Origin of the sequence: Sphingobacterium faecium, from assembly GCF_003054045.1 — a bacterium.
Taxonomy (GTDB): domain Bacteria; phylum Bacteroidota; class Bacteroidia; order Sphingobacteriales; family Sphingobacteriaceae; genus Sphingobacterium; species Sphingobacterium faecium.
The window spans coordinates 1-57,671 of the sequence record NZ_QBKH01000008.1 but is presented as its reverse complement, the minus strand read 5'-3'; the positions used below and the strand labels follow the sequence as shown (position 1 = coordinate 57,671).

At 36.7% G+C, this 57,671-nt stretch carries 44 protein-coding genes and 1 rRNA gene (1 of these 45 running past the window's edge); 15 read left to right on the top strand and 30 right to left on the bottom strand.

All coding sequences use genetic code 11. The features are described 5' to 3' along the window. Positions 1-3,228 carry the 5' portion of a two-component regulator propeller domain-containing protein gene (locus tag C8N37_RS19950; RefSeq protein ID WP_170114572.1) on the bottom strand. Its footprint begins 672 nt before the window's first position, so only the first 3,228 of its 3,900 coding nucleotides appear in the window; it begins with the start codon at positions 3,226-3,228; its stop codon lies beyond the left edge, outside the window. Positions 3,229-3,651: 423 nt separating this feature from the next. On the opposite strand from C8N37_RS19950, the gene C8N37_RS19945 reads away from it, so the two are divergent. Then, on the top strand, positions 3,652-5,736 hold the full coding sequence (locus C8N37_RS19945) for a S9 family peptidase (protein ID WP_108160583.1): 2,085 nt from the start codon (positions 3,652-3,654) through the stop codon (positions 5,734-5,736). 39 nt (positions 5,737-5,775) lie between these two features. On the opposite strand, the gene C8N37_RS19940 is transcribed toward C8N37_RS19945, so the two are convergent. Then, positions 5,776-6,723 carry an MlaD family protein gene (locus tag C8N37_RS19940; RefSeq protein ID WP_108160582.1) on the bottom strand — a complete coding sequence of 316 codons (948 nt, stop codon included), beginning with the start codon at positions 6,721-6,723 and terminating at the stop codon, positions 5,776-5,778. 66 nt (positions 6,724-6,789) lie between these two features. Continuing rightward, positions 6,790-7,608 (bottom strand): N-acetylmuramoyl-L-alanine amidase family protein, encoded by an 819-nt coding sequence (locus tag C8N37_RS19935; protein ID WP_307724977.1) that lies wholly within the window; start codon positions 7,606-7,608, stop codon positions 6,790-6,792. A 169-nt stretch (positions 7,609-7,777) separates the two neighbouring features. Between C8N37_RS19935 and C8N37_RS19930 the strand changes: the two genes are divergently transcribed. From C8N37_RS19930 to C8N37_RS19920, 3 genes are all read left to right on the top strand, one after another. Next, positions 7,778-10,423 carry a putative LPS assembly protein LptD gene (locus C8N37_RS19930; RefSeq protein ID WP_228115781.1) on the top strand — a complete coding sequence of 882 codons (2,646 nt, stop codon included), beginning with the start codon at positions 7,778-7,780 and terminating at the stop codon, positions 10,421-10,423. Between the two features lie 89 nt (positions 10,424-10,512). Next, positions 10,513-11,775, top strand: coding sequence for a competence/damage-inducible protein A (locus C8N37_RS19925; protein ID WP_108160581.1), 1,263 nt, complete (start codon positions 10,513-10,515; stop codon positions 11,773-11,775). A 107-nt stretch (positions 11,776-11,882) separates the two neighbouring features. Next, the gene (locus C8N37_RS19920) at positions 11,883-13,268 is read left to right on the top strand and encodes a dihydrolipoamide acetyltransferase family protein (protein WP_108160580.1); all 1,386 of its coding nucleotides are present in this window, start codon (positions 11,883-11,885) and stop codon (positions 13,266-13,268) included. Between the two features lie 74 nt (positions 13,269-13,342). Here C8N37_RS19920 and C8N37_RS19915 read toward each other — a convergent pair whose 3' ends face one another. Continuing rightward, entirely contained in the window at positions 13,343-14,698 is a 1,356-nt protein-coding gene (locus C8N37_RS19915) for an MATE family efflux transporter (RefSeq protein WP_108160579.1), read from the bottom strand. 207 nt (positions 14,699-14,905) lie between these two features. Between C8N37_RS19915 and tatA the strand changes: the two genes are divergently transcribed. The 3 genes from tatA to C8N37_RS19900 all read left to right on the top strand — a co-directional run bounded on the left by tatA (position 14,906) and on the right by C8N37_RS19900 (position 18,157). Beyond that, positions 14,906-15,463 (top strand): Sec-independent protein translocase subunit TatA/TatB, encoded by a 558-nt coding sequence (gene tatA / locus C8N37_RS19910; RefSeq protein ID WP_108160578.1) that lies wholly within the window; start codon positions 14,906-14,908, stop codon positions 15,461-15,463. A 96-nt stretch (positions 15,464-15,559) separates the two neighbouring features. Beyond that, positions 15,560-17,806, top strand: a complete 2,247-nt coding sequence (locus C8N37_RS19905) for a Tex family protein (RefSeq protein ID WP_108160577.1) — start codon at positions 15,560-15,562, stop codon at positions 17,804-17,806. A 60-nt stretch (positions 17,807-17,866) separates the two neighbouring features. Further along, positions 17,867-18,157 (top strand): hypothetical protein, encoded by a 291-nt coding sequence (locus tag C8N37_RS19900; protein WP_108160576.1) that lies wholly within the window; start codon positions 17,867-17,869, stop codon positions 18,155-18,157. A 278-nt stretch (positions 18,158-18,435) separates the two neighbouring features. Here C8N37_RS19900 and C8N37_RS19895 read toward each other — a convergent pair whose 3' ends face one another. The 6 genes from C8N37_RS19895 to C8N37_RS19870 all read right to left on the bottom strand — a co-directional run bounded on the left by C8N37_RS19895 (position 18,436) and on the right by C8N37_RS19870 (position 27,250). Beyond that, entirely contained in the window at positions 18,436-20,322 is a 1,887-nt protein-coding gene (locus C8N37_RS19895) for a RagB/SusD family nutrient uptake outer membrane protein (RefSeq protein ID WP_108160575.1), read from the bottom strand. A 12-nt stretch (positions 20,323-20,334) separates the two neighbouring features. Further along, positions 20,335-23,556 (bottom strand): SusC/RagA family TonB-linked outer membrane protein, encoded by a 3,222-nt coding sequence (locus tag C8N37_RS19890; RefSeq protein WP_108160574.1) that lies wholly within the window; start codon positions 23,554-23,556, stop codon positions 20,335-20,337. Between the two features lie 781 nt (positions 23,557-24,337). Further along, the gene (gene cysM, locus C8N37_RS19885) at positions 24,338-25,210 is read right to left on the bottom strand and encodes a cysteine synthase CysM (protein ID WP_108160573.1); all 873 of its coding nucleotides are present in this window, start codon (positions 25,208-25,210) and stop codon (positions 24,338-24,340) included. A gap of 2 nt (positions 25,211-25,212) precedes the next feature. Then, positions 25,213-26,022 (bottom strand): serine O-acetyltransferase, encoded by an 810-nt coding sequence (locus C8N37_RS19880; RefSeq protein WP_108160572.1) that lies wholly within the window; start codon positions 26,020-26,022, stop codon positions 25,213-25,215. 69 nt (positions 26,023-26,091) lie between these two features. Beyond that, positions 26,092-26,475 carry a DUF3037 domain-containing protein gene (locus C8N37_RS19875; RefSeq protein ID WP_108160571.1) on the bottom strand — a complete coding sequence of 128 codons (384 nt, stop codon included), beginning with the start codon at positions 26,473-26,475 and terminating at the stop codon, positions 26,092-26,094. Beyond that, positions 26,453-27,250, bottom strand: coding sequence for a HipA family kinase (locus C8N37_RS19870; RefSeq protein ID WP_108160570.1), 798 nt, complete (start codon positions 27,248-27,250; stop codon positions 26,453-26,455). Before C8N37_RS19870 ends, C8N37_RS19875 begins: the two co-directional genes overlap by 23 nt. Before the next feature lie 185 nt (positions 27,251-27,435). On the opposite strand from C8N37_RS19870, the gene C8N37_RS19865 reads away from it, so the two are divergent. The 4 genes from C8N37_RS19865 to C8N37_RS19850 are packed head-to-tail and all read left to right on the top strand — an operon-like array spanning position 27,436 to position 30,644. Beyond that, positions 27,436-27,981: a DUF1599 domain-containing protein gene (locus C8N37_RS19865; RefSeq protein ID WP_108160569.1), complete on the top strand. Its 546-nt coding sequence runs from the start codon at positions 27,436-27,438 to the stop codon at positions 27,979-27,981. Positions 27,982-27,985: 4 nt separating this feature from the next. Beyond that, entirely contained in the window at positions 27,986-29,173 is a 1,188-nt protein-coding gene (locus tag C8N37_RS19860; protein ID WP_108160568.1) for a BT_3928 family protein, read from the top strand. A 4-nt stretch (positions 29,174-29,177) separates the two neighbouring features. Further along, the gene (locus tag C8N37_RS19855) at positions 29,178-29,690 is read left to right on the top strand and encodes a shikimate kinase (RefSeq protein ID WP_108160567.1); all 513 of its coding nucleotides are present in this window, start codon (positions 29,178-29,180) and stop codon (positions 29,688-29,690) included. Positions 29,691-29,702: 12 nt separating this feature from the next. Then, complete coding sequence (locus C8N37_RS19850; RefSeq protein WP_108160566.1) at positions 29,703-30,644, top strand: glycerophosphodiester phosphodiesterase family protein; 942 nt, start codon at positions 29,703-29,705, stop codon at positions 30,642-30,644. 190 nt (positions 30,645-30,834) lie between these two features. Here the strand turns inward: C8N37_RS19850 and C8N37_RS19845 are convergent, their stop codons facing one another. Then, positions 30,835-32,325 carry a succinate CoA transferase gene (locus tag C8N37_RS19845; RefSeq protein WP_108160565.1) on the bottom strand — a complete coding sequence of 497 codons (1,491 nt, stop codon included), beginning with the start codon at positions 32,323-32,325 and terminating at the stop codon, positions 30,835-30,837. 402 nt (positions 32,326-32,727) lie between these two features. On the opposite strand from C8N37_RS19845, the gene C8N37_RS19840 reads away from it, so the two are divergent. Together C8N37_RS19840 and C8N37_RS19835 are read left to right on the top strand one after the other, a co-directional pair. Continuing rightward, positions 32,728-33,561: a helix-turn-helix transcriptional regulator gene (locus tag C8N37_RS19840; protein ID WP_108160564.1), complete on the top strand. Its 834-nt coding sequence runs from the start codon at positions 32,728-32,730 to the stop codon at positions 33,559-33,561. A 43-nt stretch (positions 33,562-33,604) separates the two neighbouring features. Beyond that, positions 33,605-34,447: a 3-keto-disaccharide hydrolase gene (locus C8N37_RS19835; protein WP_108160563.1), complete on the top strand. Its 843-nt coding sequence runs from the start codon at positions 33,605-33,607 to the stop codon at positions 34,445-34,447. A 140-nt stretch (positions 34,448-34,587) separates the two neighbouring features. Here the strand turns inward: C8N37_RS19835 and rpsT are convergent, their stop codons facing one another. Then, positions 34,588-34,842 carry a 30S ribosomal protein S20 gene (gene rpsT, locus C8N37_RS19830; protein ID WP_045753328.1) on the bottom strand — a complete coding sequence of 85 codons (255 nt, stop codon included), beginning with the start codon at positions 34,840-34,842 and terminating at the stop codon, positions 34,588-34,590. A 111-nt stretch (positions 34,843-34,953) separates the two neighbouring features. Here rpsT and C8N37_RS19825 point away from each other — a divergent pair, with 111 nt between their 5' ends. After that, complete coding sequence (locus tag C8N37_RS19825) at positions 34,954-35,487, top strand: RNA methyltransferase (protein ID WP_108160562.1); 534 nt, start codon at positions 34,954-34,956, stop codon at positions 35,485-35,487. A gap of 91 nt (positions 35,488-35,578) precedes the next feature. Continuing rightward, positions 35,579-36,457, top strand: a complete 879-nt coding sequence (gene sucD, locus C8N37_RS19820) for a succinate--CoA ligase subunit alpha (RefSeq protein ID WP_108160561.1) — start codon at positions 35,579-35,581, stop codon at positions 36,455-36,457. 66 nt (positions 36,458-36,523) lie between these two features. Here the strand turns inward: sucD and C8N37_RS19815 are convergent, their stop codons facing one another. The 18 genes from C8N37_RS19815 to rrf all read right to left on the bottom strand — a co-directional run. Further along, entirely contained in the window at positions 36,524-37,006 is a 483-nt protein-coding gene (locus C8N37_RS19815; RefSeq protein ID WP_108160560.1) for a hypothetical protein, read from the bottom strand. Between the two features lie 2 nt (positions 37,007-37,008). Beyond that, positions 37,009-37,536 (bottom strand): DUF4252 domain-containing protein, encoded by a 528-nt coding sequence (locus C8N37_RS19810; protein ID WP_108160559.1) that lies wholly within the window; start codon positions 37,534-37,536, stop codon positions 37,009-37,011. A gap of 7 nt (positions 37,537-37,543) precedes the next feature. Further along, entirely contained in the window at positions 37,544-38,014 is a 471-nt protein-coding gene (locus C8N37_RS19805) for a DUF4252 domain-containing protein (protein WP_108160558.1), read from the bottom strand. A gap of 5 nt (positions 38,015-38,019) precedes the next feature. Then, complete coding sequence (locus C8N37_RS19800; RefSeq protein WP_108160557.1) at positions 38,020-38,676, bottom strand: FecR family protein; 657 nt, start codon at positions 38,674-38,676, stop codon at positions 38,020-38,022. Beyond that, positions 38,642-39,157, bottom strand: a complete 516-nt coding sequence (locus C8N37_RS19795) for an RNA polymerase sigma factor (protein WP_108160556.1) — start codon at positions 39,155-39,157, stop codon at positions 38,642-38,644. The genes C8N37_RS19800 and C8N37_RS19795 overlap by 35 nt, the downstream gene beginning before the upstream one ends. A gap of 160 nt (positions 39,158-39,317) precedes the next feature. After that, positions 39,318-39,806, bottom strand: coding sequence for a DinB family protein (locus tag C8N37_RS19790; protein WP_108160555.1), 489 nt, complete (start codon positions 39,804-39,806; stop codon positions 39,318-39,320). A gap of 42 nt (positions 39,807-39,848) precedes the next feature. Then, positions 39,849-40,838, bottom strand: a complete 990-nt coding sequence (locus C8N37_RS19785) for a polysaccharide deacetylase family protein (protein ID WP_108160554.1) — start codon at positions 40,836-40,838, stop codon at positions 39,849-39,851. 13 nt (positions 40,839-40,851) lie between these two features. Continuing rightward, a complete protein-coding gene (locus C8N37_RS19780) occupies positions 40,852-41,742 on the bottom strand; it encodes a DUF4886 domain-containing protein (RefSeq protein WP_108160553.1) in 891 nt (296 codons plus the stop codon). A gap of 109 nt (positions 41,743-41,851) precedes the next feature. Continuing rightward, positions 41,852-43,195 (bottom strand): MFS transporter, encoded by a 1,344-nt coding sequence (locus tag C8N37_RS19775; protein WP_108160664.1) that lies wholly within the window; start codon positions 43,193-43,195, stop codon positions 41,852-41,854. A 19-nt stretch (positions 43,196-43,214) separates the two neighbouring features. Further along, positions 43,215-45,497 (bottom strand): family 65 glycosyl hydrolase domain-containing protein, encoded by a 2,283-nt coding sequence (locus C8N37_RS19770; RefSeq protein ID WP_108160552.1) that lies wholly within the window; start codon positions 45,495-45,497, stop codon positions 43,215-43,217. Positions 45,498-45,512: 15 nt separating this feature from the next. After that, on the bottom strand, positions 45,513-46,160 hold the full coding sequence (gene pgmB / locus C8N37_RS19765) for a beta-phosphoglucomutase (RefSeq protein ID WP_108160551.1): 648 nt from the start codon (positions 46,158-46,160) through the stop codon (positions 45,513-45,515). Positions 46,161-46,164: 4 nt separating this feature from the next. Then, on the bottom strand, positions 46,165-48,015 hold the full coding sequence (locus C8N37_RS19760; RefSeq protein WP_108160550.1) for a glycoside hydrolase family 13 protein: 1,851 nt from the start codon (positions 48,013-48,015) through the stop codon (positions 46,165-46,167). Positions 48,016-48,061: 46 nt separating this feature from the next. Beyond that, positions 48,062-49,036, bottom strand: a complete 975-nt coding sequence (locus tag C8N37_RS19755) for a SusF/SusE family outer membrane protein (protein ID WP_170114571.1) — start codon at positions 49,034-49,036, stop codon at positions 48,062-48,064. Between the two features lie 26 nt (positions 49,037-49,062). Continuing rightward, entirely contained in the window at positions 49,063-50,619 is a 1,557-nt protein-coding gene (locus C8N37_RS19750; RefSeq protein WP_108160548.1) for a RagB/SusD family nutrient uptake outer membrane protein, read from the bottom strand. A gap of 19 nt (positions 50,620-50,638) precedes the next feature. Beyond that, complete coding sequence (locus C8N37_RS19745; protein ID WP_108160547.1) at positions 50,639-53,623, bottom strand: SusC/RagA family TonB-linked outer membrane protein; 2,985 nt, start codon at positions 53,621-53,623, stop codon at positions 50,639-50,641. 21 nt (positions 53,624-53,644) lie between these two features. Next, positions 53,645-56,236, bottom strand: a complete 2,592-nt coding sequence (locus C8N37_RS19740) for an alpha-amylase family glycosyl hydrolase (protein ID WP_108160546.1) — start codon at positions 56,234-56,236, stop codon at positions 53,645-53,647. 184 nt (positions 56,237-56,420) lie between these two features. Then, a complete protein-coding gene (locus tag C8N37_RS19735; RefSeq protein WP_108160545.1) occupies positions 56,421-57,437 on the bottom strand; it encodes a LacI family DNA-binding transcriptional regulator in 1,017 nt (338 codons plus the stop codon). 147 nt (positions 57,438-57,584) lie between these two features. Beyond that, a 5S ribosomal RNA gene (gene rrf / locus C8N37_RS19730) occupies positions 57,585-57,671 on the bottom strand; the annotation flags it as partial.

Here is a 57,671-nt window from a genome sequence, read left to right as displayed (position 1 = left end):
AATAAAAAAATCATCGATTAAATTGCTTTTCAAATATTCCAAAAACTCCACATGATCTTCAATGAGCAAAATCTGGTTCTTCTTTCTTGCAGGACTTTCCTGATTTGCTAAAGGCAGTTTGACCGCTTCTATCGGTATTTCAACTTTAAAAATAGATCCTTCGCCCTCTTTACTTTGAATTGAGATCTGTCCGTTCAGAAAGTCAACATAATCTTTGACGATAGATAGTCCAATACCAGTTCCCTGATTTAAGCGACCATTATTGACATCATATTGAAAATAACGATCAAATATCCGAGTTTGATATTCTATAGGTATCCCTAAGCTTTCATCCTTAATCTCTAATCGCCAAATATCTAAAGCATCTCGTTTTTCATCAATGGTAACATTAATGGTTATCTGACCTCCGGATCTGCTGAATTTAATTGCATTTGACAATAAATTGAAGATGATACTTTCAAATTTTCCTTTGTCAAAATTCCCCAGATAATGATCTCGATCATAATTTGTTTCGATATGAAGAGCATTTACTTCAGCCAATTGATAAAATGGTTCTATTTGCTCTTTCATGAACAGTATCAAATCTCCATATTCGTCGATACGAGTAATCTGATTTTTTTCTAGTTTTCGAAAATCCAACAATTGATTGACCAAGATCAACAAACGAGAGGCATTCTTATTGATCAACCTCAAATTTTCTTTCTTATTCGGATCTGTTTCTTTTTGTAAAAGCTGTTCAGAAGGTGTCAAGATCAAACTTATAGGTGTTCTAAACTCGTGACTTACGTTGGTAAAAAAACGTGTTTTCAACTCATCGAGCTCTTTTGCTTGTATAGCCTGCTCATTGACCAAAATCAATTGGTTTCTTGTTTTTCTGCGCAGCTTCAGCCAAGCCTGCCACAAATAGATACACGAGATGGAAATGATGATATAAATCAATATTGCCCAATTGGATCTCCAAAAAGGAGGATCTATAACCAAAGTCAATAGTAATGATTGTTCAGACCAGCTTTCATTATCCACCGAATGACGTATATAAAAATGATAAGTTTTTGAATCAAGATTGGTAAAATTGGCTTTCATCGTCCCTGTTTCAAAATCAAACCACTCGTCACTTAACCCATCGAGTTGATATTGATAAATGCGATTATCTTGTTGCAAATAATTAAAGGATGATAATTCTAATGAAATGGCATTTTGATTAAATGGCAATTTTAATTTCTTCACAGCAGTCAATGCTTCATTAAAAATAATCCTACCATCAACACGTTCGCCTACTGCAATTTTGCGATTAAAAAGATAGATATTGGATAAAACAGGATTTATATTTTCTTTTGGTCCCAAAATCATATTGGGATCAATGATATTATAACCCTTAGGCCCACCAAATATGAGCTGTCCATTGTGCATCTTCAAAGCCGAATTTTCATTAAAGACATTACTTTGAAGTCCCTGCTCTTTATTGAAATTACGTATAACAAATTGATTAGAATTTTTAATCGGAACGATCTCAGATAGTCCCTTAGCAGTGGATGCCCACATATTATTCTTATCATCTCGAATCAAGGCCAGTGTCGCATTTTCTATCAGCCCATCTTTGGTATTGAGATAGTGTATGGTATCCTGTTGAATTATATTTATTCCTTCTTGGGTGGCTACCCATATACGTCCCAAATCGTCTTCTTTAATGTCGTAGATGAGATCGTTGGAAAGCCGCAACTTACCTTGCTTTTCACTAAAAAGATGAATTTCTCCGTTTGGCTTGATCAATTCAATACCCGTCGCAGTACCCACCCAGATATTTTGTTTTGAATCTTCAAATAAAACGGACACATATGTACTGGAAATCGGTTTTCCATCACGTGAACGGAAAATGGAGAATTTTTCACTTTCCTTATCAAACAAATATAAGCCAGCAGATAAGGTCCCAATCCAAAAACGTCCTCTTGAATCTTCAAAAATTTCCCAGACACTATCATCTGTTAAGCGGTCAGGTCCTTTGTTATATGTTTTAAAGGATTGACCATCAAATCGGCTCAACCCTCCATGATAGGTACCAATCCAAAGTATATTTTTTTGATCTAAATACAGGCTTACAACCACATTGCTGGGTAAAGAGTTCTCCTCTTTCGGATGGTGTATATACTGCTTGTATACTTTCTCATGAAAATCATAATGTAATAAACCTCCCCCATTTGTTCCAATCCATAAGTTATTATGCTGATCTTGAATAAATCGATTCACATCATCGAATGGTAATGTTTTAGCATAACCTGGATAATTTTGGTAAACAGGAAACAGCAATAAATTGGGATGATAGTAACTAATTCCGCCCTTATATGTTCCCACCCATATGATTCCTTTTGGATCTTTATAAAGAGAAGTAATGCTGTTGTAGGGCAAACTTCTTAAATTATACTCCTCATGATTTATAATATGTATAGATGCAGTTCTCTTATTAAATACATTGATGCCGCCATGATCTGTAGCCAGCCAAATCAAACCATCTTCATCTTGAATAATATTTCCAACAAAAAAATTGGAAAGTCTTTCTTTGATGTGGATCATTTTATCCGAGCCTTCCTTGATCCAAAATGTACCTATTGGAACATCTTTTGAATATACCCACAGATCTCCTTCTCGATCTATAAAAAGACGATAATTGACACGCTGTAGATGAACTGGTAATGAAAATTGCTTTATTGGTTGATATGATTTTTTATGAATTAATTGCGTCAAGCCACTCTCATATATAATCCAAAAAGATTCTTTAGCATAAGGTAATACATCAACTATTTTTTGATTTTTTATGGATACAAAACGCTTGTTTTTTTTTGATATAGAATCAAATAAGACAAGCGAGCTATCTCTATATAAAATTGCATATTCATGATCCCCGAAATCACGAATCATCTCGGGATCTCCAATAGGGAGATTCAGAACATGAAGAATGGAGTCTATATTTTGAATAATAACTCCTTTTTTTTGATCGTAAACATTCATTTTTGAAGAGGTGCGAATCCAAACTTGCCCCTCTGGTCCTTCAAATAATGCCGATATAGGATTACTGCTCAAACCAATCCCTTTGTTAGATGAATAACGGAAATTTGTAAATTGATGCCCATCAAATCTGCTAAGTCCAGATTCTGTACCAAACCACATATAATTATATTGATCCCTCAAGGTGCAATTGATATGATTATGTACTAGACCTTGATCTGACGTCATATTTTTGAATGCATATCCTATTCCTTGATTTTGACTGAAACAAAAACTAGTAATCCATGAAAAAATAAGTGTACAAGCTAAAAGTAATACCTTGGGAAACATCAAATTGGGAGTTAGTGGTTTAACATCAATATTAACAAAAAAAATCATTTAAATAAAAAGAAATACCCGTCCAAGCGAAAAACTATTGCCCAGACTTATGGCAAGCATATGATACAGCAGCAAATCCCAACATTGTACAAGTGAATAAATTTTCAAAAGATTTACATCATGACTTCATCAAAATCGTTCCTGAATAGAAAATAGGAATTACATAACATAAAGTAGATTTTGTATCTTGCATGCTCATAATTGTATTTTTTATGAATCGAGTGAAAAGAACTCAATCCATGATCACACTCCTTATTAAAATAAATTATTTTGATGAAAAAAAAATCTTTAATAACGCTTTCTGTATTACTATGTGCTTCGGCAACTATAGCACAAGAAAAGAAAGAAACCAAACTGACTGTAAATATGGAAACACCAACAAAAACTCCATTAGACCCGCAAACATTATGGAAGTTAGGACGTGTTTCTGCCGAAGGAATTTCACCTGATGGAAAAACACTGGTATATGGTGTCTCAAATTATGCTGTGGAGACCAACAGCTCAGAGAAAAACTTATACACCTTATCATTGGAAACAGGCAACTCTACTCCCCTAACTAGTGAAAAGGGCGGTGAGTCTGTGGTGCAGATAACAGAAAATGGTGATATCATTTATTTGTTCAAAGGACAGCTTTGGAAAAAGAACAGATATAAGGGTGAAGCTGTACAATTGACAAATAGCGATACTGAATTAGAAAATGTAAAGCTATCTCCAAATGGTCAATACATATTATTCAGCAAAGCTGTTTTAATCAAAAAGTATCACAGTACAGATAAATATCAGGATTTACCTAAGTCCGATGCCTATGTATTCGACAATCTGGACTACCGCCATTGGGATACTTTTAATAATGGAAAATTTAACCATCCATTCGTTGCTTCCTATAATAATGGAAAAATTGGTGAAGCAATTGATCTGTTACAAGACGAGCCATTTTACAGTCCTCAAATGCCGTTTGGCGGATCGGAAGATTATGAATGGACCCCCGATAGTAAAGCGGTGTTATATGTAAGCAAGAAAAAATTTGGTACGGACTATGCCGTAAGTACCAATACGGATATCTATCGTTATGATCTTGCCACCAAGCAAACAACCAATCTAACTGAAGGAATGCTTGGCTACGACACCAATCCAACTTACAGTCCGGATGGAACCAAGTTGACTTGGTTGAGCATGAAAACGGATGGTTACGAAGCGGATAAAAATGATATCATTGTCTTTGACAAAGCATCTTCTCAACGACTAAATCTAACCGCGCATTGGGATGGTACGGTAAACTCTTTTACCTGGAGTAAGGACAATCGCAAAATTTATTTTGTTGCACCTTCTAAAGGAACGGTACAACTTTTCGAATTAGTTGTTCCTACTAACTTTAAAAACAAATCCTTAGCTTCCATCAAACAGATTTCTGAAGGAAATTTTGATATTACAGGAATTATTGGACAGGTCGATAATCAGTTAATTGTAACTTCAACAAAATTTACAAGAGCTACAGAGGTGTACCGCTATGACTTAAAGAGTAAAAAGTTAACTCCATTGACCACTGTCAATGATAATATGTATGCACAGATCAGCGATAATAAGATTGAATCCAGAATTACAAAAGCCTCTGATGGTCAAGACCTTTTTTCGTGGGTCATTTACCCTCCTGATTTTGACCCCACAAAAAAATATCCAACGATCTTGTACTGTGAGGGCGGACCACAATCTGCTTTAACACAATTTTATTCATTCCGTTGGAATTTACAGCTTATCGCATCTCAAGGATATATTGTCATCGCCCCCAATCGTCGCGGCATGCCCGGATGGGGAGTAAAATGGAATGAAGCAATCTCCAAAGACTGGGGTGGACAGCCTATTCGTGATTACTTATCTGCCATTGATGATATTTCGAAAGAAAAATACGTAGATACTACACGCCGCGCCGCTATTGGCGCTAGCTATGGCGGTTATTCGGTATATATGCTCGCTGGTGTACATGAAAATAGATTTAAAACACTAATCGCTCATAACGGCTTGTTTGACATGAGAAGCTGGTACGGTACGACAGAGGAAATGTTTTTTGCTAACCATGAGCTGGGCGGCCCATACTGGGACAAAGCAAATGAAAAATCATACACAACATTCGATCCATCCGAATATATCGAGAAATGGAATACGCCTATTTTGATCTTTCAAGGTGGTCATGATTATCGCGTGCCGATAGGACAAGGACTTGGAGCTTTCCAAGCTGCGCAGTTAAAGAAAATTAAAAGTAGATTGGTTTATTTACCCGATGAAAATCACTGGGTGCTATCGGGACATAATGCTCAAGTATGGCAAAGAGAATTTTTCGGTTGGTTAAAGGAAACATTATAAATAACAAACGGGCTCGATATAATTTCGAGCCCGTTTGTTTTATTCCTCACCCTTCTTTCCAAAGATGGAAAGTTTAATATATTTCCCAGGTTTTTCTTTAATATCTTTCATCAGATGATCTAAACTTTGCGATGCATTATTTAAATTATCATACAGCTTCTCGTCATTGATCAATAGGCCTATTGAGCCTTGTCCCTTATTGATCTTATCTACGATCGTTTGAAAATCGCTCATAGCCGTATTAGCTTTATCCATAGTTTGTTGGAAATCAAGCTTAGCAGCTTTATCTGTTACCGTATTTAAATTGGACATAATAGCTGTGATCTGACCGCTATTATTTTTAAATGTATTGGTTATAACCTCCAAATTAGAGATGATCGTAGTTAATCTTTTTCGTTCCGAACCCACAAGTCCCTCTACATCTTTCGTGATTAGCTCCACATTTTTTAAAGATGTTGAAATACTATGTACACTTTCCTTAAAGTCTTCTTGAAACTGATCGTCCAATACAGAATTGACAACTGTTAATACCGAATCTAATTTTATGGTGATGGTTTCAACCCTTTTCTGTATGGGTTCGACTTTATCCATGATATTAGCCTGAATACCTGAAGCTAACATATCACCATCCTTGGCCAACTCTGTACTATTACCCATATCAAATACAATCGCTTTTCCACCAAGTAAATCCGTACTGGCTATTCGTGCTATTGTATTTTTGGGCACCTTATATTCAGAACTGATTTTAAATTGTGTCAAAATACTACCATCAGGCTGCAAGGTCATTTTAGACACACGTCCAATTTGATATCCATTTACCAACACGGGTTTAGAGGCAGTCAGACCATCCACAGATTGATAAGATGTATAATATGTATTGTCACTGCTAAATACATCATTACCCTTTAAAAAGCTATACCCAATAAACAATAATGCAACTGCAACTACAGTTAAAATTCCGACTTTGGTCTCGTTTGATATTTTCAAAATAATATTTTCTTAAGTTTTATATGAATTCAATTTATCATTTAAACAAGACAAATGCAAATAAGTTTATCGTTCGACACTTTTTTTGAATGCACTAATGGCTGCAACTAAGTTTTGTACGATCTGTTCTTGTCCTTCGTCCGATAACATAAAAGCTTCTTCAGTACGATTATTCATAAAACCTATTTCTGTCAAAACCGCAGGCATACCGGCCTCTGCTAAGACGGCTAGTCCTTGTTCTAAAATCCCCCGGCTTACACGACCCGATTTTACGTATTCCTGTTGCATCAGATTGGCCAACTTGATACTCTTCTCACGATATTGATTTTTCATCAAAGAGAAGATGATATAACTTTCAGGATCTTTGGGGTCAAATCCTTGATAATTTTCTTTATAATTTTCCTCTAATAGTAGCGAGGCATTCTCACGAATTGCGGCAGTCTGCTCACCTAAGCGGTGTGATCCAGATACGATCGTCTCTGTTCCTCTAGAAGAGCCTCCTGGAGCCGAGTTGCAGTGGATAGAAATAAATATATCCGCTTTTGCGGCATTAGCCATACGAATACGCTTATATAAATCAATAAACTCATCTGTTCGTCTAGTAAACATGACACGCACACCTGGTAACTGTCGCTCAAGTTCCTTTCCCAATTTCAATGCTACGTCCAAAGCAATGTTTTTTTCTAAAGAACGTGAACCCTTTGCTCCCGAATCTCGCCCTCCATGACCTGCATCAATAACAATTGTTCTAATTTGATAAGCTTGTGGTGGTGGGGTAGCGTTTGTTTGTGGAGGCGTAGCACTGGTCAAAACCATAAATAATAAAATCGCCGGGGCTAAAAAAAATATAAATTTCCGCTTTCTAATATTCAAATCTGATTTCATGTATATTTTTTTAATTTCTGTAATTTAATAACAAAATGTAATGAGTAATATTGTGCTACAAAAATAGAAAATGTTAATCTCGTTAAAAAACGTCAATTTCTATTTGTTTTTGACTAATTTTGTCAAGCTTAGTTTAATTTTTTTACAAAAATAACATTTGTCTTTAATTTTGAAGTCGTTAACACACATTTTAACCATATTTCTTATTCTTTCGCTAAGTGTTTTTTCAGCATTTTCGCAAGATAAAACTCCCGTAAAGACAACGTCAAAGAATCTAAAAGATTCTGTTTCGGTCATAGGAACTCCTGACTCCATTCGTGTGAAACGAGACTCCACCCTAATAAACAAAGACAGTACCAAAAATAAAGGCGGATTACAGGCGGAAGTTAGTATTATCGCTCGTGATTCACAGCGTACTGAAGTCGATAAAAACATAAGTCACTTGTACAAAGGGGCTAAGGTTAAATACCAAGATTTTGAACTATCTGCAGATTATATTCGATTAGATCGAAATAAAAAGCAAATATTTGCTTCAGGTGTGATCGACCATAATGGCAAATATGTCGGCCGTCCTATTGTGATGACGGGTGCTGAAAGTCCTAAGACAGTAGACTCTCTGTTATACGATTATGAGAAACAAGAGGGTAATACCTATGGAATCATGACCGATGTAGAAGGAGGATTCATCCAAGCAAAGGTAGTACGTAAAAACTTATACGATGAAATGTCTTTGTACCATGGTCTATACAGTACTTGTAATCTTCCTGAGCCCCATACACATTTTGGAATTTTCCTCAGCAAAGGGATCGTGACCAAGAATCAGATCATCGCAGGACCTTCTTACCTCGTATTGCAAAATATACCGCTCAAGTTTATTGGTTTCCCATTTGCTTTTTTCCCTAAACCGGACAAAAGATCTTCGGGATTCTTATTCCCATCTTTTGGAGAAGACTATACCCGTGGTTTTGCGATGCGTGATATCGGTTGGTACTTAGCATTCAATGATTATTGGGATAGTGAAGTACGAGGAAGTTTATATTCTAAGGGATCTTGGGAAGCTTCCATCAATACCCGATATACTGTAAATTATAAATATAATGGTGGATTCAATATCCGCTATGCTTCCACAAAAGCCGGTGTGGAAGGAACCGATAACTATGGTACGAATAAAGATTTTAATGTCACATGGAACCATACACAACGTCAAGAAGCAAATCCAGGGACATCTTTCTCTGCTAATGTCAATTTTGGAACAGGATCTTATTTTAGAAATACGGGTGCAAACGGTACCAATACCTATAATGATATCACTAAAAACAATATGTCTTCTTCCATCAGTTATGGTAAAGTATTTGCCGATGGAAAAGTAAATTTTACTTCCAGTCTGAGTCACCGTCAGGATATGAGTACAGGGAATGTTTACTTGCAATTGCCTAATTTTAGTTTAAACGTTTCTTCTTTCAATCCTTTTGATTCAAAAGACCGTGTAGATGAACAAAAATGGTATCAGCGCATCAATGTCGGTTACAGCTTGCAAGGAACAAACACGTTAAATACAGGTGATTCAACCTTATTTACAAAACAAACTTTAAAACAATTTACAAACGGTTTTCAACATAATATTCCGATCAGTCTATCTTTAAATGCATTCAAGTATTTTCAGTTTAATACAAGCGTGAATTATACCGAAAGATGGTATTTACAAAGTACACGTCAACGTATGGAAAATACGAAAGAAGGCTATGTTGCTGTGAAGGATACTGTACAAGGATTTAGAAGAGCATACGATTACTCTGTATCAACAGGATTATCCACCAAAATTTATGGTATGTATCCGAAAATCGGTAAAATTCAAGCCATAAGACATGTCATCACGCCGTCGGTCAATATTAACTATAGACCAGACTTCTCAGACGCGATGTATGGATTTTACAAAAATTATGTCGATCAATATGGAATGATCAACAATTATTCTATTTTTCAGGATAACGTCTATGGTTCTCCATCTGCTGGGAAATCCATGGGAATTGGTTTTTCCGTAGATAATAATATCGAAGCAAAAATAAAAAGCAAGTCTGATACAACGGATGGTGGGTTTAAAAAAGTTCCTTTACTTCAAGGCTTATCTATAAGTGGAAATTATAATTTTGTGGCTGATTCCATGAAATTATCACCGCTTAACTTTTCTGGTAGAACAGCATTATTCGGCGAAAAGATAAATGTCAATTTCAATGGTACATTAGATCCATATGCCATCGATCAAGCTGGCCAACGCTATAATAAATATGTCATTAATGAGGGTAAACTTGCTCGTTTAACTAACTTCGGATTATCCTTTGATTATAGTCTCAACCCTAAAGCTGCCAAAAATAGAAATAATAATATTGATTCTTTGCGTAGTCAGATTGGTAGTAACATGACACCAGAGCAGGCACAAGCTTTATCGCGCATCAGTGCTGATCCAAATGCATTTGTCAATTTCAGTATTCCTTGGAATTTAGCAGGATCATTTAGCTTCCAATATTCTAAACCTGGTCAAGTTTCTACCATTACAAGTACAGTCAATATACATGGTGATGTCAGCCTAACTCCCAAGTGGAAGGTTACCTTTAATTCAGGTTTTGATTTAAAAGCAAAGGAAATCACATTGACACAGTTCAATATTTATAGGGATCTTCACTGTTGGGATATCGCGATTGGATGGACACCATTTGGAAGATATCAAAGTTACAATTTTACGATCAGGGCCAAATCTTCCATCCTACAAGATTTGAAACTTTCGAAAAGAAATAGTTCAGGAGGCAGTTATTATTAATAACTGCTTTTTTTATTGTAAAGCACCAAGGTTCAACAAAATTTCGTAGCTTTTGCGATTTAACTTATATACGGATTTATTAGATATCCATGAAAGCACATATCATAACTATAGGGGATGAAATTTTAATTGGTCAAATTGTAGATACCAATTCAGCGTGGATCGCAACTCAGCTCCATATCCATAACATTGCCGTCTCACAAATTCGTTCGATATCGGATCAAGATGATGCCATCTTAAATGCGTTATCCGATAGTCAAAATCAAGTAGACCTCGTGCTCATCACAGGAGGATTAGGACCGACTAAAGACGATATAACCAAGCAGACTGCAGCAAAATATTTTGACACACATTTGCGACGTGATCAAGCGGTATTACAGCATGTAACTCAATTTTTCGAATCACGAGGGAGAACGATGTTGGAAATAAACAGACAACAGGCAGATGTTTTGGAAGGCTGTACAGTCTTATTTAATCAATATGGTACAGCACCCGGAATGCTCATGAAAAAGGAAAGCACCACCTATATCTTTATGCCAGGTGTTCCTTTTGAAATGAAGCATTTAATGAATACCCAAATATTACCACGACTTACACAACAAGATCATACAATCTTTCTTTCACAGGAAAACATTATTGTTGGTGGGATCGGAGAATCATACCTGGCTGAAAAAATTGCTGATATAGAATCTGAATTGCCCGCATCTATAAAATTGGCTTACTTGCCAACATTGACATTTGTGAGACTTCGTCTTTCGGGCAAAGGATCGGATCAAGAAGCAATAACAGCCAGCACCAAATATTATGCTGAACAGATCATCCATAGACTTGCAGATCATGTTATTGCAAACTACGACACGACTATAGAAGAATTTTTAATCCAAAAATTCATTGGTCTCAACTTAACATTGACCACCGCAGAAAGTTGTACTGGAGGTAGCTTGGCGGCTATGATCACCGCTATTGCTGGTTGTAGCGCGATGTATGTGGGTGGTACTATACCTTATTCAAACAAATTAAAACAACAGCTTTTAGGTGTCAGGGAAGAAACGCTACTTCAATACGGTGCTGTGAGTGAACAGACGGTAATAGAAATGGCGGAAGGTGCCAAAAAGAAATTTGATACAAATTATGCCATCTCTACAAGTGGTATTGCTGGCCCGGGTGGTGGTACCATAGACAAACCTGTAGGTACAGTATGGGTCGCTGTGGCAGGTGAAAGGGAAACCATAACTCAGAAGTTTCAATTTCAAAATGACAGAACAATTAATATAGAACGAACAAGACAATTGGCTCTTTTCATGCTTTGGCAACTTCTAGTCAAAGAGCATCAGATAGGCATTAGTTTGTAAAATATTATTCCGCAAAAGTTGATTTATCAAAAATTATATTTTACTTTGTAAAATATAAACCTTAAAATAACTAACTTAGTATTTAAAAGGATTGCAGTTGAATTATTATGGCATTATATAAATTATTACTTCCTAAAATGGGGGAAAGTGTATCTGAAGCTACTGTAACAAAATGGTTAAAACAACCAGGTGATACCATTAGCGAAGATGAAGCAGTGTTAGAAATCGCAACCGACAAAGTAGACTCCGATGTGCCTTCTCCAGTAAAAGGAATATTAAAAGAACAACTTTTTTCAATCGATCAAGTTGCACAGGTGGGTGATATAATCGCTATTATTGAGATCGAGGGTGAACATAGTGTGGAAGAGACTATCCCATCAAATGCGGAACAAACTTCAGAAACCATCGTTAACCAGATCGAGGTTACGCCAACAACCATACAGATCGAGGATAAAAAGATTGAAATACCTGGTTTAAATCAAATTCAACCTACGCTAGAAAATCATCAATCTAGCATTCATAGTGGAATTAGATTTTATTCCCCATTGGTCAAAAATATAGCATCCCACGAAGGCTTAAGCCAGCAGGAGTTAGATCAAGTGGCAGGTAGTGGATCGGATGGTCGTGTTACAAAAGAAGATATTTTAAAGTATGTAGCAAGCAAAAAACAACAAACTGCTTCTGCTCAAACCAATACTAGTCCAACAACAACCACTGCTCGTGTAGAGAAAAAAGAGGAATATGCTGCTGCACCAGTTGAGACAGCACATACAATCAATTCCGGCGGAGATGAAATCATCGAGATGGACCGTATGCGTAAGTTGATTGCAGATCATATGGTTAAAAGTGTACAGACTTCGCCACATGTATGCTCATTTGTTGAAGCTGATGTAACCAATTTGGTTAACTGGCGCAATAAGGCAAAGGAAATCTATAAAAAGAGAGATGGTGAAAATATTACCTTCACTCCCATTTTTATTGAAGCCATTGCTAAAGCATTAAAGGATTTCCCAATGGTCAATGTTTCTGTTGATGGTAATCACATCATCAAAAAGAAAAATATCAATATCGGAATGGCAGCAGCGCTGCCTAATGGAAATTTAATCGTTCCTGTGATTAAAAATGCCGATCAATTAAGTTTAGTAGGACTTAGCAAATCGGTCAATGATCTGGCTAATCGTTCACGCGCTAATAAATTAAAACCAGATGATACGCAAGGAGGTACGTTTACCTTTACTAATATCGGTGCTTTTGGCAATATTATGGGTACTCCTATCATCAATCAACCTCAAGCAGCGATCTTAGCTGTAGGGACGATTAAAAAGAAACCTGCAGTTATCGAAACTGAACATGGTGACCTCATTGGTATCAGACAAATGATGTACCTGTCCCTATCGTATGATCATAGGGTCATTGATGGTGCTTTAGGTGGTACATTCTTAAAAAGGGTCGCCGACTATTTAGAAAATTGGGATATCAATCGCGAAATATAAGCGCAACGCAACATAAAAAAATCCTTCTCTGTAAATATAGAGAAGGATTTTTTTATGTCTAAAATATGCTTGTGTTAAGAATTCAAATGTTTTTGAATAACAATACGGTAACGCCAATATAGCAATATGGAAGAGGTTAATAAACCCATGGTCAAACCATACCAGATACCCTCAACTCCCATTCCTAAATGAACACCCATAAAATAACCACTCGGTAATCCAATGATCCAATAAGCAATAAAGGTGATTAAGGTCGGAATATTGACATCACCCATACCCCTCAACACGCCCAAACCGACTACCTGAGTTCCATCAAATAGTTGAAATAATCCGGCTATAATTAACAGGTGTGAAGCAATTGTGACTACTGCCATATCCTTTGTAAAGATAAAAGGCAGATAATTATTAAAGATGGCAAAAATAGATGCTGTCAAGGTCATAAAGATCAAAACCAGTTGATAAGATGAAACTGCGAAACGCTGTAGTCGAAAGAAATTTTTGTTACCAAAGCTATTTCCTGTCTTAATTGTTGCAGCAGCAGCAATTCCACTAGCCATCATATAGGTCATCGCAGCCAGCTGAATAGCAACTTGATGAGAAGCTTGCTCTACGGCACCAATTGTACCAGCGATGAGTGAAGCGCCGGCAAATGCGCCAATTTCAAACACATATTGCATCGCCACAGGTGCCCCAATTTTCAATATTTTTCGAACACGAATGAGATCAACTGCCCAAAGTTTAAACTTACTGATGTAAGGCTCAAAATAAGAAGATTTCATGACGTAAAATAGCATAACTACCATCATCATAACACGGTCGATCAACGTACTGTACCCTACTCCACTAACCCCCATCGGTTTGATACCAAACATACCTTTAACAAAAATGACTGCTAAAATAATATTAAGTACATTTCCCCATATGGTGATGTTCATCGCCTGCTTAGTGAATCCTAATCCTTCTGCAAATTGCTTGAAGGCGCTAAAGATCATCAGAGGTAAAATCGATAAACTTAATATTAGTAAATAAGGTTTTGCCTCTTTTACAACTGCAGGATCTTGGTCTAAGTGATCAATAGCCAACATCGACCCAAAATAAACAAGGCAAAACAACAGTACTCCTGCTATAGCATTGATCCAAATACTATTGGATAATAATTTGGCACATTCTTCCTTATTGCCACGTCCGTTTTCTTGTGCGATCAATGGTGTGATACCATATGCAATCCCTAGTCCGATCACCATGACGATCATGAAAACAGCATTGACCAATGATACCGCAGCCAAGGGTATAGTACCGGCAAAGTGCCCTACAATAACACTATCAGCCATGTGCACCATGGTATGACCCAATTGAGAAATCACTACTGGACCAGCCAGTATAAAAGTGCTCCAATAATAAGGCTTGTAAGATTTTAATCGCTTCAACATATTTCCCGCTACTAAATTTGAAAAGATTTCAAAAGTACGAGATTTTTCTCACTCCTACATTTCTTATCTATCAATAAATGATAATGAAATTGTCAAATTAACCCACTAAATTTTTACAATTGAATTGTTAATATTTACTTAAACACTGTTCCATTTTTAAAATATTGCTGTAACTTAGCATTTATAATTTATTAAAACGATAGTATAATGTACAGTCAAATATTTGCATTTCTTAACATAGGGACATCAGAAATGATGTTGATTTTGGTCATCGCTCTTTTATTATTTGGTGGTAAAAAACTTCCTGAATTAGCAAGAGGCCTAGGTCGTGGAATTAGAGAATTTAAAGATGCTTCTGAGGGTATCAAGAGAGAAATTTCTGATCAAATTAATAATTTCGAGAAAGATATTGATTTAAAAGTTGAAGAAAATCCCTTAGCAGAAGTTCAAGCTGCGGAACAAAAGGTAAAAGATGATGCTGAAGCTGAAAAGACGGATGAATCTGAAAAAAAGACTCCTCAATTTACGGCGCCCGAAGGCACTATGCAATACAGCCGTCAACCTGATTATGGCGAAGAACCTAATCATTTTCAATATGGCTACAATGATCATTTTGCAGAAAATGCACAGACAGCTGTGACAGAGGAAAATCCAACGACACCTGTTGAAAGCCCAGTAGCACCTGTGGAACATCCAACAGCATCTATTGGAAAAACAACAACAGATCCTCTTAAAAATACAGAAGAACCTTCGAAAGAAGCATAAGTTTAAGCATTTTATTTTCAATAAGATATTGTCAAATAAAGCTGTTGGATTATTTCCAGCAGCTTTCTATTTTAATAAATATTACATTCCCTATTTATGACACACGAAATTATAGTTTCGAAGGAATTAGCAATTAGCGAAAAACAAGTACAAACAACGATTGGTTTACTAGATGAAGGCGCTACGGTTCCTTTCATATCTCGCTATAGAAAAGAGATGACAGGTAGTCTAGATGAAGTGCAGATAACCACCATCCGTGATCGCATCCAACAATTACGTGACTTAGACAAAAGAAGGGAAGCGGTCTTAAAGTCCATCTCAGAGCAGGGAAAATTAACGCCTGAATTAGAACTCAAAATCAAGAGTGTCGAGACTATGGCCAATTTGGAAGATATTTATCTTCCTTACAAACCTAAGCGTAAAACACGCGCAAGTATGGCTAGGGAAAAGGGGCTTCAACCACTGGCTGACCTCCTACTCGCTCAAGACCGCACTGATTTCACAGATTTAGCAACATCACTAATTGATGAAGAAAAAGGTGTAAACTCGGTAGAAGAAGCATTATCTGGTGCACGTGATATTATTGCAGAAACCATTGCTGAAAATGCGGAGGTAAGAGATAAAGCACGAAAAATATTTTTAGAAAAAGGTCAGTTTGTATCCCGTGTTGTACCTGGAAAAGAAGAAGCTGCATTGAAATATAAGGATTACTATGAATGGTCCGAATCCTTAAAAAATGCCCCCTCTCACCGTGTACTGGCCATGCGTCGCGGTGAAAAAGAAGAATTACTTTATTTGGATATTGAAGTGACAGAAGAAGAGGTCATCCCGGTCATCGAACAAATCTATATCAAAGCAAATAATGAAGCTTCGGCTCAGGTGCGTTTGGCATTGGTGGATAGTTTTAAGCGTTTATTAAAACCATCAATGGAAACCGAAATCCGCGTTTTGACACGTCAGAAAGCTGATGAAGAAGCGATCAAAGTATTTGCAGATAATGTACGTCAGCTATTGTTGGCAGCCCCACTGGGGCAAAAAAGAATTTTAGCGATCGATCCTGGATTTAGAACAGGTTGTAAAACTGTGGTACTGGATCAACAAGGAGCATTATTAGAAAACACAGCTATATTCCCTCACAGTGGCGCTGGCGGTCTTGCGGAAGCAACCCGTACTATTCCTTATCTTGTAAAAAAATACGATATCGAAGCAATTGCGATTGGTAATGGAACAGCTGGAAGAGAAACCGAAGAATTTATTCGTAAACTCAACCTGGATCAGGTGACTATTGTCATGGTCAACGAAAGTGGAGCATCCATATACTCGGCTTCAGAAACAGCTCGAGAAGAATTTCCAGATCAAGATATCACTGTCCGTGGTGCTGTCTCTATTGGTAGAAGATTGATGGATCCATTAGCAGAACTTGTGAAAATAGATCCGAAATCGATTGGTGTTGGCCAGTATCAACATGATGTCGATCAAAATAAATTGCAGAGCTCTCTAGATGATACCGTCATGAGTTGTGTCAACAATGTTGGTGTTGAATTAAATACCGCATCGAAACAAATTTTAGCTTATGTATCTGGTTTAGGGCCTGCCTTAGCACAATCAATCATCAATTATAGAAAAGAAAATGGTCCATTCAAATCACGTCGTGAACTGAAGAAAGTACCTCGCCTAGGAGACAAAGCTTTTGAGCAGGCAGCAGGATTTTTGCGCATCCGTAATGCTGAAAATCCTTTAGATGCCTCAGCGGTGCATCCCGAACGTTATAAATTGGTTGAACAAATGGCAAAAGATCTTTCAACAAGTGTACATGACCTGTTAAAAGATGCTGAATTAAGAAAAACGATACCATTAAAAAACTATATCTCTGATGAAGTTGGTCTTCCGACTCTGAATGATATTATAGCCGAATTAGCAAAACCAGGATTAGATCCACGTGAAAAATTTGAAGCTTTCTCCTTTACTGATGGTGTAAATGCGGTTTCTGATTTACGTGTCGGTATGAAATTACCCGGTATCATTACCAATATCACTAATTTTGGTGCTTTCGTTGATATTGGTGTGCATCAAGATGGGCTTGTACATTTAAGTCAACTCTCTAACCGTTATATATCCGATCCACATGAGGTTGTTAAAGTGCAGCAACATGTAGAGGTGACCGTAACAGAAATTGATGAAAAGAGAAATCGCATCGGACTCTCTATGAAAACTAGTGAAGTATCTTCTTCTCCAAAACCAAAAAGAGAACAAAAGACTTTTAACCAAAAAGATCGAAAGGAAAAAGAACCTGAAACAGATATGGCTTCTAAATTAGCAGCTTTGGCGAGCAAGTTCAAATAATAAAAAGGGTGATTTTAATAAAAATCACCCTTTTTATTTGGATTTAGTTATTTTAGAGATATGTTAACATTTGAAAAATTTTCATCTTCAACAGCATTAGCTGTTCCTCCTATGGATCTGTCTATTTGGCTAGAGTCACTATGGTGGGATAAAAAAGGCGATTGGCAAAAAGCGCATGATTTAATAGATCATTTACAAGATGCTAAATCTGCCCATATACACGCTTACTTACATCGCAAAGAAAAAGATCTTTGGAATGCTCGATATTGGTATAATCGAGCAAAAAAAGAAGAATTTAAAGGTTCACTCGATGATGAATGGGAGGAATTAGTAAAAATACATTTGTTTTAGTCATAGGTTAAGAACATATTTAGGTTTTAATTCCCATCGGGACAAAAAAGTTATTTGAAATATTCGATATGGCAATATAGCCTAACGAAAAACAAGAAGATATACTTACACGTCATGATAAATAAAAAATAATGATCTCCTTTTTTCATCTAGCGGATAAAAAAAGAGGTTATCTCGAATAACAAGTATGAATTTTTGCAGCTGAAGCTTCATACTTTATTCCGGATAACCTCTTTTACCATTAACGATCTAATTGAGCACGAGTGCCTCGTTCAGAATTAGTATCCCGGATTTTGGATTAATTTGGTATTTCTATTTATTTCATCGCGGTGAATGGATATAAAATACATTTTATCCAACCAGTTTCTATTTTCAATACCTGGTGCAATTGTATTCACTTTATAAGAGTAGGTATAATTGTCCGTGTTATATTGGTAAAGACTCACCAGCTTTCCTGCTTTCAGTGTACCAAAAATATTAATTAAGGTAACCTGTCTTCCTATTGTTTCCTTAGCATTCATCCAACGTCGTGTGTCAAAGAAACGGTGCTCCTCATAAGCCAGTTCAACCCGTCTTTCATTGCGATATCGATCTTTTAATTTTTGTCCAGATTCACTATCGGCAATAGCAGGCATACCCGACCTGAATCTAATCTTATTGAGCCACGTGCGTGCTTCGGCATCCTCTCCCAATTCGATACAAGCCTCGGCGTAATTTAATACTGCTTCTGTATATCGAAGTACAGGCCATGGCACACTTTGTCTGGTATTTTGATCAACGATTGCAGGATTGGCATCTACAAATTTTCGCATGTAATATCCCGTATAACTACCATTCCAATCTTCCACAGGAGAATTACGCGTATCTAATCCATATTGTATAGATTTAACTCCTCCTGAATTGGTCACCTCATATTGACCCGTTTGAATTTGATTTAAAGGATCACGATTTTTAACATCATCTGTTCTAGGTTTCCAAGTAGCGCCATCATATAAAATCGAAGCGCCTAACCGAGGATCACGATTGGTATATATATTTGCTGCGTGAGCAGGATTATTCCAATCAAATTTTTCGCCAGACAAAGTTTCATAGTCATCTACAAGCAACTGAGTTGGACTATTTCCAGCCCAATTGTGATAGCCATTAGGTCCATTGTTACGACCAACATATGCCCCTGCCTCATCTTTCAAATCATTGAAAAATCTTCCTAAAATTAAATCTCGTTTTGCATCAGCATCAGCAATTTTTGAACTTCCGCCCATGGCTAAAGCAATATAATTTGCACGTCCATCAGCTGGCGTTTCTTTCGTAGATAAATCTAACTTATATGCAAATTCTGCTTTATCCAGCACAGCCTTTGCTGCTGCTTTAGCTTTTTGCCATCTCTCTATTCTATTTCCAGAAACATAGCCTAAGTATTCGGGATTACCATAGGCTGAAATCGTATTTGATTTGGCCTTTGCAGTTGGGATATCGTGTAAGTCTGAAGCTGCATATAGCAACACACGAGCTTTTAATGCCAAAGCAGCAGCTTCATTGGTACGTCCATCTACTTTTGCCGCCCCATTCAATAAAGTCGCTGCCTGTTCACAATCTTTGACAATGAAATTGACGCATTCTTCGTATGTATTTCGAGCTGCAGTATAGTCTGTATCTTCGAGGGTATAAACCTTAGTAATCAATGGAATCGCACCATAAAAGCGTAACAGTTGCTGATAGTAATAGGCACGTAAGAAATAAGCTTCTCCTAACATCTGTTTAGCCTGCGATTCATTATTGAATTTTGGTTCAATAAGATTTTCGATCGCAATATTTGTCGCACGAATACGCTTATACATATTCCCATATTCATAAGAATCAACGATCCATCCCTGATCTGCTGGATTGGATCTACTCTCTGTAATGGTATTGATCCCTCTACCTGGATGAGTAAACATAGACTCATCTGTCAGCGAGGCTAACATCTGTTCGTTAAAACCACCTTGTCCAAAGCCATTATATAAATCATTTACAAATGCTTGAGCGAGTCCAGCATCTGTCCATACGAGCTCTTGTGGAACCTCTGAGAGTGGTTTAGTATTGACAAAATCATCATTACAGCTAGCAAATAGTCCCGTAAATAATAAGGCAGAAATCGGTATATAAAATAATTTTATTGTTTTCATAATGATAGCGAATTAAAAAGATAAAAGTATACCTGTATTGATTAATCGAGCTTGAGGGTAGTAATGTCCTAAGGTATTAGTCGATTCAGGATCATACATTTTCAATTTGGACCAAGTAACCAAGTTCATACCACTCGCATAAACTCTAAAGCTTGAAATCCCTAAGCGCTCCACAAGTTTTGCACTTAAATTATATCCTATTTCCACATTTTTTAAGCGCAGATAATTATTAGAATGTAACCAATAGGTATTTCCACTGGAATAATACTGATCAGAACGATCAGTAATACGAGGATGTTCGGAACTAGGATTATCAATCGTCCATCTATTTTCATAAAATTCGTGCAGGTAATTGCCGATTGCTCCAGACTCATCTGTCGCGATACGCACTTCACCACCAGTAGCACCTTGAAATAAGATCGATAGGTCAAAATTCTTGTACCGTAATCCCAGATTCAAACCACCTTGAAAGGTTGGATTGGTATTCTTATCTGTACGGACACGATCGTCTGGTGTAATCTTTCCATCACCATCATAATCCTTATACTTCATATCACCAGGTCTGAGATTATTCGTGATAGCCGAATAATCGAGCGTATTGGCAGTAATCTCTTCTTGGTTTTTAAACACCCCATCATACTGATAGTATAATCCCGAATTGATCACACGACCAGTCGTTTGTTGCCAAGATGGTGCACCAGCTGCTTCATCCCAAAAAACAATTTTATTTTTTGCGTATCCACCATTTATAGAAGCACTATATCCCCAATCACCTTTCTGATCGCGGTAACCTAAATTAAATTCCCATCCTTTGTTATCTACTTTACCAATATTTTCGGCAGGAAGGGTCATTCCTGTACTTTGTGGAATTGATGCATTGCGTCGCCAAAGAATTGAATTTCGTCTATTTTTAAAAACATCAAATTCAAAATTAATCTTGCCGCCTAAAAATTGTGCATCAATACCTAAGTTATAGTTATTCGCGACCTCCCACGTGATGAAATTATTTGGTACACGGCTTTCATACAAGGTCTTGATCATTTCATCCCCTATGATATAGGTTCCGAATTTATACGTGGAGAAGAATTGATATTCTTGAAGGAGATCATCATAAAAGACATTATCATTTCCCATCTGACCATAAGATGCCCGTATCTTAAAATAATTAATGGCTTTTATATTATCCTTCCAAAACTTTTCTTCTGAAGCGACCCAACCCAACATCGCTCCTGGAAAAAATCCATAACGCGTTTTTTGAGGAAACATATAAGACCCATCATAACGCCATAGCAACTCAGCAATGTACTTCGATTTATAATTGTAATTGACCCTTCCAAAATAATTCAATCTTGCACGCTCCCATGCGCTACCGTCATTATTTTTCTCGGCATCACCACCAGCAAACAGATAATCAATCTTATCCGATAAGAAATAGCGTCGATAAGCAGAGAAACTGTCATTTTGGATGGTCTCTCTATTGACACCGGCCAATATATTAAACGTATGATCGCCAATAACTTTGTCATACGTCAGTACACCGCCTAACAAAATATTCAATTGATCTTCATCGGACTGGTTTAATCTTGGATCTGCAGGACCTCTTTTACCCGCCACCAATTGTGGTGTTACCCCATCAGCTTCATAAGCCCCTTGCCAAGTATACAGGTACCAAGGAGTTTCCCAACGTTTGATTTTTTTAATATACTTATCCACTGCTGCATTTCCAGAAAATTTCAATCCTTCTATCCAAGGAATCGTGATATCAATCTGCCCATTGGTCTGAAAGTAATATCTTTTATCTCTTTCATAACCGGTATCATTAGTCGTGATCACAACAGGATTTTCACCATTTTCAATATCAGGTCCAGGCATTCCATTTGGCCAATAAGCCGGTTGAGTAGGATTACCGCGCATCAGCATTCTAAAAATTGTACCTGCAGTCTTAGTCGGGAAATTCCTGTTTTCTTGACGACCTAAAACGCCAAATTTAGTGGTGATGTATTGACTAATTTTAGCATCCAGATTAATCCTCAAGTCATATTGTTTATATCCAGTAGCAGAATTTTTATAATATGCATCTTGATTCTGATATCCTATTGAAGTGAGGTACTTTACTGCATCATTACCCCCCACAATTTGAACATTATGCTTTTCCTGTGGAGACCAATTTTTTAAAGTCTCCCCATACCAATCTGTATTTGGATGTCCCCAAGGATCGCTTCCATCTCTAAATAATTGGACATCTTCAGGTGTAAAAGGAGCTGAAACAGTGGTACTATTTGGTCTTATGTAGGTACCCGTCGTATTGAAGGCATTTTGTGCCGCGCTCCATTCTGCGACAGGAAGTTTATAAATCTCCAGTTCATTTCTCAATTCTGAGTATTCAACCGCATCGGTTAATTTCGGAATGACTGTGGGTTGTGAAAATCCTTTATTAAAATTATAAGAAAGTTTTGGCTTTCCATTGGTACCTCTTTTTGTGGTTACTAAAATTACACCATTGGCGGCACGAGCTCCATAGATGGCGGCCGAAGCATCCTTTAAAACAGAAATATTATCAATATCAGCAGGATTTAATCGTTCAAAACCACCTTGACGTGCCGGAATACCATCAATAACAATTAAGGGACTAGAGTTACCCAAGGTGTTGGTACCCCTAATACTAATGGTCGAACCATCATAACCCGGTTCTGCTGATCCATTTGTTGCGATTACTCCTGGTACACGTCCAGCTAATGCATTGGAAACATTGAGTGCAGGAGATTTAGCCAGGTCTGTTCCTTTTACAGCAACAACAGATCCCGTAACCGTTTCTTTCTTCTGTACACCGTAACCGACCACCACTACTTCATCTAGATTGGCATTTGAACTCCCAAGACTAACCATAATACTTGTTCTACCTTTCACATCCTCGTCTGTGGAAGTCATTCCAACCATACGAAAGCTTAATTTTCCATTACTTGGAACATTGGCTAATACGTATTCTCCATTTTGATTTGTTTTGGTGGCAATGTTAGTACCTACAACAAGTACCGTAACACCTGCTATTGGCGTTCCGTCATCAGCATTGGTTACAATTCCGCTGACAGAAATCTTTTCTTGCGCCAAGTTGATAAGAGTAGGGCTTTTTGTGCTAGCAAGCACGGGAGATTGGCAGATCGTAGATAAGGAGAGTATTGCTCCCATCCAAAATGCCTTTTTCCACTGGTTTTGACTTAAATTAAGATTACTCATAATTTTTTCTGTTTGGTTTAATTAGTTTGTACTAATTAAATCAAGAATAGGTCTTGCTTATTGGCTCAGAAATCCAATAAATGATCAAACAAAACAGTTTACTTGATTTAATGGGTTTAAATTGGTGATGTATACGTAACACTAAGGTTGTATTTTGTACACATTCTAAGATAATAGAAATTATTCATATCTTAAAAGAAAATCTAATATACTTTTAAAAAATATATATAAAATTCTCGTAATGAGGAATTTAAATGTAATAATAACCTTTAATGATCGTCGTAAATATACGGCCTCATAAGTTATTAACATTTTATTGTTAACAACCTATGTAAAATGTGCATAATCAATATAAATCAATTCATAGAAGTAGAACTTATTGATATACTAAAGAGTGAATTATGGTATTTATGCACATGTATAAAATAATCACCATAGACAAATTAAAATGTTAAATACTTATTTTTGATTATCAATAAAAAAGAATAAATAGGGCAATAATACACCTATATACGCATAAAACAAACAAATACCACCTAAATAGTTTATTAACAACTGAAATAAAAATTGTGGAAAAACTGACATGCGCCACCTACAGTTATCCACATTCTGAATTAACAATGTGAATAACTCATAAGAGTGCTTTAACAAACGTTCTTAATTTCAGGATTATCAAAGATTCTCCATTTTGATACTCATCCTAGGTGATCTCAAAAACGGGACATAAAAAAAGAGTTATCCTAATGGATAACCCTTTTATATTATTTCGACATAAAATAACTTATGCAAATAGATCTGAGCTGAGATATCGATCGCCTCGATCGCATGCAATAAAAACCAATACACCCTCTTCAATTTCATTTGCAACTTTTAACGCTGCCGCAAATGCTCCACCCGAACTCATCCCTGCAAAAATACCTTCTTTACTGACCAACTCACGAGCCATAGCTGTAGATTCCTTCTGAGAAATATCAATAATACGGTCTACGCGCGAAGGATCAAAGATTTTTGGCAAATATTCTTGTGGCCAGCGACGGATACCAGGAATCGAAGATTCTTCCGTAGGTTGGCATCCTACGATTTGAATGGCTGGATTTTGTTCTTTTAAATAAATCGAGTTTCCCATGATCGTACCGGTAGTCCCCATAGCACTCACAAAATGGGTAATCTTGCCAGCTGTATCGCGCCAAATTTCAGGCCCTGTAGTTTTAATATGTGCTTTGTAGTTGTCTGGATTAGCAAATTGATTCAAAATAAAGTAATCTCCTGAAGCAGCCTTCTCTTCTGCATAGTCACGACAAATTTCCATGGTTTCCAACAATGTCACTTTTGCTCCAAAGGCTTCCATAGTTAGTGTACGTTCACGAGTAGATGTAACAGGCATGACCAGTTCTAAGCTGAGACCATAGATACCGGCAATCATTGCGAGCGCAATCCCTGTATTACCACTTGTAGCTTCAATCAACTTACTATCTTTTGTAATTTCACCTCTTTCCATGGCTGATCGAATCATATTCAATGCAGCACGGTCCTTGACACTTCCAGCAGGGTTGTTACCCTCCATTTTGGCGTAAATTTTCACCTTTCTGTTTGTATGAAATTTTGTAATTTCAACTAAGGGTGTGTTTCCAATTGTATCGATGATATTTCCCATATTTAAATTAAAGGTTTGGAGTCTATAAACTTAGCATTTGCTTGATGGTACACGGTTGTATAAGGTTCAACGGAATTGGTCAGCCAAACATTTCCCCCTATTACGGAATGATGTCCTATCACGGTCTCACCGCCCAATATTGTTGCCCCTGAATAAATAATGGTATGATCGCCAATCGTCGGATGTCTTTTGACATCTGATAAAATTTTGTCCACGCTCAAAGCACCTAAAGTGACCCCTTGATACAGTTTGACATAATTGCCAATTACACTGGTCTCTCCTACGACTAAACCTGTGCCATGATCAATATACAGGTGATGTCCAATAGCAGCAGCCGGATGAATATCAATACCTGTCTTGGAGTGCGCATGCTCGGTCAGAATACGGGGTATCAAGGGCACTCCAAGCTGATGTAATTTATTTGCTATCCTAAATATGCTAATCGCAAAAAAACCTGGGTAGGTACGAATAACTTCTCGTTGATTTTTTGCCGCAGGATCGCCAGCAATCAAAGCATCTGCGTCCGAACACATCAATTCATATAACTTTGGTAACGATTGAAAAAAATCATGTGCAACACGAAAGTGATCGCAGACCTCACAGGCTTTGGATTTACTCAATAACTGTTCTAATTCGATTTCAGCTTGTTGAAAAGCAAGCTCTACCTCAGCAACAGATTTTATCCCCCCTGCATTGCGCTCGGGAAACAAAAGATCGAGGATACCGACAGCCCAACCTGATATTTTTTTATTGGATGGCATTTCAAATACCTCCAATTGTTTTTGATAAATATGTTCGTAAAAGTTATTCATGGGTTTAATCCCTATTTTATAATGGTAACACAAAGATACTATACTTATATGATAGATAAAATATACTAGCTATAAAACTAACTTATCAAAAAGGAGTTTTAACGTTTCGGCTGGATCCACACAAAGTCCAGGGTGCACGGCTGAACATTGGATGACAGTGCTTCTATTTGCAGTCAACCATCGAAATCGCTCCGTTTGGTCCAATGCAGCTAATTTGCCTCCATCTTGAGCACCAGTACAGATTTTCACAAAAGATTCCAGATGTGACTGAATCATATCCATATCTATATCTGGACATAACGATCGAACTCTTGCTTCATCAATCTCAAACAATACATTGGCAAACCGGTATTTTCGGCAATAAAGTGCTATACCAACATTAATAAATTCTTCTCGTTCCACTCGTGGTACTAAACGCACCACAGCATACTCATATAATGTGTTTTCTGGCATCTTTAATCTGATTTAAAAAATGGTCGGCATGTGCTAAACGTTTCATGAAAAATGATACATATACTTCACGTGCATCTGCAGCAGTTAAATCCCTGGACTCATCGATCAACCATTCACTTGGCACAATATCTACTAGATTTCGAATCACTTCTTCTGTCAATAGTGATCGATATTGCTTATCGACCAACTCGACATCACTCGCATTCTTTAACAACACATGATCTTTAATTTGGATAAATGGTTTTATAGCTTGGTCTTCCCAGTTATCCCAACTATGATGAAAATATAAAGATGCACCATGATCGATCAACCATAATTCTTTATGCCAGATGAGCATATTGGTATTTCGTACTGTTCGATCAACATTCATCAACAAGGCATCTAACCATACAATACGAGAAGCCTCATCGGCTGTGATCTGATCAACATTGGCATCAAAAGTAATGGCACCATTGAGAAAATGAACACCTAGATTTTTACCAACGCTAAATTTCAATAAATCTTGAATCTCTTCATCAGGCTCTGTACGTGCAAAAGATTCATCTAAATCCGCAAAAACAAGTTCCGGCATTCTGAGATTAAGAATACGTGCCAATTCGCCACCGATCAATTCCGCAATTAATGCCTTTCTTCCTTGCCCAGCTCCTCTAAATTTAATCACATAATTGAATCCATCATCAGCATCCACCAAAGCAGGCAAAGACCCTCCTTCGCGAAAAGGCTGAATGTAACGAGTGATGGTTACTTCTCTTATTTCAGGTTTTTTAATAGTCATCTGTAGTACATTTATAATTTACCGATACACAAGCGATAAATCCTTCGATCAAATATCAACATTTTTATTTTTTAATATACCGATTCATCCAAATTGGACATAATTGTGACGTATAAAAATGGTTAATTCTAATTATATTTGTAACAATAGTTCAATCACTTTCTCGTGAAATACGCAAATAATATATGAATACAACTCAGGAATACAATAAAGTTATCGAGCACTGCCAAGATTTATTTATCAAAAAAACGAAAGATTATGGAACAGCTTGGCGCATCATGCGACTCTCTTCAATAACCGATCAGATCTATATTAAAGCACAGCGTATCCGCACTTTGGAAGTAAAAAAAGTATCCAAAGTTGGAGAAGGTATTCTAGAAGAATATATCGGCATCATTAATTATTGCATTATGGCTATGATTCAACTGGAATTGGGCGAAGATGGCGAAGAAAATTTAAGTCCTGATTTTGTCAATCAAAAATACAACGAGAAGGTAACTGAAACACGTGATTTAATGTTTGCAAAAAACCATGATTACGGCGAAGCCTGGCGAGAAATGCGTATTACTTCATTGACCGATCTGATTCTCATGAAGATTCACCGCGTCAAACAAATTGAAGACAATAATGGAACTACAATCGCTTCTGAGGGGATCCATGCCAACTATCAAGATATGTTAAATTATGCCGTTTTTGCTCTTATAAAAATGGGATTAGCTCAAACAAACTAAAGTCATGTCAGCACTCATCAACACTAAAAAGCAAAAAACAAATTACCTACTTGGATTTGCACGCCTATTCACAGGTTTACTATTTATATTCTCTGGATTTATAAAAGCCAATGATCCAACAGGGTTTGGTTATAAGCTGGAGGAATATTTTCATGTTTTTCACACCGACTTTTTAATGGATTATGCGACGACAATTGCAATTATTGTCTGTGCATTCGAAATTATATTAGGGATATGGTTATTACTGGGTTTGTACAGACGACTTGTAGCTTGGGGACTATTACTGTTAATCATTTTCTTCACATTCCTCACCTTTTACTCTGCCTTTTTTGAAGTGGTTACTTCCTGTGGGTGTTTTGGTGATGCTATCCCATTAACGCCATGGCAATCTTTTGGTAAAGATCTTATTCTGCTAGCCCTAATTTTAATTATTTTTATCTATCGAGATCAAATTAAACCCCTTATTAAAGATTCATTTACTCAAGGGCTTGTCGCTACACTGACAGCAATATTATCTTTCGGAATCGGGATTTACACCGTCATGTTCTTACCATTTATTGACTTTCTTCCTTATAAAATTGGCAATCACATTCCGTCACTCATGGTATTGCCAGAAGGAAAAGAAGGAGATGTGTACGAACAGGTTTATAACATGAAAAATGTTAAAACTGGTGAAACAAAAACCATCACAGATAAAATTTACATGTCTGAAAAAGTATGGGAAGATACCAATTGGGAAATCATTGGTGAACCCAAAAGCACATTGGTTAAAAAAGGATATCAGATCCCGATTACGGATCTATTGATTACCGATGCAGAAGGTAATGACCATACGCAAGAAATCATCAATAATCCTTACTATAATTTAATTATTGTGGCTAAGGATTTGTCTAAAGCAAATCTAGATGCGCTTGATAAAATCAATAAAATCGCTACCACATTAACCGAAGATTACAACCTACGCATCGTGTTATTGACAGCTAGTTCAGCTGACGAATCAGATTATTTAAGTGATAAACTACATTTAATTTCAGAAATATTCTATGCCGATCTTATTCCGTTGAAAAGTATGGTTCGTGCCAACCCAGGAATCCTCTTATTAAAATCAGGAACAGTGGTCAACAAATGGCATTATAATAACATCCCTGATGCAAAAGAAATAGAAGATCGATACTTAAGTTTAGATAAATAACAAGATGCCAAAACCAATATTTTTAATTGGCTATATGGGAAGTGGAAAAACAACTTTAGCCAAAAAATTAGCAAGTAAATTAGAATTACCTTTTATCGACACCGACGATGAAATTGTCAAAGAAGTTGGTATGTCGATTACTGAATATTTTCAACTTCATGGAGAAGAAAAGTTTAGAGCATTAGAACGTGAACATTTACAAAAAATAGCACAGCAGAAAGCGATTGTTTCTACGGGCGGTGGTTCGCCTTGTTTTTTTGACAATATGCAGTGGATGAATGAAAATGGTGTTTCTGTTTATTTACAGATGTCACCAAAGGCATTATTTGATCGACTTTCACAGTCAAAACTCCATAAGAGACCTATCTTAATTGGAAAAACTGAAGAAGAGTTATTTAATTTTATCAGTGAAAAATTAGTAGAACGAGAACCTTTTTATAAACAAGCTCACTTGATCATCGATCAGATCAATACACCTGTCGAAGATCTTGTCCTATTATTGAAGAACCACCTATAACCTGATTACCGTATGCCTAAAAAAATAAATCTCTTTCTTTTTTTAACTTTTGTTACTGTCTTTTTAGCAGCTTGCTTTAGAAATGGGACATCCACGGATGTCTTGGCAAATAATAAGAATCTGAATTTAAAAACCGTTGAAGAGCTTTATCAATTTTTAACATATGATGAAAACCGATATCCACTGATCAGCCTGCATAGAGGCGGCCCTACAACTGGTTATCCAGAAAATGCGATCGAAACCTTTGCTTTTAACGCAAGTTACAGACCAGCCATCGTGGAATGTGATGTCCAACTCACGAAAGATTCTGCTTTAATACTTATGCATGATAGCCGCTTAGAAAGAACAACAAACGGATCGGGCAAAGTGGATGAAAAAACAAAAAATGAGCTCAAGAATTTGAGACTGAAAGATCCAAATGGAAAATTAACTCCCTACCGAATTCCGACGCTCGAAGAAGCACTTGCTTGGGGCAAAGGAAAAGTTATATTTACCCTAGATGTGAAGCAAGGGGTCCCCTATGATTTAGTAATTCGCGCTATTCGTAATCAAAAATCGGAAAGCAACACCGTTATCATCACGTATTCGGCAAACCAAGCTGCAGTTGTGCACAATTTAGCACCAGATTTGATGCTTTCAGCACCTATAAAAAATGTTTCTGATTTACTCCGATTGAATGACCGGGATATTCCGGATAATCGTCTGGTTGCTTTTATAGGAACGAGCGAGGCTGAAAAAAGTTTAATAGATCTGATTCACGGTCATGGTATCATGTGCATATTAGGCACACTAGGTAATTTAGATAAACAGGCTAAACAAAAAGGTGATCAATTATATGCACGTTTCATAGAAAATGGTGCTGATATATTAAGTACTGATCGACCTCTAGAAGCTGGCCGAATTTTAGATTTCTATATCAAAAAAAGAAATATTACGTCCAAATTTATTCAGTGATCAAGGCATTTGAGACGCAAACTTAAACAAATTACACCCTTACTTAAATGTAAGATTCTATTTAAAATATAGTTTTATTGTACACGAGTAATAACTATACTTAAAGCATAAAGATCGCTGGAATAGTAAAAAAACCAAAGCAGCTATTGGTTAAGATAGCTGCTTTGCTTTTTATGGAAATACGATTTCTTTATTTTTTCATCGTGCCTTGATCGCGCAAATTGATATGCCAGCTAAATGCCTCCTCCAAGATATGTGGAGTATGACCCCCACGCTCGCAAGCACGATCATAGTAGCTTTGTAGCTGTTCTTTATAGTCTTGATGCACACAGTTGTCAATAATAACTTGCGCGCGCTCACGAGGTGCTAAACCTCTTAAATCCGCTAATCCAATATCCGTTACTAAAATATCAACGTCATGTTCGGTATGATCCACATGCGACACCATAGGTAACACATGTGAAATACGATCTTCTTTAGATGCTGCTTGGGTAACAAATATGCTTAAATAAGCATTTCTAGCAAAATCACCAGAACCACCAATACCATTCATAATATTAGTTCCTGATATATGCGTCGAATTGACATTTCCATAGATATCAAACTCAATTGCCGTATTGATAGCGATCACTCCTAAACGACGGATCAAGCCTGGTGTATTGGAAATATTTTGCGGTCGCAATACCATTTTATCACGATACTTGTCCAGATTACCAAATACACGATCGTAGCATGGCTTTGAAACGGTGATAGAAGATGCTGAAGCAAAATCCATAACTCCCGCATCAATCAAATCAAAGGTACTATCCTGCAGCACTTCTGAAAACATCGTTAAATTTCGGAAATTGCTATCTTTAAATCCCATCAGGACAGCATTGGCGACCTTACCGATACCTGCCTGAAGAGGTAATAAACTAGAAGATAGATGTCCCATTTCCACTTCTTTTTCAAAGAAATTTAAAATATGACGAGCTATAGCCGTTGTCTTAGCATCTGGTTCTGCAATATCTGCAGGGCTATCTTCGATATCAGTAAATACAATCCCAACGACTTTTGAAGGATCTAATGCGATTGTCTTACGACCGATTTTATTTTCGGGAGCAACAATAGGGATCACGTTTCTTCTCGGATAATCTTCGGCTTGATAAATATCATGTATACCACGTATCTCGATCGGAACCGCTGTATTTATTTCCAAGATAACTTGCTTTGCTAAAGCCGCAAAAGTTGCAGCATTACCAACAGAAGTTGTCGGGATAATACTACCATCCGCCTCAATCGCTGCTACTTCCAACACAGCAATATCTACTGCGGCTAAATTTTTATTGTGCAATAACTCTGCTGTCTCACTGAGATGCTGGTCAATAAATAGCACCTCACCAGCATTAATCTTACTTCTCAATATACGATCTACTTGGAAAGGCATACGTTTGGCAAGAACTCCAGCCTCAGCCAACTTACCATCAGTTCCATGTCCCAAAGAAGCACCCGTAATTAACGTTATCTTTAAAGGATCGGTTTTCGCTCTGTCCGCCAATGCGGGTAAAACAACTTTACTATCTCCAGCCTTTGTAAATCCACTAGAGCCAACGATCATACCGTTTTTAATGAGTAATGCAGCTTGCTCAGCTGTAATTACTTTGTCATGTAAACTTTTAAGTTTAATTCTATCGTACGACATATCCCTTTAACTTATTTCTCTAATTATCCAATATTTAGCAAAAAAGATTCTTAGTAATTCTTTAAATATTAGACCAAACAATATTAACGTATTTTTTCTGTGTCAATTTATTGTAATTAGTCACAAAATTATCCAATAAAGACGATATATTTGTAATTATTTATAAATCAGCATCTCATATTTTTAATTATAAGAAATAGGTTGTAAAATAAATTTTAAAAACACAACTAAATCCTTAATAATTAGCAACTTAATTATTTCGGGGATGAAAAAAAATTAGTATTCACTCACCGACAAGTCTCAATTTGCAATCAATATAGGTGAGTATCAACTTACAATCATAAAGTATTGTACAGCTTTAGTATAAAAATTTTAACTTTGCAACGGAAACGGGAAGAAATCATGAATAAAAAAAGCGATATCAAAGATCCAAAATATGTCAATCGTTATTACGTAACAGAAGTGGATTCTTTTGAGGATAGTATCTATTGTCACCATGCTATAATAGGCGAAAGTTTCATTACCGAACATGCTCATAACAAAGATCAATTTTTATATACGGAAGGTGGTGTAGTTTTTTTAAAAACAGCTGAAAAATCTTATTTTCTTCCGGCTAGGCATTATATCTGGATACCAGCAGGGATCCGCCACAGCATCCATCCAAGTACACCTGATGTCGTAATGCGCAATCTGTATTTTCCAAAATATGATACCGATCAAGAATTTTACAAAAAAATAAATATTTATCATGTCGATGATTTGCTCAATGAGTTGATCATGTTCACCAATCGTTGGAATGGCAATATTTTTCCAGTTGAAGAACCAAAATATTCGTTAGCAAAAGCCTTCAAACTCTTATTACCTGAAATATCACAACATGAGTTGCCATTGGCACTTCCCTATCCGAACAATCAAAAATTAAAGGATATCGTCACATTCCTAGAGAGTCGAATTGAGGAGAATGTCAGTTTTAAAACGCTATCGCAAAAATTTAACATCAGTGAGCGTACTTTAGCAAGACTATTTCAAAAAGAATTAAACATGTCTTTTATTCAGTATTATACCATATTGAGAATGTTGACAGCGCTTAAGCTTCTTTTAGATGAAAAATTGAGTGTCAATGAGGTTGCACTCAAGGTCGGATACAGCAGCCTACCTACTTTTAGTAATACATTCAATAAAGTAATTGGGGTCAGACCAAGCGAATATGTTAAGCAAAAACAATTGTTAATCTAATTTTTTTAAGTATTTTAGGTCTCTAATACCTAAAATCTTAATCATGAATTATAAAAAACTATTTTTTAGTTTAGCAGGAGTAGCTCTATGCATTTCAATTAGTGCTAGTTCATTAAACAAAAAACCCAAAGCAATACAACTGTTCAACGGGAAAGATCTAAAAAATTGGACGCCAAAAATAAGTAAACATGAGGTTGGCGATAATTATGCAAATACTTTTCGTGTAGAAGATGGTCTATTAAAAGTCAGATACGATGGCTATGACCAATTTGATCAGCAATATGGTCATTTATTTTACAATAAAGAATTTTCTGCCTATATCCTACGAGTTCAATACCGATTTGTGGGTGAGCAGGCAAAGGGAGGTGAAGGCTGGGCATTACGCAATAGTGGAGCTATGCTACACGGTCAAGACCCTAAAACAATGCTTAAAGACCAAGATTTCCCAATTTCAATTGAAGGGCAATTGTTAGGTGGAGATGGAACAAACGAACGTACGACAAGCAATCTATGTACCCCAGGTACGAATGTAGTCATCAAAGAAAAATTATTTACTCCACACTGCGTTAGTTCCACATCTAAAACCTATCATGGTGATCAATGGGTAACAGCAGATTTCCTTGTATTGGGCGATTCTGTTATTCAACACTATGTCAATGGAGATTTAGTTTTGGAGTATCAAAAACCACAATATGGTGGCGGCAATGTGAGCAACTTCGATCCTAAACAAAAGAAAGACGGCCAGTTAATTAGTAAAGGTACCATTTCATTGCAAAGTGAAAGTCATCCTATCGATTTCAAAAAAGTGGAGATCTATAATTTAGAGCCTTACATGAAAAACTCTGCAGAACTAAAAAAGGCGATTGCAGCAGTTATGCAAAAGTAAAAGCACAAAAAAAGTGTCGAGAAACTCGACACTTTTTTTTACATTAATTCGCTTGGAAAAGAGAAAATCCAGGGTAAAGTAAAAACATAAAGAAAAGGGATACAGAGAAACTGTATCCCTTTATATATTATACTGATAGCTTAAACTAATCCGTTAACAAATTTTGTTAACTTAGATTTGTTGTTTGAAGCTTTTTTCTTGTGGATTACATTTTTCTTAGCCAAACGATCAAGCATAGAAATCACACGAGGCAATAATGTTTTAGCTTCTTCTGCTGAAGCAGTAGTGCGTAATTTTTTAATTGCGTTACGAGTAGTTTTTGCTTGGTAACGGTTTCTTAAGCGCTTTGTAGCGTTTGCTCTAATTCTTTTGATCGCTGATTTATGATTTGCCATTTTTTAGCTAATTTTTATTCGTTCTTTACTTAAAATTCGGAATGCAAAAATAACATCTTATTTCTAATATTCAAAATCTATTTTAAAGTTTTCTATACTTATCTTTGCATCATGCAAAAATTATCCATGGATCAGCTGCAACGTGCTGATGTTGAAACGTTCAAAAACCAAGAGAAAACAGCCATCACACTAGTGCTAGACAATGTGAGGAGTATGCATAATGTCGGATCAGCTTTTAGAACGGCTGACGGATTTGCTATAGAAAAAATATTCTTATGTGGGATCACAGCTACACCTCCACATCGTGAAATTGAAAAAACAGCTTTAGGTGCAACACAATCTATCCCATGGGAACATGTCAAAGAAACGACCGAAGCGATTAGCACATTGAAAGAGCAAGGATATACTATTATTGCAATCGAACAGGCGGAGGACAGTATACTTTTGCAAGACTTTGTTCCCGCTAAAGATGCCAAGTATGCTTTAGTATTTGGCAATGAAGTAAATGGAGTTGATGAAGAGGTAATGCAACAAATAGATCATTGTATCGAAATCCCACAATTTGGAACGAAACATTCCTTCAATGTATCTGTCACAATTGGCATCGTAACTTGGGATTTTATTCAAAAAAGCAAGTTCTGTTAATTTTTTCTCAATTAAGGACATATAAGTATCCAGATTACTTCCTATTTCCAATGCAAAATAGTAGATTTGTGATGCAAAATTTTAAGAAGAAATGAGTGTATTAGTTAATAAAGATTCAAAAGTAGTTGTTCAAGGTTTCACTGGAACAGAAGGTACTTATCATGCAAGTCAAATGATCGAGTACGGAACAAACGTAGTTGGTGGTGTTACGCCAGGAAAAGGTGGTCAAACACATTTAGACCGTCCCGTATTCAATACTGTTAAAGATGCTGTAGAAAAAGCTGGTGCTAACGTTTCTATTATTTTCGTACCTCCTGCATTTGCAGCTGATGCGATTATGGAAGCTGCAGAAGCAGGTATCGAAGTAATCGTATGTATCACTGAGGGTATACCTACTAAAGATATGATTCAAGTAAAATCTTACTTGAGTGACAAAAATTCTCGTTTAATCGGACCTAACTGCCCAGGTATCATCACTGCTGATGAAGCTAAAATTGGTATTATGCCAGGTTTCATCTTCAAAAAAGGTAATGTTGGTGTTGTTTCTAAATCAGGAACTTTAACTTACGAAGCTGTTGATCAAACTGTAAAAGCTGGTTTAGGTATTACTACTGCTATTGGTATTGGTGGTGACCCTATTATTGGTACTACAACTAAAGAAGCGGTTGAATTATTAATGAATGATCCAGAAACAGAAGCAATCATCATGATCGGTGAAATCGGTGGTGGTATGGAAGCTGAAGCTGCTCTTTGGATCAAAGAACATGGTACTAAACCTGTAGTAGGCTTTATCGCAGGTCAAACAGCCCCTCCAGGACGTCGTATGGGTCATGCTGGTGCTATTGTTGGTGGCGCGGATGATACTGCTGCTGCTAAGATGAAAATCATGGCTGAGTGTGGTATCCGTGTAGTACAATCTCCTGCTGAGATTGGAAAAGCAATCGCAGAAGAATTAGCTAAAAAAGCATAAGTTATATCAATATAAAAAAAGCCTTGAAACTTCAGTTTCAAGGCTTTTTTTTATGGACTTATTTTTTTAATTCTGACGAGTAGAGAGATCTAAAGGAAGATTTCCTTTCAACATCACGGTAACTCGAGAATAATCTTCCGACTTTATATCAACAAGTAAATCCTGCGCACTATTGTTCTCAAAATTTGATGCTAATACCTGAATGGACATTCCTTCATTCTCCATAGCATAGATCGTTTTCAAATCAGCCTTCTTGATCGCACCTTCTAGAGATTTGGATTCATTGACTTGCTTTGATCCCAACTGACAGATCGTGATATCTTGGATATCTTTCAATAAAGAATCCGGCAAAAACTGTTTGACATCAATCAATAAATTTTCTTTCTTAAGATTGGCTACATCATTTATATTAGAAGCATTGAATCTAAAAATTTTTATCCCTTCTTGATTTTTTGGTAATGAATTGACAAATTCATTAACTTTTGATAGTTGTGCCTGAGCAGTGAACATGCTAAAGACAAGTACGATAGCTGCGATTAATTTTTCCATAACTAGTTTATAACTTTAGATTTTTCATTCTTATTTTCATAATATTCAATCATCTTGGACAACTCATTCAAATCCAAATCTGCTTTAATATCGACAAATACATAATCCTCTTCATCTGCTATCCCCAGTAACACGCGTTTCACATGATCTTTCTTCATCTCCGTATTAATCGTAATTTTGGATCCATCACTGTACAAACTCATAAGCTCTTCAAAATTATTTTTTGCTAGGTATGCATGATATTTGGTCATAAGATTATCTTTTTTATTTCCAGAAATCGTCATAATCTTCAATTTCTTGATTTTTCGCAGAGCCAATGCAGCCACCGCATCATCTTCATCCAATTCTTTAATCTTACTTTTAAGAAATGCTTTTGTCAAAAACATAGGTACTCGAATAGAGGCCACTTCAGTATCACTTGAAAGATCTTTCTTACTCACGAAAGACATATTTGGACTGGTTTTTACAAAACAACTTTGCAACGTCAGACAAAACATGAGCAATGCTCCTATAATTAGTGTTTGTTTCATAGCTCTGTTATTTATTATTTACCAATTTGTTTACATCATCATAACTTACCTTACCATCTAGAATCATAAAAATGGTACTGCCATCGGACTGAATACTGAGCAATAAATTTTTAATTACATCTGTGGCCGTATCTTCTGCCAAAAATTTAATCTTATTACCTTCAGAGTTAATGGTGATCAACTCCTCATATTTCAATTTATTAATGGCTATTGATACATCTGATTGAATGTTTAAATCAGCTTCTTCTAAAATTAACATTTTGATGCTATTAATTTTAGAAAGCAAAGGCTTGATGCTATTGACCTCATTATCCGAGAGCTTCATTTTATTCAGCATGCTAAACATGGGCTTACCTATTTTAATAGAAGTCACCCCTTTTCCTTCTTTATATTGCTCAAAAATCTCATCCAATTTTGATAGTTGAGCGTGTGCTAAACTTGAGCACAACAGTGCAATTACTAATAATATCGTTTTCATAATTTTTATAATTCAATACTTAAACATTTTATATTTTCAACTTCTTTCATTCCCTTTTTTAAATTCGATGAGGCAAATAGTAATGCATTTTCTGTGATTTTTAATGCTTCTTCTTCATTGGTAATCTTAACACCATTTACTTCAACATAAAACTCCTCTTCAGCAACTTGATTTGCAGCGGTATCAACAGCTACTTCCAATATGGATGATCGATGTTTGTCGACCCTATGCCTTACTGCTGCTGTCTGAGTCACCATTTTTTCGGAGTTTTGTCCATTCTCAACCAATGAATCTACTTTAATGCGATCTGCCTCGGGCGTCTTTTTTAACGGCTTGTTAAGATTTGCAGTCTGCTCAATAGGCGACACGACTTGTTGACTAGGCAAATACCAAATTCCCAAACAAATCAGTAAAATTGCAGCTGCTATTGAAGAGAACATCGTCCAGATCTTTCGTTGAGGTAGCTTATGAACTGTTTTCTGTGCTTCATCAGTACGGGCTAAAAAAGAATCAAAATCCATTAACATCTCATCTGTATTTTTTTCAGCCAATAGCGAAAAATATCCATCCTCACTATGCTCCTTCAGCAACCTTTCTTCTGCAAGAGTGGTCTCGCCGGCTAAATATTTAGCTTCTAATTGCTTTAATTCTTCTTTCTTCATAATCAAATACTTTTGTCAAATTGACTTTTACTACATTTCGAGCACGGGACAAATTTACACGGACTGCATTTTCATCGATCCCAACTAAATTTACAATATCAGCAATTTCATACTCCTCAATATCTCTCAGATACATAACCAACCGCTGCTTTTCTGGTAGACGGTCGATTAACTTTAAGATCAGCTCTCTGGTCAATGACGGATAGCTTTCTTTTTGAATATCCTGATCCAGCTGAGCCATATATTTTGTTTTTACTCCCTCACGATTCAATCGATTCAATGCTAAGTTTTTTGTCATTCGCATAGCATACGCCTCTATATTCGTTACTTTTAAAAGTTCAGTTCTCGCTTCCCACAATTTTAGCAATACTTCCTGAACCAAATCAAAGGCATCTTCTTGATCAAGTAAAAACCTATTTGCAAAACGAAATAACCGATCCTTATGGATGAAGACTGTCGTTTTAAAGGTTTCCTGGTTCATAAATTTTAATCGCTTTTATATAGAAGACACGCAAGGGTATCGAAGTATTACATACTTTTTTAAAAAAAATAATTGGTGTTGTTAACATATATAGGAAATGTATTCCTTTTACGAAGGAACATAAAAAAACCGAAGCTTTTGACTTCGGTTTAAAATTAATTTACTCATCTGCCGATGGACCATACAATCCTGGTACAGGAATATTCAGCAACCTCAAATAAACAGTCAACTGCCCCCTATGATGTATAATATGATTGGTAATGATGTGGCGTATCGCTCCTCCTTTAGGCAATCGGGCGATCTCCCAATCTCCAGCTTTTAAAACCCATTCTTTTAACCAATCATCATCCGGTAATTGAGCTATCGTTTCCTTATTATCAACTAATCCCTTTGTTAAGATAGCTTTAAGTTCTGATACGGAATCAATTTTCAATGGCTGAAAATCTGTTTTTAAGTCAAAGACATCCTTCGGAATGGCTTTAGAAATCCAACTGTGCAGATCAACGATGTGAGTGGACAATTCTCTTACGCTCATCGACTTTTCATGGGGACGCCAATCAAGGTGATCATCAGTTATCCGATCTAAAATACGGCCTGTATTATTCGTCTCTCTTTCTAACTCAATTAAAAAACTTTTCTTAACATTCATAATCTTTTTTTTATAAAAATGCTGTATTGATATGGGTTGAAATTAATATTCTACTCCCTCATGAAGGTCATGTAAAATCCAACGCTTATTTCTAATGTTTTTTTGTTCACTATTTAACAACTGAATAAAATCTTGGACTCCTACTTCTTCATTACCATTGGCGTGAATCAACACAATACTCCCATCCTGAGCATGCTGCCCTTTTGCTAGCCATGCATCAGAGCCAATCGGTATCAATCCAAAACCCAATACTTCCTCCATAATTTCATTACTGGAGACAAGACCAGGAAATCTAAAGAAAACGGAAGGAACAATGCCCTTTTTAAGCATGAGCATTTCGTTGTCTAGAATTTCGGTATTAACATGAGTTCCTGCAGCCAGTAAAAAATTATGATCAAGAGGATCCTTATTTACCCGATGGTTATAGGTATGATTAATCCATGTAATCGTTAACATTCCTTTATTTTTGAGATTAATCAGCCATTGCAGGTCGGCTTCGTGATTTAAAATCCATTTTCCAGACAATGAAATAGCAATAGGAAGTGAACTTTCTATACCTCTAAAAGCTGAAAATAAAGATTCAAAAATCACTTTGTCCAATGGCTTATGTGATGGGCATAAATCGATGGTCAAATTGATCCCCCTCTCCTTTGGAAAGGCATAGTCAATGCCAGCATCTTGAAGAGCATATTCATGATCACGAACATGTTGAAAGCTTTTAGCATATGTAGATCCAGAAAAATTAACAATCTTTTGGATGTTGCTTACCTCTATGATTTTACAATCTGTACTTTTTATCACATATGTTTCCAAAGTATTGGGATCAACAGATAACCTATAATCTTGATCTTGATTACGGAAGCTTCTGATACCGATATATTGCTTTCCTTTACAAGAAATGGCTGCAAAACGTACCTGATAATCCACAAGATGTGGATAACCCTGTGAATAAATAATTTCAGGTTTTATCAAAAGAAACAAAATGCTCCAAACAATAAACTGATATGGAACAGATAGAGATGGAAGTTTCATCTAAAAAATATGATCAATAAGTCCAAATATTATAGTGAGATAAAGTAGTTACATGATATGGGTTTTGAATAGCTACATGTGCCGCTTCCTTTGCAATTTTACTTTCTACATAACTTATGGAGAGTGGTACATATGCATTACTTTGTACATTTTCATGAAATAAAGCTTCATACCATACGCATGCTGCTATAAACCGACCGTAATTCAAATTAAGATGGTATCCGTCCCTTGTAAAATGATCGCCTATATAAGAAGTTCTTGCATTTTGTATTGCCGTACCAGCAGGTACTAAAATGGAAAAATTGCCCCAACTGTATACTTTTTCAGATGTAGATGCAATAGCGTGATACATCGCAGTTTGGTCACGTCCATATAAACTAAAACCGCTGTGATCAGAGTCATGCTGATAAGCCCATGTTTGATGCAAAATATACTTGGTGTCGGGGTATTTTACATGTTGCGTGACATATGCGTATAGAAGAGGTAGATCTTTGGCATAAGTATCATACTTACCCGATAGTGGGCTCGCTTGCTGAAAACTGATATAATCCCATGGCTCATCGATAAGAGCTGTCGATATTTTTATCTTTTCCAGCACCTGTTTTTCACCGGACTCATTTATCTTTCGGTAACTGTAAGCGCTGCTATCTCCAAGTGCATTTTTAACATGCAAATCCAAGGGAGCGCCTCCAATATAGAGATTTCCAATCACGATTTTTTTCCCACGCGCATTTGCCAATTCATATAGATTGTTTTCAATAGCATCTTCAGAAAAACTATTTCCAATAGCTAATATTCGTATAACCCCATCATCTAAAGCTTGATCTTGGCTTTGCGCATATGATGAAGATGAAAAGATAAAGGAAAGAAAAAATAGAATAGAAGTAATTTGAATGCTATACATAAAATCGAATTTTTTAACAGATAATCTCTAAATTAAAAAATATCTTTCACTTTGAACAAACAAAAAGGAGCTACCCATAGAGAAGCTCCTTGATCAAGCGCTATTTATCTTAGATTTTATCCTTGATCCGCAGCACAGATAAGGCGCCCAACAACATAAAAACGCCCGCTAATAAAATACCATAAACAGAATTGCTATCAAAGAAAATTTTAATCATATATCCTCCAAAAAAACCACATACGATTTGAGGAAAGGTGATAAAAAAGTTAAAAATACCCATATAAACCCCCATTTTTTTAGCGGGCAAACTATCACTTAAAATAGCATAAGGCATCGCTAAAATACTTCCCCATGCTAGACCAATACCAATCATAGGGATAATCAGTAGGTTGGGGTCCTTAATGATAAATATCGAGATCAATCCAAGACCTCCCATTATCAATGAAAAAGCATGAGTCTGTTTACGCCCGAACTTAGCTGCTATTTTGGCTAAAAACAAAGCATAAATCGCTGAAACGGCGTTATAGATACCAAACAATACGCCTACCCAATTGGCAGCATCCATATAGAGTTTAGATTTATCACCATCTTTTAGATAAAAGATATGTTCTGCTATAGCTGGCGTAGTATATACCCACATCATAAAAAGTGCAAACCAGGAAAAGAACTGCACCAAGCCCAATTGTTTCATTGTTTTTGGCATGGTCCTAAAATCATCAACAATGGCAAATAATCCTGACCGATGTTTGGCAATCGTCTCTACTTCAAGTGCCGTATCCTCAAAAGAAGCCAATTGATCGGGACTATATTCTTTTGTAGATAAAACAGTCCACAAGATGGATAACAACAATATGCCTGCTCCGCAATAAAAAGAATATATCACATTTGGAGGAATTACGCCCTCTGCTGCTGTACCATCAACTCCCAAGTAATGGGTGAGCACATAAGGTAACCAAGAACCAATAACTGCTCCAGAGCCGATAATAAAAGTCTGAATAGAAAAGCCTAGGCTGCGTTGTGAACTCGGCAAATTGTCCGCGACCAAAGCCCGAAATGGCTCCATCGTGACATTGATAGATGCATCCATAATCGTTAGCATACCAGCACCTATTAATAAAGGTGGTAAAATAGCCGTAAATAATGCAGCATTGGGCATTAATATCAGTGCTATCGCTGTTAAAATGGCGCCAATCAAAAAATATGGCTTACGACGCCCAAATTTATTCCAAGTACGATCACTGTAATAACCTATAATCGGTTGTACAATCATCCCAGTAATGGGAGCTGCTAACCAAAAAAGCGATAAATGCTCGACATCAGCTCCAAAAGTTTGGAGAATGCGCGATGCATTGCCGTTTTGAAGAGCAAATCCAGTTTGGATACCCAAAAAGCCTATGCTCATATTGATAATCTGAACGGTTGACAGTTTTGGCTTATGCAGTTTTGAAATCATAATTTTATTACTTAGGTGGTTATGCACGTGGCTTAACAGAGATTTCCTCTCCGTTAAAAATAATATTAATTTCTTGATTAGACTTATTTATCAGTTCAAAATCATGCTGTTTTATTCTAACAAATAATTTCACTCCCCTAAACTGTACATGAAATGCATAGCTATCCCATGTTTTAGGAATGAAAGTTTGAAAACTTAATGTATTGTTTTTCACACGCATACCCGCAAAACCTTCTACAATAGACATCCAGGTTCCGGCCATAGATGTAATATGTAAACCATCTTCGGTATCGTTGTTATAATCATCTAGATCTAACCGAGCAGTTCTGAGATAAAACTCGTATGCCTTAGCTTCATTACCAAGTTTTGATGCTAAAATAGCATGAACACAGGGCGACAAAGAACTTTCATGAACCGTTCTGGGTTCATAAAAATCATAATTTCTTCTTATCGTATCCAGATCGTATTGATCTTCAAAAAAGTATAAACCCTGAAGTACATCTGCTTGTTTTATAAAACATGATCTTAAAATACGATCCCAACTCCACTTTTGATTAATAGGTCGCTCCTTGTCTGGTAGATCGGAAACCAATACCTGTTCTTTATCCAGATAACCGTCCTGTTGTAAAAATATGCCCTGCTCGCTATCTATCGGATAATATAAATGATCGATGATATGTTGCCATGAAACGGCTTCTTCTTCCTTGAAATTCACTTTTTCAAACAAGGTTATTTGTTTAGTAGGATCACTCTCTTTTAAGGTTTCTATCGATTCCAGTGTATACTTCAAACACCAGCCCGCAACTGTATTGGTATACCAGTTGTTATTGACATTATTTTCATATTCATTCGGACCAGTGACTCCCAATATGACATATTTCTCCTTTTCATCACTCCAATTCACACGCTGTGCCCAAAAACGACTGATCGCAATCAATACTTCAAGACCATAATTTTCAACATATGACCGATCACCCGTATAGCGCTGATAATTATAGATGGCAAAAGCAATTGCGCCATTACGGTGGATCTCTTCAAAAGTAATCTCCCATTCATTATGACACTCTTCTCCATTCATCGTGACCATAGGATATAAAGCAGCGCCATTTGAAAAACCAAGTTTCTCTGCATTCTCAATGGCTTTATCCAGATGTTGATAGCGATAAAATAATAAATTGCGAGCGACATCAGCAGGCTGCGTGGCAAGATAAAAAGGAACACAGTAAGCTTCCGTATCCCAATACGTCACACCGCCATATTTTTCTCCGGTAAATCCTTTTGGACCAATATTAAGTCTAGAGTCTTCGCCGGTATACGTTTGATATAATTGAAAGATATTAAATCGGATCGCTTGCTGTGAGGCAACATCTGCAGTGATTTCAATATCACTTTCATTCCAGAAATTTCCCCAAGCTAAAGCTTGTTTATTTTTCAGCTCATCAAATGATAAAGCAGAAACCTGTTCTATATTTGCTCGTCCAGCGGCGACCAATTCAGCTTCATTATGATTTTGAGAAGTAACCATTGAAACACGTTTTTCGATGGAAAATACATCTTCAGGTGTTAACGGAATTGCTATAGTTTCAGAAACATATGCCCCATCTGTTGATTGTTTGGGCGCTAGGGTTTCAGTATTTAAGATAAAGCTATTGACCAAATCAGCCCGTACTATGAAATCGGTCTTCTTCGTCTTCATAGTCACATTTAACTGAGAATCTAATGCACCACTTGAAATGAAATTCCAGAAATGCTCATCATAGTTACTGTCCCTATTGACAACATCTCCTTCCAAGTAGGACGCTACCTGTAAAGAAGCCTGCCCATTCAAGACTTGAATGGTATATTTTAAAGAAGCGGTTTCGGATTGAAATAGATGAAATATTCTTGTACTTTTTACACGAATCTCCACACCATTTTGAAGTTTGACATCAAAAGATCGCATTAACAATCCGTGCTTCATGTCTAACTTCCGTTGAAAACGCTGTACTTTACATGTTGCCAGATCCAAGATCTCGCCATTCACGTGGATATGAAGACCGATCCAGTTAATGGAGTTAATAACCTTTGCAAAATATTCCGGGTAACCATTTTTCCACCAGCCTACACGAGTTTTATCAGGATAGTAAACTCCTGCTAAGTATGATCCAGACAATGATTTGCCACTATAATCTTCTTCAAAATTTGCTCTTTGTCCCATTCTACCATTTCCGATAGAAAATAAACTCTCCGAGACTTCATTATACGCAGGGTGAAACCCCTCTTCTATGATATTCCACTCATCGTGGACGATATAATTCTTCATTGCAAAATCAACTAATTAATTTAAAACTTTCTCCAAACTGTTGATGGACAAATCTGTTCCATTCAAATTGCAACCGATGCCAATCACACTCATCCCTGCTGCCCTTGCAGCATCTACACCAGCCTGCGCATCTTCAAATACCAGACATGATTCAGGAAGCAATTGTAGGTCTCTTGCAGCTTTTAAGAAAACCTCTGGATGTGGCTTAGAAAGACTGACGCTATTACCATCTATAAGAACATCAAAAAAGGAAATCATGCCCGTTTTCTCCAAGATAAGCGGTGCATTCTTGCTGGCAGATCCTAATGCTATGCGATAATCATTTTGCTTTAACCAATGCAGCAATTCCATTGATCCTGGTAATACTTCATCTGCTCGCATCTCCTGAACTAAATCCAAATACCAGCGATTTTTACGTTCTGCCATTTCTATTTTTTCACTTTCAGAAGCATCAACTCCAGCCCATTTTAAAATTTTCTCTAGTGAAGCCATTCGACTTACCCCCTTTAATTGTTCATTTTCAATCTCTGTAAAATCAAATCGCAATTCCTGAGCAAGTCTTTTCCAAGCTTGAAAATGAAATACCGCAGTATCCACCAAAACACCGTCGAGATCAAAAATTACTCCCTTTATTTCCTTCAAAAGGTCCAATGCACTTTTCATTTTTTTATTTTTTTAATTCAAACACGACCGTTTGATGAGGTTTTAATGTGATTTCTAGTGGTATATCTTGCTCTACCCCTTTTAAGATATTGTTCATTCGTGTTGCACCTCTCAGACTCTCTCTAAATCGAGCTAAAGGCAACTTGACTTCCTTATCATTGCAATTCATAAAAATGGAGACAACTTGAGTTTCATTAGACCTGAAATACGCATATACGTTATGCTCAGGTACATAATGCTGAGTAGCTCCATACTGCAATACGGCATTATTCTTACGATAATTCGCTAACTTTTTAATATGATCGAACAGTTCATTTTCTGCATCAGATCGGCCTGAAGCATTAAATTTATTAACAGTATCACCCGCAAATCCACCTTTAAAATCTTCCCGAAGTAAGCCATCTGGTGTATTAAAATTCTTCATCAGTACTTCTGCACCATAATACATCTGTGGTATACCACGAGATGTCAGCAACCAAGAGAATGCAGATTTATATTTCTCTATGTTCTCTCCAACCACAGAGAAAAAACGATCCTTATCATGATTATCCAAGAAAATCACATTAGCTAATGGATTAGGATATTGATAATCCGATCCTAAGGTTGCGTACAATCTATTGGCACCATCTTTTTCATTATTCAAAGCCTCTCCAATAGCATAATTCATTTGAAAATCAGTGACACCATCAAGCTTCGTATCGATCGATTGTCCCACACGCTGACCACCTAAAAAATAAGCTTGGTTAGGTATGGATTGTACCCATGTTTCACCAAAGAATGAAAACTGAGGATATTCTTTTTGAATTGCAGTTGTCCATTTTGCCATAAAAGCCAAATCATTGTATGGATAGGTGTCTATTCGAAACCCATCGATACCCGCATATTCAATCCACCAAATATGGCTCTGCAAAATGTACTTTTGAACATATTCATTTTCTTGATTCATGTCGGGCATAGTCTCTACAAACCATCCTTTTTCCATTCGGTCTCGATCTGCAACAGCAGCATAGGGATCGAAAATAGTCTGATCCTTATAAGTGGTTTGTGTAAAACTTGGCCACTCATGCAGCCATTCTTTAAAAGGTTTGTCGATTACAGTCCAGTGGTAAAGTCCTACATGATTTGGAACGACATCATGCACCAGTTTCATTTTACGTTTATGCAATTCCTCACCAAGTTTGCGATAGGTCTCATTGGTTCCCAATCTTGGATCAATCTGATAATTTTCGGTATTTGCATATCCATGATAAGAAGCCTGAGGCATATCATTGGTCAATACAGGTGTCAACCAAACAGAAGTAACCCCTAGATCGGCCAAATAATCCAAATGCTGAATAACACCATCGATGTCACCGCCATGACGGGCATACATCGAATCACGGTTTACTTGCATCTCCCGCAAACCTTTTACCTGATCATTTTCTTTGTTCCCATTTGCAAAGCGATCCGGCATGATTAAGTAAATCAGATCTTCCGCCTGGATACCTTGAGCTTTCACGATAGAAGCATCTCTATTTTTTAATTCATAATCATATCGTCCTACTAACTTATTATTTTCATAAAATTCAATCGGATACAAACCCGCAGTAGCACCAGACTCAACGACCAGATCTAGAAATAAATAATTAGCATTTTCAACCAGATTAGTTTTGATCAAGGTTAAGCCTTTCTTCTGGATTTCAACCTTGCTCTTCCCTATATTTTTACCATAAATAATCAACTGTAAATCAGAAGATTTCATACCGACCCACCAATGCAAAGGTTCGACTCTTTGAATAGAAAAATTACCTTGAGAAAAGGCATAAGAAAGCTGAAGTAGTATAAAAACACTACTTAACAATAGACGTATCATCATTCAATAAAAGTTTATAGAAATGGGGAGCCCTATGCTCCCCATAGTATTAGTTTTTAGAAATTTTTGCTGAATAGCCCGAAGCTGTTCGTGACAGTTCAATATCATATTTGCCAGCTGTAGCAATAGCTATATTGGCACCATCTTGTTGCAAAGAAGAGAGTTCCCCACCGATATTAATGATCCAATCATCATTCATTCGGAATTTCAATTCACCGACAGTTAGGTTTACGGTCAATTTCCATGTATAGATGCCTTTACTCCCCACAAACTTCATGTCGGTATCACTATCCCAACCATTTGGAGTTGCACTACCAATAACACCCCATGTTGATTTTAATACTTCATAGGTTTTAGCTTCGGCATCCATTCGGATTCTATAAAAATCATCAGATGCAACCGTAATATTACCCGCATCAGCACTTTGTAATAAAGTACCATCGGATGTTCCTTTTCCAAACGCATCTGTCCAATCCACATTAGTCGGTAAAAATTTGAATCCAGAACCGTCAACAGTGACATACTCATAGACTTCAAACTTTGATTTACTGTCCTTATCGTACAAACTCATCGGAAGCGCTAAAGTTGGTTCCCAACCAGCGGCAACTGAGCCTCCAACAAGAAACATTTGCGGATTACTTTCTGTAAACGTAATGGGTTTTGTTTTTTCGATGACTTGACCCGCCGAAGTATATGAAATCTTCAATAAGGCATCACCGATCCAAGATACTTGATTGGGAATATCAAATTCTTTTGAAACAATAAAGGTGTTCGGATCAACAGTAATATTTTCAGTCATTAAAGCTTCACCGGCAGCTACCGGCACAATCGAGAATGTAAAATCCGTAACCTGATTAGCGATAAAACCAACTTTCAGCTTTTTCCCCACTTGAATGGTCGAAACCGTATTTTCATTGATCGACACGATTGGTACATCAATACCGTGTTCTACTTTTTTACAAGAGTATAAAAGAGAAGAAGTACCTATAACTAAAACTAATAGCAATCGAAATATAGTAGACATTTTCATAATTTCTATTCATTTAAAAATTAATAACCAGGATTTTGATCCAATTTATTATTATTGGCTCTTGCTCTTGCCGGAATAGGAAACAGTCGTTTATAAGTTTCGCCAGGATTAGCGGGTTTAAACAACTGAGCATCTTCCCATCTTCCAAACCGAATCATATCTGTTCTTCTAGTCAATTCAAAAGTAAACTCCAGCGCACGTTCTTTATAAATAGCATCCAAAGTCAATGTACTAGCCGTAAAATGTTTCTCCGGATTAACTGGGAAAGCACGTTTGCGAACTTGATTGGCCGCATCGACAGCTTGAGCAACACTTGCTGCTGTAGCTCCTCTCAAAACAGCTTCCGCTTTCATCAGCAACACATCTGCAAGACGGAATACGACCACATCATTGCCTGCATTATTACTAATTTGGTTCTTATCTGGATAATATTTGATACAACGTGCTCCTGCCAATCTACCTACATCGTCTGCTCCGCCAATATCAAAATCAGAACCCGGTAATAAGGTATACGCATAGGGATCTAACACCACATTCAATCCATTATAATTCAACGGTTGTCCAGTAGAGTTATATTGTTGGCCATATAGCCATTGCTTTTTACGATTATCAGCTTGATCAAACAAATCAAAATATGCAGGTTGTGCACTCCATCCATTCCAAGGATTTATACTCAACTCAAAGGTTTGGCGATGAGCATAATGTAGTACACGGTTAAATAAAGTGTTTCCTGTCGCGCGAGAAGCATCATAAGGAATAGAAAAAATCGGTTCAGGATTTGATGCTCCATTATCGGGTTTAAACTGTGTCAGAAAATCATTTTCCAAAGCATACTTGCCAGAATTAATAACAGCATTGCTATGTTCCACCACCTTATTCCAATTAGCAGTACCACTATAAACCTGCGCATTTAAATACAGTTTTGCTAATAAGGTATGTGCAAACCATTTGGTCGGTCGACCATAAGTCGCTTCCGTCTTTTCTTCACTCAAGTTGGCCAAGTTTTCTTCTAGGTCCTGTACAATAAATTGGTAAACTTCTGCCCGAGGTTTAGTCGCTGGCAATTCTGTACCAGTATCAAAACTGGTTACTAAAGGAATATTTCCATAAGCATCCATCATCAAAAAATAATACCAGGCACGCATGGCTTTTATTTCAGAAACAGTCTGTGCCTTTGTAGTCGATTCTGGAGATTGTTCCAAAATACTGAGTACACGATTACAAGTACCAATAGCATTAAAACCCCAATCCCAATTATTTTGAACAACTTCATGCGATGCTGACCAGGTGTGATAGTGCATATCACGCCATTTACCACCGTCAAACCAATCCCCACCCCTTGTTGGGATAATCACTTCGTCCGAACCCGCTGTCTGCAGACTAAAGTAATTGTCAAAATATCCTCTTGCGCTTGTATATACAGGACCTGTTACAGCAATAAATTGTTCTGGAGTTTTAGGAAATGTATCTTCTGTATATGCTGAATACATCTTATCGTCAAATTTGGTACAAGATTGTCCTGCTACCAATAGTCCGGCAAATAAGAATAAATTAATTTTATTGAATCTCTTTTTCATAACTAACTGTGATTAAAAGTTAAAAAGCTAATTTTACACCTAACAAGAACGATCTTGTTTTTGGATAATAATTTCTATTATCAACGCCAGGCGCTAAACCACTTAAACTTACCTCAGGATCTACACCCGAATATTTGGTTATCGTGAACAGATTTTGTCCTGACACATACAATCGTGCATTTTTAAAATATTTAGATTCCTTCACATTAAACGAATAACCCAATGTGGCGTTATCTAATCTTAAGAATGAACCATCTTCGATAAATCTGCTAGAAGCAATTAATGGTGTTTCAAATATGCCTTCTTCAACTGCATCTTTAGAGATATTGGTCACATTAGCCTGTTGTAGACGGCTTAGATCAGCACGTGTAGCATTAAAAATTTGATTACCATACATACCACGTAAGAAGAAGTTCAAATCCCAGTTTTTATATTGAAAACTATTGTTCCAACCATAAGTAAATTTAGGAAGTGCGTGTCCCATGACCATATAGTCATCAGGTGCCGAAATCTGATCTTGTGTTACAAGTTCACCCGATGGTTTTTGATAAATTGTTTTCTTGGCAGTTGCATCATAACCGATGTAATTAGCCACATAAAATGTCCCCAAAGCCTGACCTGGTAAAACAATTGCTGCCGTTTGACCTGTCCAGCCATCAAGACCAATACTTCCTTCATAACGCTCTGATACACCAATATTTTCAATATTAGAAGATAATGATCCAACCTTATTCACATTACGGGCAAAGTTGACTGTTGTATTGTATGAAAAATTACTATTGCGATAAACCATCGCATTTAAAGTGATCTCCACACCTTTATTGCTCATACTTGCTCCATTAGCCAATAAACGATTGAACTGATAAGGTGGCGATGGTACATCATACTCATACAATAAGTCTTTCGTTTCTTTATTGTAATATTCAATGCTACCACCCAAACGACCTCTCCAGAGTTCAAAATCCAATCCTGCATTAAACATGGATGTACTTTCCCATTTTAAATCCGGATTTTCATTTTGGTTCACACCATAAGCATTCATCCAATTACCGTTATACAAAAATTGACCATTTTGAGGACCGAAAATAATAATCTGACGATATGGATCGATATTCTGATTTCCCGAGATACCATACCCCGCACGTAACTTCAATTCGCTAAACAAATCTTGGTCTTGCATAAAGCTTTCTCTGCTAATTCTCCAAGCTCCAGAAACTGAAGGAAATGTCGCCCATCTATTATTTTTTCCAAATTTTGATGAACCATCGCGGCGTACAGAAGCACTTAATAAGTATTTTTCATCATAATTGTATCCCACACGACCATAAACTGAAATCAATAAAGACTCCAAAATATACGGATAGGTACTATAAGGATTATAACCATCAGGCAATGTCCCTAAATTTAGATTGTTACCCCCTAGATCGTCAGACATAAATCCTACAGAAGAAGCAACAACTCCATCATTATTTTTTGTTTTCTGATAAGAATAACCAGCCATCGCATCGAAAGAATGAAGATTCTTGGTCACATTGTAATTAACATAAGATTCGAAAATTTTATCGATATTTTTCAGATTTGAACGCTCCGCAAAACCCCTGCCCAATGCTTTCGAATCAAAGTCAGTCCGATGCATATAATATTTCTTATCAAATTGATTTTGTTGATAAGAGATGACATTAGTCCAGGTCAATCCCTTGAAAATAGTAAGATCAGCTTTCAAACTGGCGAGTAAGGTGTTGTTATTTCGTTCTTCATCACGCTGGTTCAGCATCGCTACCGGATTGAAATAATTTGTCCTTCCTGGCACCTGAAAATAACCATCATATGCGGCATAAGCGGCATCATCTGAACGTACTGGTGAAGTTGGTAGATAACGAGCTGCTCCATTAAAGATGCCGTAGTCCACATGGTTAGATTTGTTCATACTATTAGCAACATTAAGCGCTAGTTTTAAGCGATCGTCAAAAGCATTTTGATCGATACCAACACGAGCAACCACCCTTTCCAGATCGCTTCTTTTCACAATACCTTGATTATTAAAATAATTAACAGAAGCATTATATCGTGTACCTTCAGAACCTCCTGTTAGCGATAAATTGTGATTATGAGAAACTCCCGTGCGTGTTATCTCATCCTGCCAATCGGTATCAAACCCCGTCTCAGAAGCAGCGACCGTTAATCCATTGTCTGCTAAAAATTGCTTATGCTCAGCAGCACTTAACACATTCACACGATTTGCAACACGTTCAATAGCAGCATAGCCACTATAAGCCAAAACAGGTTTACCGGCCTTACCACGTTTTGTCGTCACGAAAATAACGCCATTTGCCGCACGTGACCCGTAAATTGCTGTGGAAGAGGCATCCTTCATCACATCCATCGATACAATATCATCCGGCGCTACCAATTCAATATTTGCACCTACAACTCCATCGATTACATACAAGGGAGCAGAACTCGCAGTCAATGAAGATGGTCCACGCAGTTGAATTGTTGATGCTGCAGTAGGATCTCCACCCGATCTATTCACAGTTAAACCTGCAACTTTACCGGCCAATAACTGATCCGGAGAACTGACCACACCTGTATTAAATTCTTTAGGACCTACACTAGAGATAGAACCTGTAATTTGTTTTTTCTTGGCCACACCGTAACCAATCACAACAACTTCTTCTAAATCACTTGTGCTCGAATTTAATGTAAAATTCAAAACATTTGCACCGCTAACAATCTGAATGGGTAAATCCATTGAATTATAACCAATCATGTTGACAGTGACAGTCGTCTTACCTAAAGGTACTTGACTAATCTTATACTCCCCGTTTTGATTTGTTGCTGTCGAAATTGGACTTCCTTTGATGATAATAGTTGCTCCAAGTAGTACTTCCCCTTTATTATCTACCACCTTACCTGAAAGTGAAGAGTTTTGAGAAAAAGCATTCACCCAAAGCATCATCAAAAGACCAAAGGTCATTACAGCTCGTAATGTAAATTTGCTCATAATGTAATTGATTTTTATTGTTTAGTTTATTAATTTAGTTTTACTTAAAAGATAATAATTGCCAGGCTTAATTATAATATGATCATTTTGAACCCAATTTAGATTTGATTGAGCCATATTATCATACCAATTCCCCGCTAAGCCTGCTGTTATTTGAAATTGTCTATTCATGGTATCAAAATTTCCGACAACAAATATGGTCTGATGACCATCAGTCATCAGATAATATTTTAATCCCTCTTGCAGTGAAGACGACAATAATCTTGCTTTTCTAAAAATTGGATTTGCTCTTTTCAACTGAATCAATTTTGCATAATGATCAAATAACCGTTTACGTGAAACATTTGATAAATAATCCCATTTCAGTGGTTTTTCACCTGTCCGACCATTTTCATCAATCGATACATCATAACCAAACTCACCAAATTGCCAGATCATTTTAGGTCCAGGACTAGCTAACAAAAATGTTGCAGCCACTTGGGTTCGCTCTAATGCCGTTGTAAGATCCTTGACAGAATAGGATCCATCCACATAACCATACTGCGCATTCTTAAACTGAATACGTTCCTCATCATGTGATTCCATATAAGTCACCATATTAGGTGTTTGAAAACCATGAGATTCAGCAAATAATCTACTTAGATCCGATTTTGAACCATTATTATAGCCCATTGTTGCTTCATTAAAAGTTCCATTTAAATTATTCCACAACAACATCCCTTCCGCAGCCAGTTCTTGCTCCTCTTGATCAGAACCAAAATGTTCCAATATGACGTAGCAACTTGGATCAAGAGTTTTAAGATAATCATGATAATTTTTCCAAATCAAAACCCGACTAGCATCATAGGCAGACCAAGAGCCGACGTTACTATCTGAAGTACCCGTATTTTGCTGTGTAAATCCCTTTGATAAATCAAAACGAAAACCATCAATCTTAAATTCTTGGATCCAATATTTCAAGACATCCTTCACAAACGTCTGTGTATAGTAACTTTCATGATTAAAATCATACCCCACATTAAAAGGATGGGTCGGCGTCCTATTAAACCAGATATTATTTGAATTTGATATTTGCCCTTGAAAATACAGCTGAGCCAATGGTGATTGTCCAAAAGCATGATTAAGCACCACATCTAGGATTACCGCGATACCTGCCTGATGAAGATGATCTACGAGACTCTTCAGTTCATCCGCACGACCATAATACTTATCCAATGCCAAATGATAAGAAGGATTGTAACCCCAACTTGAATTCCCCTCACTTTCCTGAACAGGCATCAATTCGACAGCATTAATACCCAGTCGTTTCAAATAAGGAATTGAATCGCGAATAGCATTAAAATTATGTGGTTTTGAAAAATCACGCGTGAGCAACTCATAGATGACTAGATCATAAGGATTTGGTTTATTAAAATGCTCTACTTTCCAAGGATACTCCGCACGATTCAATTCTAATATACTGACCTGACCTGTCGTCTGCTGTATTGGATATGACGGTAAATCAGCAATTGAATTTCCTAGACTGCTATCATATAGGGGATCTAAAACCAGATTGCTGTATGGATCAGCTATTCTTAATTGACCATCAATTAAAAATTGATAGGCATACTTTTTTGAAAAATCAAGATCATTTAAGGTCAACCAACACGTATTTCCATCAGTCGTCTGTTTCAAGACATACTTTGATTCTGCCTGAAAATTATTAAAACTGCCTAATAAAAATATAGTTGATTTACCTGGAGCCGTTACAGCAAAACTCACTGTCTTTTTTTGCTTGTCGATCGTTACACCATTCTTATTGATACCAGCTGGTAATGCTGCAATTTCAGATTTATCATTAACAAATACCTGTAATTGTCTTACGAAGCTCTTTCCATTGACTTCAATACGAGCAGTTATCAGATGCAAACCTACAGTAGCAAACTTGCATCTAAATGTATGGTGCAATGCACCATTTATACTTTCTTGTTCAACCTCATCAATACTAATAGAAAGTTTACCCGCTACTGTGGACAACACCTCAATAGCGAGCTCTTCATTTACTAAATAAGCATCTTTTTCCGCTTTTAATAAATATGTAGGTTGCGTGTAAGGTTTTAAAAATAGAATATTCGTTTCACCTTTTGTGGCTATGTCAACATACATATCCGAACCATCTTTATTTCTTTGAACTTTAGTCCCATCAGCATTTCGTACCAATAACGCGATCTTAATAACCTGACTACTGCTAATTCCTTTAAAGACTTGACTCGGATTGATCGTAATGCTATACCTACCATCTGTTTGACGAGTCAATTTATAGGCATCTTCATTTTTTGACCAATCTGTTGCAACTTCTTTCCAATCGTGCTGATCTTTACTATTGGATGTGATAAGACCGATATGTAGATACAGCGAACCGTCAGTGGAAACCAATGCATTATTACCCTTATTGACATCAAAAAAGAAAGTAATCGATTCATCCCAATAATTAAATAGTTTATTGGTTGTTAGTAAGCCGACCTCACTTGGAGCTATTTCTTCATCTACTATTACAGCACTCGGATTATTTTTTTTACACCCAAAAAAAATAATCGATATACTAAAAAATACATAAATAAAGTAATGTTTCATAACTCCTTATAATTGGTTTACTTAGCTATGGGAACGTTCCCAATATTTGGTATAAAAAAATAGCCTATTCGAAAAATATACTATAAATTAAAAGCAAAAATCCCTTTACAATTGGTAATCTCATATTGGGAACGTTCCCAATATTTATCTAAGATAGAAAGCTAAAGAGTTAAATCCAAACTTTTTAGTGATTTTTTTTACTAGATTTTTGAAAAATTAATGAAGACTCAAGATAAGTGACTTCTTGGTTAGAGAAGATAATCGGTTTAGCAATCAATTGGCATAGATATTCTGTCGCCATCTTACCCATTTCATAAGCTGGCTGTTTCACGACACTTAAAGCTGGTTCTAACAGATCCGCAATATCCAAACAAGAAAAACAGATCAATTTCATTTCTGAAGGAATACGTATCCCCTCGTTCTTGGCAACACGCATAGCTGATATGGCCAAGCGTTCCACCGATGCAAATAGTCCATCAGGTTGCTGTATACGATACAGATTTTTAATATCTTCCATATTGCCATCAGACTCATTAACGGTATCCAGAATCAAGTTTTTATCAAAAGGAATTTGATATTTTTTTAAGGCAGCTCGATATCCCGCCAGACGTACTTTTCCAATGGAAACATTTTGATTAATCACTAAATAGGCTATACGTCTACAATCATTTTCGATTAAATGAGACGTTGCCGCAAAACTAGCTTCAAAATCATTACCTGTTACATAAGATGTATTGACATCATCGTAAGTTCTATCGAAAAACACAATGGGGATATTGTTATCTTTTAAAACTTGAAGATGACTATGATCATGACCTTCACCCGAAGCAGACATAATGACCCCATCCACGCGACCATTGATCAGCGATCTGATTATTAATGCTTCCTTATCTACCCGATGATCCGTCACATAAATTAAAGTATGATAATTTTTAGATCGAGCTACCAGTTCAATACCTTTAATCGCTTGGCTAAAAAATTTATTACCAAATTCAGGAATAATGATCGCAATCGTATTGCTTTTATTAGCTCTTAGGTTGCTGGCATACATATTGGGTGAAAATCCCAATTCATCCGCCATTTTTAAAATACGTTCTTTTGTATTGGGGTTAATATCATTACCATCCCGAAAAGCTCGTGATACTGTTGACTTGGATAAACCTAAACGTTCTGCTAATTCTATAATCGTTATTTGTGACATCAGTGCTGAAATAAAAGCATTTCAAATATATAATAAATTTAGGATTTTAAGTTAGCTTATATAAGAAGAATCGATACAATAACAATTAATCCAAAAAGTTTAGCGCACAAAAAAGCCCCTGCTGTTTAGCAAGGGCTTCTGTATAAAAAAAGGCACCGACCTACTCTCCCACCTGTTACGGCAATACCATCGGCTCTGGCGGGCTTGACTGCTCTGTTCGGAATGGGAAGAGGT

Bases quoted from the DNA above. Each gene is read 5' to 3' on its own strand.
- C8N37_RS19800 (WP_108160557.1), bottom strand. From the start codon at position 38,676: ATGAAGAAAGAAGAATTAAAGCAATTAGAAGCTAAATATTTAGCCGGC.
- C8N37_RS19825 (WP_108160562.1), top strand. From the start codon at position 34,954: ATGCAAAAATTATCCATGGATCAGCTGCAACGTGCTGATGTTGAAACG.
- C8N37_RS19925 (WP_108160581.1), top strand. From the start codon at position 10,513: ATGAAAGCACATATCATAACTATAGGGGATGAAATTTTAATTGGTCAA.
- C8N37_RS19760 (WP_108160550.1), bottom strand. From the start codon at position 48,015: ATGATGATACGTCTATTGTTAAGTAGTGTTTTTATACTACTTCAGCTT.
- C8N37_RS19880 (WP_108160572.1), bottom strand. From the start codon at position 26,022: ATGAATAACTTTTACGAACATATTTATCAAAAACAATTGGAGGTATTT.
- C8N37_RS19840 (WP_108160564.1), top strand. From the start codon at position 32,728: ATGAATAAAAAAAGCGATATCAAAGATCCAAAATATGTCAATCGTTAT.
- C8N37_RS19735 (WP_108160545.1), bottom strand. From the start codon at position 57,437: ATGTCACAAATAACGATTATAGAATTAGCAGAACGTTTAGGTTTATCC.
- C8N37_RS19865 (WP_108160569.1), top strand. From the start codon at position 27,436: ATGAATACAACTCAGGAATACAATAAAGTTATCGAGCACTGCCAAGAT.
- C8N37_RS19915 (WP_108160579.1), bottom strand. From the start codon at position 14,698: ATGTTGAAGCGATTAAAATCTTACAAGCCTTATTATTGGAGCACTTTT.
- C8N37_RS19810 (WP_108160559.1), bottom strand. From the start codon at position 37,536: ATGAAACAAACACTAATTATAGGAGCATTGCTCATGTTTTGTCTGACG.
- C8N37_RS19860 (WP_108160568.1), top strand. From the start codon at position 27,986: ATGTCAGCACTCATCAACACTAAAAAGCAAAAAACAAATTACCTACTT.
- cysM (WP_108160573.1), bottom strand. From the start codon at position 25,210: ATGGGAAATATCATCGATACAATTGGAAACACACCCTTAGTTGAAATT.
- C8N37_RS19895 (WP_108160575.1), bottom strand. From the start codon at position 20,322: ATGAAAACAATAAAATTATTTTATATACCGATTTCTGCCTTATTATTT.
- C8N37_RS19785 (WP_108160554.1), bottom strand. From the start codon at position 40,838: ATGAAACTTCCATCTCTATCTGTTCCATATCAGTTTATTGTTTGGAGC.
- C8N37_RS19835 (WP_108160563.1), top strand. From the start codon at position 33,605: ATGAATTATAAAAAACTATTTTTTAGTTTAGCAGGAGTAGCTCTATGC.
- C8N37_RS19795 (WP_108160556.1), bottom strand. From the start codon at position 39,157: ATGAACCAGGAAACCTTTAAAACGACAGTCTTCATCCATAAGGATCGG.
- C8N37_RS19845 (WP_108160565.1), bottom strand. From the start codon at position 32,325: ATGTCGTACGATAGAATTAAACTTAAAAGTTTACATGACAAAGTAATT.
- C8N37_RS19890 (WP_108160574.1), bottom strand. From the start codon at position 23,556: ATGAGTAATCTTAATTTAAGTCAAAACCAGTGGAAAAAGGCATTTTGG.
- C8N37_RS19775 (WP_108160664.1), bottom strand. From the start codon at position 43,195: ATGATTTCAAAACTGCATAAGCCAAAACTGTCAACCGTTCAGATTATC.
- C8N37_RS19920 (WP_108160580.1), top strand. From the start codon at position 11,883: ATGGCATTATATAAATTATTACTTCCTAAAATGGGGGAAAGTGTATCT.
- C8N37_RS19805 (WP_108160558.1), bottom strand. From the start codon at position 38,014: ATGAAAACGATATTATTAGTAATTGCACTGTTGTGCTCAAGTTTAGCA.
- C8N37_RS19870 (WP_108160570.1), bottom strand. From the start codon at position 27,250: ATGACTATTAAAAAACCTGAAATAAGAGAAGTAACCATCACTCGTTAC.
- C8N37_RS19755 (WP_170114571.1), bottom strand. From the start codon at position 49,036: ATGTCTACTATATTTCGATTGCTATTAGTTTTAGTTATAGGTACTTCT.
- tatA (WP_108160578.1), top strand. From the start codon at position 14,906: ATGTACAGTCAAATATTTGCATTTCTTAACATAGGGACATCAGAAATG.
- C8N37_RS19935 (WP_307724977.1), bottom strand. From the start codon at position 7,608: ATGAAATCAGATTTGAATATTAGAAAGCGGAAATTTATATTTTTTTTA.
- C8N37_RS19850 (WP_108160566.1), top strand. From the start codon at position 29,703: ATGCCTAAAAAAATAAATCTCTTTCTTTTTTTAACTTTTGTTACTGTC.
- C8N37_RS19815 (WP_108160560.1), bottom strand. From the start codon at position 37,006: ATGGAAAAATTAATCGCAGCTATCGTACTTGTCTTTAGCATGTTCACT.
- C8N37_RS19770 (WP_108160552.1), bottom strand. From the start codon at position 45,497: ATGAAGAATTATATCGTCCACGATGAGTGGAATATCATAGAAGAGGGG.
- C8N37_RS19900 (WP_108160576.1), top strand. From the start codon at position 17,867: ATGTTAACATTTGAAAAATTTTCATCTTCAACAGCATTAGCTGTTCCT.
- C8N37_RS19790 (WP_108160555.1), bottom strand. From the start codon at position 39,806: ATGAATGTTAAGAAAAGTTTTTTAATTGAGTTAGAAAGAGAGACGAAT.
- C8N37_RS19875 (WP_108160571.1), bottom strand. From the start codon at position 26,475: ATGCCAGAAAACACATTATATGAGTATGCTGTGGTGCGTTTAGTACCA.
- C8N37_RS19945 (WP_108160583.1), top strand. From the start codon at position 3,652: ATGAAAAAAAAATCTTTAATAACGCTTTCTGTATTACTATGTGCTTCG.
- pgmB (WP_108160551.1), bottom strand. From the start codon at position 46,160: ATGAAAAGTGCATTGGACCTTTTGAAGGAAATAAAGGGAGTAATTTTT.
- C8N37_RS19780 (WP_108160553.1), bottom strand. From the start codon at position 41,742: ATGTATAGCATTCAAATTACTTCTATTCTATTTTTTCTTTCCTTTATC.
- C8N37_RS19740 (WP_108160546.1), bottom strand. From the start codon at position 56,236: ATGAAACATTACTTTATTTATGTATTTTTTAGTATATCGATTATTTTT.
- C8N37_RS19855 (WP_108160567.1), top strand. From the start codon at position 29,178: ATGCCAAAACCAATATTTTTAATTGGCTATATGGGAAGTGGAAAAACA.
- rpsT (WP_045753328.1), bottom strand. From the start codon at position 34,842: ATGGCAAATCATAAATCAGCGATCAAAAGAATTAGAGCAAACGCTACA.
- C8N37_RS19750 (WP_108160548.1), bottom strand. From the start codon at position 50,619: ATGAAAAAGAGATTCAATAAAATTAATTTATTCTTATTTGCCGGACTA.
- C8N37_RS19745 (WP_108160547.1), bottom strand. From the start codon at position 53,623: ATGAGCAAATTTACATTACGAGCTGTAATGACCTTTGGTCTTTTGATG.
- C8N37_RS19905 (WP_108160577.1), top strand. From the start codon at position 15,560: ATGACACACGAAATTATAGTTTCGAAGGAATTAGCAATTAGCGAAAAA.
- sucD (WP_108160561.1), top strand. From the start codon at position 35,579: ATGAGTGTATTAGTTAATAAAGATTCAAAAGTAGTTGTTCAAGGTTTC.